Here is a 55,808-nt window from a genome sequence, read left to right as displayed (position 1 = left end):
TGCGTCGTCTTAAAGCGATGCAGGATGCAGGGGAGCTTTTGTTCGCCGGTCCACGGTTAGGGCGTGATGTTTTCGGTCCCGGTGCGGCCGAAGGAATCGTGGTGGTTGACCGCCCGGTTTTCGACCTCGGTTTTTACGATTTTCTTAAAGTGTATGCCGACTATCTTACCCGGCGTTCGGTGACGGTGCTGACGGTTGAAGCGGCCGATCTGTGGTCGGTCGAACATGCGCTGGCTCGGCTCGAAGCGATGCTGGGGATCGGGGCTTTGCCCGACTGGTCGGTTCTGATGGCCTATCTGCCACCGCTTGAGGGGGATGCGCTGAAGATGAAATCGGCGATGGCCTCGACTTTCGTCGCTGCGCTCGAACTGGCCCGGCAGGGGCGGTTGTGCCTCCGTCAGGATGGCCCTGCCTATTCGCCGATCTATGTCCGCGCCGGGCAACGCCAGGACAGCGACGAGACCGAAGAAAATTATGACTGATCCGGATCTTTTGCGGCTCGTCGAAGCGGTAATTTTTGCGTCGGGAGAACCGGTCAGCGAACGCACACTTGCCGCCTATCTTCCTGACGGAGCCAATCTCCTCCTTCTTCTTAACGAGTTGGAAGGGCTGTATGCTGGGCGCGGTATCTCACTGGTACGGCGCGGGCAGGGGTGGGCGTTTCGTACTGCCGCTGATCTGGCCGGGCGCTTGCAGATCGAGCGGTCGCAAGAGCGTAAGCTGTCGCGCGCCACAGTCGAGACCTTGGCGATCATCGCTTATCACCAGCCGGTGACCCGCGCAGAAATCGAGGAAGTGCGGGGTGTTACGCTGTCGAAGGGGACGCTGGACATCCTGTTCTCTGCCGGATGGATCCGGCCGCGAGGGCGGCGGGCAACACCGGGGCGGCCGCTGACCTGGGGAACTACCGATACGTTTCTCGACCATTTTGGCCTGGAAACGATTTCCGATTTGCCGGGGATCAAGGATCTTGAGGCGGCCGGTCTCCTCGATCCCAACGCTACAGCCGGAGCTTATGGTAATCGGGCTTTTGGTGGCGGGGCATTGATCGACACTCTGCCCGAAATTAATGACGAGAGCGACGACGGGGTGGAGGTGTACGAAAGCGCACTTGATCCCAACGATCAGCCATGATTCTGTCCGCAGTTGAATCCTTACGCGTGCGTCCAATATGACGGCTTTGTTTGGTGAAGAGAGGCTGCGGCATGAACGTTGTTAAAATGGCGATTCTGGCCAGTGTGAGCCTGTTCGCCACCTGTTTTCCGATCCTTGCCGCGGATGCTCCCATCGTTCCCGTTCACGTCGATTCGTTTGTTATGGTCGATCATGCCCCAGTTCGCGATGGTTTTGCGCCCTTCAGCATCGAGGCAATTGCCTTGCTGCCAGCCCCGCGTAAACGGGACTCTTTTACCCCCACCGATGACGAACTCTTCCATCCGCTGCGTCGCACGGTCGAGCGGTTTCTCCAGCGCAAAGAAATTGCGCGGGGGTGGTCTCATTCGAACCAAGCCAGTTTAAACTTTGGTGACGAAATCGCCCGCTTTCCCGGAGCGGACGGTTTGGCTTATGCTATCGAAGGTGAGTTGGTGGTCCATGGCGAAACTCTGGTGCCGCTGGGGCTGCGCCTTTCCGCTCCGCCGGGCGTTCTGCTTCGTTACGCCGTTGGGATATTCGCCGCCGATCAGGAGGTGATGGTGCATGAGGGCGTGCTAGACGAGACCACGCGCAAGGCGGAGTGGATGGTAAAGCTGCGTCCCAATGGCCCCGATGCCGCTCTGCCTATTCGTGCCGCTTTCGCTGTCCGCGCCGAAGGCGGTAGTGACGAGGACCGTCGCCGTGTTCTGGCTTCGGTGTCAGCGGCAATGATTTCGTCGTCCGATGGCCGTCTTGCCGTCGCGGAGCGTGCCAGTGATGCATCGGAATGGCTGAAGCCATTGCCTATGTTTCTGAAGCCGGAACAGGTGCGCGATCCAGCGCTGGAGAAGGGAGGGAAATCCCCTAAGGCAGCGAAGGAAAAGAAGGAGAAAAAGGCCGAGGGGGGAGGGCATAATTGATCGCACGCCGTCTGATTCGGGCCACACCACCGCAAGATTGCCCCGTGCGGGATCGGTGCCGCCGTGCCAAGATGCAACAATGTGTTGATTGCGTCGCGCAGCAATCTTTTTCCAAGGCGACGACGCAAGACTCTGCTCCGAATACCGTTCCCTCTTATTTCCGGTACGAGCCATGACCACAACGCCTTCCCGTTCCCGCTCCTTGTCCTCCCTGCTGACAGTGCCGCTGGCGGTGCTGTTGATGTTGTTCGAGGAATATCTGTGGGGGTGGTTGAGAAGCCTGATGGCTCGTCTGGGGCGTTTGGCCTCGATTGCCCGGATCGAGGCGATGATCGTCGCTCTGCCAGCGAAAGCCGCAGCCTTCGTCTTTCTGCTACCGTTTTTGCTGATTCTTCCGGTCAAACTGGTGGCGGTCTGGGCCATAGCTACCGGTCATTTTTTGTCCGGTCTCGTGGTTTTGATCTCGGCCAAGCTGGTGGCGACGGCGTTGTTCGCCCGGCTTTACACCCTGTGCCGTCCGGCCCTGATGAGCTTCGGTTGGTTTGTCTGGGTTCATGACACAGTGATCCGTGCCAAAAATTGGGCGCATGCCCGCCTAGAATCCTGGGCAGCGTGGCGTCAGGCGCGGGCCTTTATCGCCACACTTCGCGCCCGGTGGTTTCCCCGTCGCGACGAGCAGGCATAGAGAACGGTTTTTTTACTCGATCATCCCACGTCGGAGGGCGTAAGCGGCCAGCTCCGCAGAATTGTGCAGATCAAGCTTCTGCATGATCTTAGTGCGGTGCGTTTCGACCGTTTTGACCGCAATACCGAGATCGTTTGCGATCTCGCGGTTTTTTAGTCCCAGCGCGATCAGGCGCAGCACTTCGCGTTCGCGTCCCGTCAGGTTGACCCCACCCTGTTCGGTTCCAGCCAGATGCTCACGGACTAACTCTTCCGAAAGACCGGGGCCAAGATAGGGGCGGCCAGTTGAGACGGCACCGATCGCTTCGATCAATTCGCCGTGGCTCATTTTTTTTAGGGCGTATCCGTCGGCTCCGGCCGCTAACGCCTCGGCCACTCTCTTCTCACAATTGGCGGCGCTGAGAACCAAAATCTTGACCCGAGGGGCAAACCGCTTGATTTGTCGTGTTGCCTCAACTCCATCCATTTCAGGCATGGAAAGATCCATCAGCATGACGTCGGGAGCCAAGCTTCGCGCCATCTCAATGGCGATCCTACCGTTCTGCGCCTCACCGATAATGGCGACGTCATCGGAGGCAAGCAACGCGACCAGACCCTGACGAACCAGTTGCTGATCCTCGGCGATGACAATGCGAACTGTCACGGACAAACTCCTCAGTTCGGGTTCAAGATTGTTAACCGCATGAGCTCCACCCCCATAAGTGGCGCGTCTTGAGACGCTTATGAGAGTCGAAGCTTGAAGCTAAAAGTATAGCGCATTTGGTGAAAATTGTTTGTTCGTTGGCCGTTTTCCCGGAAAGCAATCCTGCCGTCTATGACGAGCTTCACACTGGCTTGGCAATCCCGTAAGGTAACACAATGAAGATCGCAGTCGCCGTCGATTCCCGTTTTTCCCGGATTTCTGGCCATGCCGGACGGGCGCGCTTCTGGCTGGTCTGGGAGTGCGCGGGGGGCGCTGTTTCCGCTCTGCCGCAGCGAATTGTTCTTGAGAGCACGATGGTGTTCCATCATCACGAGGATGGGCGTCCGCATCCGCTTGACGGTATCGATGTTTTGATCGCCAATTCGTCGGGTGAAGGATTCGTCACTAAGATGGTTCGTCGTGGCGTTGACGTCCGGCTGACCGCAGAGACAGATCCGGTTAAGGCGGTGGCAGATTATCTAGCCGACAGATTATCGCCGCCGCGCCCTCGTCCGATTGGCGAGTTGTTGTGCAAGGCTCTCGATCTCTTTTCTCCCCCCCACCATGGCGGTGGTTCCTCGAAAAGCTGATCCTATAATTCCGGCGCGGCCGGTAGGGTGAACAAGAACGTCGTCCCCACCCCCGGTATTGATTCCACCCAAATGTCGCCGCCGAAGCGGTGAATAATCCGCTGACACAGCGCCAGACCGATACCTGTTCCAGACGATTTATGATCAGGATAGAGGCGCTGGAAAATTTCGAAGATCTTGGCAAAGTATTGTTTTTCGATGCCGACGCCATTGTCTTGAACGGCAAAGCACCACATCGCCCCAAGATGGGGTACGGCTTCGATTTTGATTTCTGGTTTCCGGTCTGGATGGCGGTATTTTAGGGCATTACCGATCAGGTTTTGCATCAGGCTGACCATCTGCGCTTCGTCTGCCATCACCCGAGGCATCTCCTTGACCATGATTTTTGCCCCGCACGCTTCGATCTCAGGGCGCAGCAGTGCGACAGCTTGTTCGACGGGGCGGCGGGCATCAACCGGAACCAGCGGCAGAGACGGCCGCCCGACACGGGTATAATCAAGCAGGTCGTTGATCAGTTCAGACATGTGGCGGGTGTTGTCTACAATAAAGCCGATGAATTCATCGGCGTCGGCGTCAAGCTTGCCGCGATAGCGTCGGTCCAAAAGTTGGGCATAGCTGACGACATTCCGGAGCGGGGTTTGCAAGTCGTGGGAAGAGACATAGGCAAAGCGTTCGAGATCGCTATTGGAACTGACCAGATCCTCAATCGTCCGGCGCAGTTTCTCTTCCACCTCCTTGCGGGCTGAAATATCTCTTGCTACTACTAAAAGGAGATCTTCTCCGCCGATCCGAGCCTGACGTAGGCTGATCTCTACCCAGAAACCGTGACCATCTTTGGCCCGCACCCGCCACTCGAACAGGTGTGGGCGGTCGCTGCGGGCCTTGGCAAGCCAATGCCCGATATCGGTGCGGCCACCGCTCTTACCATCCAGGCCAAGATCGCCGATGGAAAGATCCAACAATTCTTCCTGCCGGTAGCCGAACAGCTCACACATCCGCTGATTGACGGCCAGGATCGCGCCATCTTCGGGAGCCTGAAGAAAGATCGCATCGTTAACGCTGTCGAAGATGGCGCGGAACTGCTCTTCGCTGGCGGCAAGCTCTCGGTTTCGGCGGTGTACCAGGATGCGTAACCGGGCGACGAAGCCTGCCAATAGGATGGCAATCAGGAAAAGGGCAAATCCGGCGATGCTCCCAACCATGATCCAAGTGTTGGAGCTGTTGTGTAGCTCCTCTTCGATATCAGAGAACAAAAACCGGTCCAGGGTCCAGTCAGGCCTAAGGAGGCCAAGCATCGCGTAGGTTTCGCCGATATGGGTCCATCGTCCTCGGTTCATATGCCCGATTTCAACTAATTCGGGCAGGATCAATTCACGCATCGCCGCCGCTTCGCCCAAGAGATGTTCGCGGCTTTCTTCCGGAGCGTAGCGGGCACGGATCAAGTCGGTAAGTTCTTCTGGGTGCGCCAGGGCGTATTGCCATCCCCGCAGGCTCGCACGTTTAAAGGCCCTGACCATGTTAGGCTGATTGGTAGCAAGGGAGAGGCTGGTAATAAGGATGTCGCCATAAAAATCGATGCCGTATTGGCGAGGACGAAGCAACTCTCCTGCTTTCTGAGTTTCTTGGATGTCGGTGCTGTAAGACGACATCGCATCGACACGACCTTCCATCAGGTCGGAGAAATTACCGCTATGCGGCAGAAGAACAACCGGTTGCTTGGTCATCCCTTCGGCTGCGAACATCGCCAGGATTTCGGAATCGTCGGTTCCGTCGCGTCCGCCCAGCATTACCCGCCGACCGCCCAGCGATTGGGGAGTGTCGAAGCCGCTGTTGCGTCGAACCAACAATACCAGGGGTGAGTGTTGAAACACTGCCGCCACCGCTACCACCGGCAGGCCGCGGTTGCGTTCGAGCAGCACACTGGGGGAGCTAATCGCAAAATCGGCCTTGCCCGTCGAGACGTCCAAGGCACCATTTGTTCCCGCCCCGCCTTCGATCAGATCGACCGTAAGACCTTCAGCGGCAAAATACCCCTTCTCAATCGCGGCGTAGTAGCCTGCGAACTGGAATTGGTGCCGCCATTTCAGTTGAAGATGGATCGGGTGTGATGGGGGGGTGGGTGTTTCGGCAATGGCTGGTGCCGCAATGGTGGCGAGGACACAGATCGCAACTGCGGCAGCACTGGGGAAGAAAACGCGATTCATGCCGACAAGCCGTTGAATTGAAATGCGGTACTGTCCATCTCTCCAGGCGGACCCCAAAGGGCTGTCGCTGGGATCATGCGGTTATAGTCGCTGTGCCTAAACCACACCCTCGGGTCCTTTTCGTCAGGCGTCTAGCGGCCGAAATGTGGCGAACTGATTCTAATTGTGGCGAATATCGCCTTGAATGATGGCGAACACAACGAGTTTATCAAAAAATTATTACAGAACAGGGGTGGCTGCGTGAGTATCAGAATCGCGACATGGAATGTAAACTCGATCCGAGTGCGTCTTCCGGCTTTGCTCGAATGGTTGAGTAGCTCTAATCCAGATATCCTTCTTCTCCAGGAGACGAAATGCCAAGACGTTGATTTTCCCCGAGCGGAAATCGAGGCTGCGGGCTTTCATGTCGTATTCCATGGACAGAAGACGTTCAATGGCGTCGCCATTCTGTCGCGCCAGCCAGCAGAATCTGTGGTCCGGGGATTGCCCGGCGATGAGAGTGATCCTCAGGCCCGCTATCTTGAGGCTATCATCGACGGAATTCGGGTGGTGTCGCTATACCTGCCCAACGGCAACCCCGTTCCGGGGGGGAAATACGTGTACAAGCTGGACTGGATGCGACGTCTGACCGCCCGCGCCCGCGATGTCCTGACAGGGGATCTGCCTGTCGTGCTGGGGGGGGGATTATAATGTCTGTCCCGCTGATGTAGATGTCTGCGATCCGGCCGCGTGGCGCGCCGACGCTCTGTGTCGTCTCGAAACGCGCAGGGCCTTTCGTGAGTTGATTTTTCTTGGTTATCTTGATTCTTTCCGAGCCTTGCACCCCGAGGCGGGCCATTACAGTTGGTGGGATTACAAAGGGGGGGCGTGGAACCGTGATCATGGGTTGCGGATCGATCATCTTTTGCTGTCTCCGAGCGCGGCCGACCGGCTTTGCGCCGCAGGCATCGATCGCGGCCCGCGAGGAGGTGATTGGGCCAGCGATCACACCCCGGTCTGGATCGATATCGAGCGACGTAAAACAAGTCGATGAAGTGAAACCGGCACCGCCCAGCGAATACCGAATTGCCCACCAGCCTTGCCGACCGTACACTGCAATGAAACCCTCCGTGCGGAGACCATCATGTCCGACCAGGATCGTATTATTGAACTCACTGCCGCTCTTGCCGATGTGGTGTCGCGTAAGGTCGAAGAGATCAAAAAGGTCACCGGCACCACTCGGATCCTGGCGCTGAACGCCCTGATCGAAGCCGCCCGTGCCGGTGAAGCCGGAAAGGGCTTCGCCGTCGTTGCCGGAGAGGTGAAACACGTTTCGGAGAGCATCGACGGCATCACTCAGACGCTTGAGGCGGAAATGGGGGCTGCGGTCGAGGAACTGAGCCGTCTTGCCCACAATATGCGAGCCGAGTCGCAGCGATAGATGGTTGCACCGAGATATGCCCGGACCATTCTTGCCATTTTGGCCGGATTGTTGCCCGCCGGGGCAGTGTTCGCCGGATGGGAAGAGGGGCAGGCGGCTTGGCAACGTCGCGACTTTGCCGCCGCCGCCGCCGAGTATCGTCCCCTGGCCGCAGAGGGAAATGCCTCTGCCATGGCCAGGCTGGGGCAGATTCTGTTTCTCGGTCTGGGCGGTGTTCCCCGTGACGATGCCGAGGCCTTGCGGTTGCTGACTGCCGCCGCCGCTTCGGGCAATCCGTTGGGGCAACATTGGTTGGGGACCGCGTACCTGTTGGGTCGGGGGGTTCCCAAGGACGTCGCCAAGGCTTTGGACTGGCTGGGGCGTGCCGCCGATCGCGGCGTTCCCGAAAGTCTTAACGCTTTGGGTGAGCTTTATTACGAGGGCGTCGAGGTTCCCCGCGACGAAGCTCGGGGTGTAGGTTATTTCCGCAGTGCCGCCGAAAAAGCTTATCCCCCCAGTTTGGAGAAAATGGCGGAACTGCGATGGAACGGTCGTTCCATGCCGATCGATCGGGCTCGGGCCGTGGTTGACGCTCGCGCTGCCGCCGAAGCAGGCCGCCCCGTGGCGCAGTTCATTTTGGGGGTCGCGTTGTTGACCGGGGAGGGGGTGGCTAAGAATCCGTCCGAGGCCGCTATCTGGTTCCGCCGTGCCGCCGAACGGGGGCATCCCCAGGCAGCCCATAACCTTGGTGCGATGCTGGCGGTCGGCAACGGATTGGCTGTGAATCTGCCCGAGGCTTATTTCTGGCTATCCGTTGGGGGGGATCGCGCTCCCGCGAACCTTAAGACCGCCTACCTCCGCGATCGCGATGGGGTTGGTGCTCGTCTGTCACCGCAAGATTTGGCCCAGACCCGCGCACGTCTGGCGAACTGGAAACCCGGTCAGAACGGACCGGGGGGAGTGTCGGCGGCGGCGCCCCCGCCTGCTGATCAGGCTTCGCCGGAGAAGGTTAGTCCTCCCGTTTCCGTCGATGGGCGTGGTCGCGGCCGTATGGCGACCGGGACCGGCTTTGTGATTGGACGCGATGGTACGGTGCTGACCAATGCGCATGTTGTCGAATCCTGTCGCTCGATCAGCGTTACGGCCGCAGATGGTCAGGCGATTCCAGCCACCCTTCAGGCCAAGAACACCACTGACGATCTTGCGGCGCTGAAGACATCGTTGCGCGGAGACGACGTTGGGCGCTTTCGTGCCGACCGCCCTCTGCGTTCGGGGGACGAAGTGGTGGTGATCGGATTTCCGCTTTCGTCTTTGTTGTCGCGTGAAGCCAACATCACGGCGGGGGTGATCAGCGCCATGGCGGGATTGCGCGGTGATGCCCGCCATTACCAGATCACGGCTCCGGTACAAAAAGGCAATTCCGGCGGTCCATTGGTCGACATGAGTGGTACTATCGTCGGGGTAGTTTCCTCGAAGCTGAACGCGATGAAAATCGCCGGGCAAACCGGCGATCTGCCGCAGAATATCAATTTCGCGATCAAGGCCGATATTGCCCGCCGCTTCCTGGATAGCAATTCCATTCGTTATGAAACGGCCGCTGCCGGTCCGGTTGGCTCTGCTGCTGATGTTGGCGAACGGATCAAGCGGGTTACCGTCTTCATCCAGTGCCGGATCGATTGATCCTTATTCCCGGCAGGAACTGCCGGGAGGGAATTTCCTGCCGGGTTCCCGGCTAATTTTTTTGTCTGAGCATCATTTTTTCCCGCCTGATTTTTTCACGGCGACCGTATAAGGCGGTTTTGCTGTCCAATGTGGTGTGGCCCGCCCCTTGCATTCATCCCTACGGAATTTAAAGTGTGTTCCGCTGGGAATGGAGGCGTCGATGGTATGGGGTGCTTTAACGAATGCCAGCGGTGCGATGCAGGCGATGGATGGAGCGATGGGGAGCATCTCCCAGAACATCGCCAATGTGAACACAACTGGTTACAAGCGGCTGGACACCCAGTTCAAGACCGTCTTGTCAGAATCTCATTCTTCTCCCACCAACACGAATAACAGCGCTGGCAAGTCCACGGCGACGACAGGCACTGACATATTTGGTGTTACTGCGGTCAATCGTTATGCCATCACCCAGCAGGGATTGCTGACACCGACCTCCAATTGGACAGATCTTGGCATCAATGGGCGTGGGTTCTTTATCGTTTCCCAGCCCGATGCCAATGGCAAACCGCAGACCGGCCTCAGCGTAACAGACGAGAGAAATATTCAATACACTCGCGCAGGCGGGTTTACGACTTATGGTGATTCGACTGCGACGAGTTCAAGCGCTACCGCAGATAAGACCTATTTCAAGACGGCCGGTGGGCAGTTTTTGATGGGGTGGATGGCCGATTCTGAGGGGCGTATCGCCGGCGTGTCCACGAGCGCCGTCTCTCAAATTCCAGCGGCTGGAACGACCGCATCTTCTGGAGCTCCGCAGACTCTGGTCCCGATCTACACAACCCCCGGACAGAAGATCAACGGAGCCGTCACCACCACAATCCAGCCGGTCGTTAACATTCCGGCGGACGCCTCGACGACTCCCCCCAATCAGACGTTCACACAAGACGCTTGGGTCAATGACCTCTCAGGTAATCCGCTTCCTCTGACCGTCAATTGGCAGAGGAGCAACGGGAATACGTGGTCTCTCAGTTATTCCCTGCCTGCTTCGGCCAATGCCACCATTACTCCCTCGACGATTTCGAACGTGACATTGACCACCGATTCGAGTGGCAATGTCACTGCGGTCCCAGCAAGTCAATCTGTGGGCATTTCGTTTGGCGGCGTTGCCGCGCCGTCGAAGACGATCTATCTGGGTAGCAACCCGCCGAGTGGGGGGCAGGCGATAATGTCCCCAACCGTCAATGAGACGCCCCTGGCGCTTACCGTGTTTGACAACAACTACGACTCAAGAACAGTGCCTGTTTTCTTCGAAAAACAGGCGAATGGGCAATGGAATGTTCGGGTTCATTCCGGGAAGGATTTCACGCTAACCGCGATCGGACCAAATAGTTCGGGCGATTCAGTGCCTGTCACTTTTAATGGGGCTGGTGGAATTCAGTCTCCGAGCTCAATTAACTTCTCAATTAAATGGAACACGACGGGAAGCTCGAACGCGACGACGTCGCCGGGAAGCAATACCATCACGATCGACACCTCGAAGATGACCCAATACGTTGGAGCCAAGGCCGGAAAGATCGACATCAAAAGCCTGGACCAGGACGGCTATACATCCGGAGTGATGGATTCTGCATCGTTCAATACGAAAGGTGAGTTGATCGCTCATTTCAGCAATGGACGGACCCGGACTCTGGCCATGGTGCCTGTGGCGACGTTTACTGCTGCCGATCAGCTTAATGCAGCCTCGGGAACGGTGTTCCAGCGAACTGCCAATGCCGGGACCTTGAGCATTGCCGAAATTGCGAAGCAAGGTGGTGGCAATCAGATCGCAGCATCGGCAGTCGAAGCCTCGAACGTCGATCTGGCCGACGAATTTACCCGGATGATCGTGACTCAGAAGGCCTATTCGATGAACGCTACCGTGTTCAAGACCGCTGACGAAATGACAACAGTTGCTCGCGATCTATACAAATAGAGGTTCGAAATATCGGTTTTGGGTTCCGCTTTCCTGATACTTGAAATATTCAGGGCTTGACGGAAGCAGAATGATAAAAGTCTAGGTCCGCTGACTTATCGCCTCATTATTGCGTGCCTCGGCATGCGAGAGGTTTCCGACGTGCTGCCGACCGGGGACTCAAGGTCCCTCGTCGGTCAGGCGGTCGGTGTATTTGATCCTGATCAGTCTGGTATTGCCGTTCGAGCTTGTCGCTGTCAACTCGGCGAAAAGCCTGTCCGCGTGGGCTTTCGTAGCGGGCGCAGGTCTGCTAGGGTGCCGTCAAGACAGTGTAAATGGAGGCTTGGAGCCATGCAGGTTCGCATCTATCGGCCCAGTAAGTCGGCGATGCAGTCGGGGCCGGGGGGGAGTGCTCGGAACTGGGTGCTGGAGGCCGAACCGACTGAGGCGAAGCTGCCTGACGCTTTGATGGGGTGGTCCGGTTCAGGCGACACCGCTACTCAAATTCGACTGACCTTTGCCAGCCGGGACGAGGCGGTTGCGTTTGCCAGACGCAAAGGACTCGACTATCGGGTTGACAACGAGCTGCCTCGCAGGCAGAAACCCAAGTCCTATGCGGATAATTTCCGCAGTGACAAGCGGGAGTTTGGCCGGTTCTAAATTCTGAATGGGTCTCCTTGGCTCAAGCGGGGTGGGCCAGGCTGTCGGATGAAAGAGAGGCGAGGGTAAAATCTAAGCCTCTATGCCGAAAAATTTGTGGAACAAACGGGCGGTTAGTCTTAAAAACACCCGCCAAATTGATGGAACGGCACAGGCGCCCATAGCTCAGTTGGATAGAGCACTCGCCTTCTAAGCGAGATGTCGCAGGTTCGAATCCTGCTGGGCGCGCCACCATCCTCCAAGATCTCAGGATTCCCGCCAAAGCCAGCGGTCTCAAATCCGCCCCCGCCTCTTGGAAGCCGGGCGGTTGACAAAACGTCAGTGATTTCTGATCTGGTTGCGAGTGGCATCACGACACCAGCCGCAGAGCGGCGGCCTGGGAATCGAGTTCGGTCAGCCGCGCCACCGTCATCGGCAGCGGGAGCCGTCCCGGCGGCTTGGGCGGCCAGCACCGGCCCGGAGCGGCCGGCCGCACCGGTGCCGCGTCGATCTCGGCCAGCGCAGCCCGGAGCGGGGTATTGATCCGCGTCTTGCGCTCCGAGTCGGTCTCGGATCGGGTGTCCCAGACCTGGACAATCCGACCGTCTCGATCACCGCTGGATGCTGTAGCGACGCAGTCGTTTTTGGATAGAACGGTGTGCGCTTTCGGCTCACCAATCGCTTTTTCTTGTCGGAAGGTCTGCTTGCTCGGTTGACCTGATTTCGGCGGTGGCGCATTCGCGCCTTCCGCAGCCGTACACATTAGTCGAATTGGCGGCGGTGAGATGTTGGTTGATGGTGCCGGGTGTCAGACTCGAACTGACGACCTACCGCTTACCGTCCCACTTCGGCTTTCGCCGCCTTACGTTCGTGGGCTGGACTATCCCTTCACCGTTGCCACTGGGGCTTTAGGTGCCACCCGTCTAGTCTCTACACCTTCCCCTATGATGGGGCTTGGCTCGGGATTGGCGTGGCCTTCAGTCGAAGGCGGTAGCTTTCCCCGAATTTGGGCGGTTCTACTCTCGGGGTTTCCCCCAAGGCACTCGTAACTTTTCAAGGCGGTTGCTCTACCAACTGAGCTAACCCGGCGTTGCCCGCAAAACTACCGTTCGAACAGGGCTTTCGCAAGGGGGTAAAAGATGTCTCAACCCCCTCTTTCCCCGCCCGAGGGTTTGGTGCTAGGGTGCCTGGGATTGGTTCTGTCCCCCCGAGGTGCCGTATGACCGAAGCCCTTTCGCTCTCCAATGCTCGAGTCGGCGTGACTGAAAGCGCCGCTGCACGCGTGCGCACTCTGATCGAGGCTGAAGCGAAGCCGGGACTAAAGTTGCGTCTCTCGGTTTCAGGAGGGGGGTGTTCTGGCTTTCAGTACGGAATTACCCTTGATGACGCCGTAAATGACGACGACAAAGTGTTTGATGAGCGGGGTATCTCCCTTGTCATTGACGAGGCATCGCTCGATCTTTTGAATGGTGCTGTTGTCGATTTCGTTGATGATTTGATCGGCTCGTCATTCCAAATTACCAATCCCAATGCTACAGCCACTTGTGGCTGTGGTAATTCCTTTACGGTCTGACCACGCCCGAAGTAGAAAATTCATGAGCCGTATTCTGATCGTTGAAGACACTAAGCTGATGCGCGATTCATTAATTGACGTGTTGAGCGCGGTCGGCCACGAGATCGTTACGGCCGATAACGGCCTGATCGCGGTTGAAATCGTCGCCGAAGGAAGTCAATTCGATATTATCGTGACGGACATCATCATGCCGGAAATGGATGGTATCCAGACTATTCTGGAACTCCAGACGATGCTACCCGATGCCCGGATCATTGCCATATCGGGTGGCAGCGCTCGACTGGACAAGGCTCAGGGACTCGAAACAGCTAGCCGTCTCGGTGCCGTCGCGGTACTGGAAAAGCCGTTTGAAGTCGATGCCCTGCTGGGGGCGATCGAAGCCGCAGCCTGATGTCAAATAGGTTTACGGTCTGGTCGCGCTTCCACCGATGGCGCGCAAGATAACGATCCACGCCTCCCGCATGCCTTCGGGAGGAGCCGGAATCGGTGGAAATACGAGGCCCAGACGTACTGTGGTGCAACCGTTATCGGGCGCTGGGGCAATTTCGGCTGGGCGACAGAGTTCTGCAAACCCCAGTGCGGCGGCATCTCCGCCATTAGCAAAAATCCAGTCGCACAGATAATGCGACCAGACGATGAAGGCATCGCGCTCTTTCGTATTGGCGAACTCCAGAACGTGGCGGGCAAAGGAGAGTGTCAATACGGCATAGGCTCGACCATCAGACCGACGGCTGCGGGCGCCGAAACGTTCTAAGATGTCTCTTTTACCAAGATGGCGGTCAGTTTCCGCTGTCGCCGCTCGTGTTCCTTCTGAGTCGAACACCCGAGCCACCATTCGTTCATCTGAATCCGGCAGCACGCCGACAAGGGAATGCCCGATATGGGCGGACAGTTCGGTCAGGAACGATTCAATCGCCCGAATTCCAATCGGCTGACGCAATGGTACGTAGACATATAGAGGTGGTAGGGCGCTAAGGCGGTGCTCTCCCGCCGAGATAAGATCTGTGACCGCCCGATCGGGAATGTCCTCTTCGACCGCGTACAACATTCCATTCGGAAAGCCGACATACGCTCCGTCGATCGGGCCAACAGATTCGTCAATATAGGCGTATTCGACCAGCCTGAATGGAGCCAGTTCCCGCCAGATCGCCGTTGCAGCCGGATTGGCCGGTTCACGGGTCTCTCCCTCCGCCGCCTGTTCCGCCAGAAGGCAGAGGAAGGCATCGACCGCCCTGGTCGTATCGATACGAATGCGGATAACGTCGTCGGTCGGTTGCGACTGCGCCATGACGCCCTCCCTTCTACACTCTGCGCGTTGCTGCGAGTGTATCAGACAGCTTGCGCGCCCTGATTAAAAAGCATGCAGGGCAACGGTGGATGACGCCGTTGACTGTGTTCGCGGTTGACAGGCGCAGCCCTGTGAGTAGTTTTGATTAGGCTGGCCCGATCCGGGTCGCAAGCACTGGGGTGCGGATGGAATATTTCTTCCAGCAAGTGATTAATGGCCTGACTCTTGGTGCAATCTACGGTTTGATCGCCCTTGGCTATACGATGGTCTATGGAATCATCGGCATGATTAATTTCGCTCATGGCGAAATATACATGTTAGGTGCTTTTATTTCGCTAATCGCCTACCTTGTTTTTTCAAGTATTGGCGGCGGCTCTGTCGCGTTGGCTTTGTTGGCCGCCCTACTGGTGACCATGGTGTTCACCGCCTTGTGGGGGTGGGTGGTCGAACGGATGGCCTATCGTCCCTTGCGCGGGGCACCTCGACTGGCACCGTTGATTTCTGCGATTGGGGTATCGATCCTGTTGCAGAATTTCGTGCAAATTGCCCAAGGTGCGCGCGTCAAGCCGCTTCCCCCGGTGATACAGGGTGGCATCACCCTCGATTTGGGCGCGGAAATTGCTCTCAGCATCAGTTGGTTGCAGATTGTCATCTTTCTGCTGACCCTGACTCTGATGGTCGGGTTCACCTGGATAATCGCCCGGACCTCGCTTGGGCGAGCACAGCGCGCGACCGAGCAGGATATGAAAATGGCGGCGCTGTTGGGTGTCAATGTCGATCGAGTTGTCTCGACTACATTCGTCATTGGTGCCGCTTTGGCTGGTGTTGCTGGGATGATGGTAACGCTTTATTATGGTGTGATCGATTTTTATATCGGATTTATTGCCGGTATAAAAGCATTCACCGCCGCTGTTCTTGGCGGGATCGGTTCTCTTCCTGGGGCAATGTTGGGCGGGTTGCTGATCGGCCTGACCGAATCCTTATGGTCCGCCTACTTCTCGATCCAATACAAGGATGTCGCTACCTTCGCGATCCTGGTCGGAGTTCTGTTGTTCCGTCCCTCCGGCCTGTTCGGTCGTCCTGACGTCGAGAAAGTTTAAGGAAATGGAGGATTCATCCCCCCCTCTGATCCGTTCCGCCGCTCTGGCGGCGTTGCTCGCCGCGCTCCTCGCCTTGCCGCTTTTGGGGGTGCGTCTCGTCGATTCGGCCAATGGCCTGTCCTTGTCCGGACGTCCTGAACTGGTTGCCTGGGCTGCCGGAGGGGTATTCTGCGGGCGGTTGATCATCGATTTGTTCCGGCGCTGGATAAGAGATTTCTCGATCCGCCTGCCGGTTCCGCCGCCACCGCCCGAGTGGACCCGATTCGGGGTTGGCTGGGCGCTGGCACTGTTCGCATTGGTCTTGCCGTTCCTCCCCTTTGCCGACCGCAATCTGGTCGATAAAGCGACGATGGTGCTGATTTACATCATGCTGGGCTGGGGGCTGAACATTGTGGTCGGGCTGGCCGGGCTTCTCGACCTCGGTTTTGTCGCCTTTTATGCTGTCGGAGCCTATTCCTACGCCTTGCTGTCCATGACGTTCGGCCTGTCTTTCTGGGTCTGTTTACCGCTGGCCGGGCTATTTGCCGCCGCTTTTGGCTTGGCTCTCGGCTTTCCTGTTCTGAGATTGCGCGGCGATTATCTGGCCATTGTCACGTTGGGTTTTGGTGAGATCATCCGTATCGTCCTGCAAAACTGGCAAGATCTGACAGGTGGTCCGATCGGCATTTCCGGTATCGAGCGACCGAGCTTGTTCGGCCTGTCGTTCAAAGCGGTTCCGCCCGAGGGGCAGACAGGCTTTGCTGAGTTCTTCGGTCTTAATTATTCCGCCGACCACCGGGTGATCTTCCTATATTTCCTGATCCTGGCCCTGGCTTTGGCGACCAACCTCTTCACGTTGCGCATCCGCCGTCTTCCGGTTGGCCGAGCGTGGGAAGCGTTGCGTGAGGACGAGATCGCCTGTCGCTCGTTGGGAATCAATCCAACCACGATCAAATTGTCAGCCTTTGCCCTGGGCGCCATGTTCGCCGGATTTGCTGGGTCGTTTTTTGCCACCCGCCAGGGCTTTATCAGCCCCGAGAGCTTCACTTTTATTGAATCTGCAATGATTCTGGCAATCGTGGTTCTGGGCGGAATGGGAAGCCAGATCGGTATTGTTCTTGCTGCGCTGTTGCTGGTCGGTCTGCCGGAATGGTTCCGTGACTTGCAAATGTATCGGATGCTGGCCTTTGGTGCGGCGATGGTGTTGATCATGCTATGGAAGCCAAGCGGCTTACTCTCCTCACGGTCGCCGACGATCAGATTGGGAGGACGGGCATGAGGCCGCCGCCGCTCCTTGATGTCCATGGGCTGACGATGCGATTCGGCGGTTTGTCGGCGATCAGCGATCTGTCTTTCTCGGCAGGGCAGGGGGAAATCACTGCGGTGATCGGTCCCAATGGCGCTGGAAAGACCACGTTGTTCAATTGCATCACCGGGTTCTATCGCCCCCAGGTTGGGCGATTGGTTCTGCACCATCCTGATGGTAGTGCGTTGGGACTCGAGACGTTGGCTGACCATGTTATCGCCCGCAAGGCACGGGTAGCACGGACGTTCCAGAATATCCGTCTGTTCCCGCGGATGAGCGTGCTTGAGAACCTGATCGTCGCCCAGCATCGGGTTCTTATGGCGGCGTCGGCGTTTTCTCTCGCGGGGCTGCTGGGGCTGGGTCGCTATCGTCGGGCCGAACACGCGGCCATCGATTTGGCCCGCCATTGGCTGGATCGGACCAGTCTTACATCTTTTGCCGATACTGAGGCTGGTTCGCTGCCCTATGGCCATCAGCGCCGACTTGAAATCGCGCGGGCTATGTGTACCCGCCCATTGCTGTTGTGTCTGGACGAACCGGCTGCGGGGCTTAATCCCCGTGAATCAGGCGAACTTAACCAATTGCTGCGCGGTATCCGCGACGAGGAAGGGATCGGCCTGTTGCTAATCGAACACGATATGAGTGTGGTTATGGGCATCTCTGATCGGGTGGTGGTTCTGGATCATGGCAATCTCATCGCCGAGGGCAGCCCAGCCGAGGTGCGGGGCAATCCGGCGGTGATCAGAGCCTATCTCGGTGAGCCGGACGAACCTGCCGTCGTCACAGGCGCGGAGGGGTAGCCTATGCTTCGCGTCGAGGGATTGCATTCAGGCTACGGTCGGATCGAGGCTCTGCACGGGATCGATATTGACGTCAGGGAAGGCGAGATCGTCACCCTCGTCGGAGCTAATGGCGCCGGCAAGACAACTCTGCTGATGACGATTTGCGGCAATCCTCGTGCGAGCGCCGGGCGCGTGATTTTAGCAGGCGAGGATATTACCGCCCTTCCTACCCATCAAATCGCACGAAGAGGGTTAGCTCATTCTCCTGAAGGGCGGCGGATCTTTCCGCGAATGAGCGTACTGGAAAACCTGCGGATGGGCGCGTCAATTGTCGATGATCGTCATTTCAAGGATGATCTCGATCGGGTTTTGGAGCTGTTTCCCCGTCTTGGTGAGCGATTGGAGCAGCGTGGCGGCACCCTATCGGGAGGGGAGCAGCAAATGCTGGCAATCGGGCGGGCGCTGATGAGTCGGCCGCGTCTGCTGTTGCTCGACGAGCCATCTCTAGGTCTGGCGCCTTTGGTTGTTCGTCAGATTTTCGATATCATCTCTACAATTAACAGGGAGCAGGGTGTTACTGTTCTGCTGGTGGAGCAGAATGCTTTTCACGCTTTGTCGTTGGCACACCGCGCCCACGTGATGGTGACCGGGCGGATCGCTCTCTCAGGATCAGGTGCAGAGCTGTTGAACAATCCTGAGATCAGAGCACACTATCTTGACGGCGGCGCTGGGGGAGCCGAGGACCCCAATCTATGATGACAATCCCCAGGATCGTTACCGCTCTGGTTGTTGGAGCCGTTCTGATCGGACTGGGGCTGATACCGTCGCTGGGATTATTCGGAGCGTCTCCGGCAGATGCCGCCAATGTAACGCCTGCGAATACTTCGGTTCATACCGCAGCGATACGCCGTCTGCGCGTTCTTGTTGATGATGCATATCCTCCATTCACATTTCGCGACGAGCAGGGCGAGATTCAGGGCATTGTTCCCGATCTTTGGGCTCTATGGTCGGCTCGCACCGGGATTCCGGTTACGGTGCTGGGCATGGAGTGGGGCGAGGCGCAACGACGTTTCAATGCCGGCGAAGCCGATGTTCTCGATATGGCGTTCTGGACCTCGGCGCGTGACGAGATTTATGATTTCTCGACGCCTTACTCTACCATCGACGTTTCTATCGTCTTTGATGCCAGCCTGTCAGGTATCAAAGATGCCGCGACGCTGCGTGGCTTCTCTGTCGGGGTCAAGGATGGTGACGCCTGTATCGATTTCCTGGCGATGCGCGGAATCGATAGCGTTCGCCGGTATCCCAGTTATGAGGCGATAATCGATGCCGGAACGCAAGGAGAGATCAAGGTTGCCTGTATCGATCGGCCGCCAGCAATATACTATCTGATCAAAAAAGGGCTCGAAGGCCGGTTCAGAGCATCGAAACCGCTCTATTCTGGCCAGTTCCATTGGGTCGTTCTCAAAGGTAATGAGGATGTCCGCGATGTTGTTAATGCAGGATTTAACCTAATATCGCCAGAAGAACGGAATAAGATAGAGGAACATTGGCTGGGGAAATCGCTGGTATCTAATATTGACGATACTATTATTCAGGACATTCTTCTCGGTGGGGGGCTAGTCTGCCTCGTTATATTGCTGCAATTGGTTTGGGTGGGGTTGCTTCGTCGTCAAGTTTCCGCTAAAACGCGAGAATTGACTTCGGCCCTAAATGGACTGACGATTAGCGAGGCCCGGTTTCGGACTATCTTCGATGCGATCAACGATTCCATCATCATCTTCGATATCGAGACCGGCGCGATCCGGATGGCCAATCGCAGTATGCGCGAGATGTTCGGCTATCCCTCTGAAGAGATCCCGTCCCTGATTGTTCCCGACCTAAGCGAAGGCAATGCGCCCTATGATCGGGATGCAACACTTACGTGTCTGCGCCGCACCGCCGAAGAATCGCATGTTCTGGAGTGGCTGGCTCGCCATCGCGATGGCCATGTGTTTTGGGTGGAGGTCGATCTGCGCCGGGTAACCATCGACGACACCGGCCCTCAGATGCTTGCGATGATGCGTGACATCACAGAGCGGAAAGAGAGCGCCGATGCTCTGACCCGCACGATCGATGCCCTGACCCGTTCGAATACCGATCTGGAGCGATTCGCCTATGCCGCTTCGCATGATCTGCGTGAGCCGTTGAACACTCTGGTTCGTTATGCTCAGTTGTTGGAATTGCGTTACGGTTCTCGCGACAACGAAATATCTGAATTCGTCGAATTTATTGTCAATGCCGCCAAACAGATGATGCGGTTGGTCGAGGGATTGCTGGAATTCTCGCGGGTCGATTCTGTTGGTCGCGGTTTCGATGAGGTCGATTCTGGTCGAGCGCTGTCTGTGGCACTCGGCTATTTGTCGAATGCGGTTGCCGAAAGTGGGGCGATCATCCATACAGGATCTATGCCGGTAGTCGCCGCCGACGAGGTTCAACTGATCCAGCTCTTTCAGAATTTGATCGGTAACGCCTTGAAATACCGAGACCGCACTCGGGTTTCGGTGATCACTGTATCAAGCTGCCGTGCGGGTGATATGTGGGAGTTTCTGGTTGAGGATAACGGCATCGGTATTGATGCGGCCTATCTCGATCAGATTTTTGTGATCTTCAAACGACTGCATACCCACAGCGCCATTCCCGGCGTCGGAATCGGTCTTGCCCTTTGCAAACGCATTGTCGAGCGTCATGGTGGCACCCTATGGGTCGAATCGGAACCCGGTGTCGGGACGACGTTTCACTTCACCTTGAGTCCACCACCAGCCACCCCCATATAGGGCATGCTTGCTTTTGTCGGCCAAAGGTCTATATAAACCCTCTTCCCTTTTGGGCAGTTAATGGCGGAATTTGACGATGGCTCGTGTCACGGTTGAAGATTGTGTTCTCAAGGTTCCCAACCGCTTTGAGCTGGTTCTGATGGCCGGGCAGCGCGCCCGTGACATCTCCGGCGGCGCGCGGCTGACTCTTGACCGCGACAATGACAAGAACCCGGTAGTCGCTCTGCGCGAAATCGCTGAGGATACGGTTGTTCTTGATGTTCTGCAAAATTCCCTGATCCAGGGGCTGCAAAAGCACGTCGAGAATGACGAGCCGGAAGAGGACGAGATGGAAGGCTTTGTCGCCGACAGCGATCTCGCCTTCGAGACCGTTGCCAACGAAGACGAATTGCTGGAAGACGGCATGTCGATCAACGAAGACGGTACCGATCCCGATCCCGAATTGGTTGGTATTGAAAGCCCGGACGAAGAATAGCGTTTCCGGGGTGGGGTAAGAGGGGCTGGTCCGCTCTGGCAGGCCGGTCTTAGCCAGGGAGGTTAATGACATGTCCCTCGATTCCCGCTCGTTTCGCAAAGCGCTTGGTAGCTTTGCCTCTGGCGTGACAGTCATTACGGCAATTGATCCTGAGACCGATTCGCCGGTCGGGGTGACTGTCAGCGCTTTTTCTTCTCTGTCTCTCGATCCGCCTTTGGTGTTGTTCTGTCTTGGTCGGACTGGATCGTGCGTTTCCGCGATCGAGGCGGCAGGACGCTTTGCCGTCAACATTCTGGCTGACGATCAGCGCGATATCTCGGCCCGGTTTGCTGGTCCGGTCGATGCGCGCTGGCGCGATCTGGCGTGGGAATCCCTGTCCGATGGATCACCGGCTTTGCCGGGCGCTTTGACGGTGCTGGAGTGTGTGTTGACTCGCACCATCGAAGGCGGTGACCACCTGATTTTCATCGGTGAAGTGCAGACTATTCTATCACGTGACGGCGCCCGTCCACTAATCTACCAGGGTGGCGGCTATCTAGACTTCCCCTTACCCTAGGGGGCGGTCGGGCGCGGCACAAGGGTTAATACCCAATCCTCTCCGTGCTCTAGCCGGAAAGAGCGGTTGTCGCTCCAATCCTTCAGCTGATCTCCATAATGAGGCGACATTGGATGTCCCGACTGGCCGGGGACGATCAGATAACGGCTGTCGTCAAGGGCAGAAAGGTCGAATACCGTCCGTAGGCTCGGTCCATGAACGTGTGGGAAATTCTTGCCCTCGATACGGTAGCTACCGCGCGACAGAGTGGCGTTATCGCCGTTGGTCGGTGTTTCTAGGTTTGCCCACCGTCGCAGTAGAGGCACTTGTCCCAGTACAGGATTCGTGAAGCGGGCCCGATGAGCATCGCCCCACCGCCACCGGCTCATGTCATGTCCCCAATCGGCAGAGAGATCTGTCAGCGATTGGTTCAGACTACGTTCGATCAGTTCCTCGCAGCTTTCCGCTGCGGGGGTTGAAAAGTCGTCGCACCAATAGCGTCGCTTGGTGAACGCGCCGATCAACGCCTGTGGTGATGGAGGTGATTGTGGATCATACAATTCACCCAATTCGTCGGCGAAGACGGCGCGGGTCAGATTAGCGACCCAGGTGGCGAGAAGCAGAGGCTCGGGGCGGTCGCCTGAAACCTCTCCAGTCCAGTCGGCAATCAGCCGTACCGCTTCGCGTCCTCGCTCCGAGGCAGGTTCTACCCCAGTCAACAGATCCTTCACCTCGACGGCTTGAAGGGACACGATATCCCCCTGAATCGCCACCATGTCGGCGATGGTCATTCCCTTCCGTGTCTCCAGAATCTCTCGCAATCGTTCGGCCCGATACGTTTCGGGCCAAAGCGCAGCGATCAAATACGGGTATTTGTCTGGTGTCGGGCGGTTGTTGGCATTGATAAGGATGCCAGAGCGCGGATTAACCGTTTGCGGTAGTTTGCCGGGCGGAATCCATCCCGTCCAATCGCCCGATCCGGTCCAGCCCCGCGCGGGTGTCAGCCCGTTACCCGACCGCCGGATTGGGATTCGTCCGACCGTCGTGAGTGCAATCGTGCCGCTGACATCGGCATAGCCAACATTCAAAGCCGGAGCCTGGACATCGCGCAATACCGCAGCGAATCCGGGCCAGTCTCGCGCGAAGTTCATCCGCATTAGAGTCTGAACCCCGGTGTCGGAGTCGCTAAGTGCGGTCGAAGCAAAGGCCACGACATCGCTTGGCCCGGCCAGATCACCCGCGATCAGATCGGAGATGACCGGACCGTGACGCGTTTCGCGAACTCGCAAGGTTATATCAGGGCTGTCTTTAACCTTGATGACCTCCTCGCGCACGGTGAAGGGACGACTTCCCTCGGGGGTGCGGTAGGCGTTGTCGCCGTCCGTCTTTTCGATAAAAAGGTCAACGGTGTCGGCTTCGGCCGAAGTGAATCCCCAGGCGATCCGATCGTTATGGCCGATAACATGGAAAGGCAGGCCGGGTGACGTCGCTCCCGCCAGGGACATGCCTGGTGCCTCGATTTCGGCCAGATACCAGTAGGATGGGGCGGTGAAGGGGAGGTGGGGGTCGTTGGATAAGATTGGCTTGCCGCTGGCGCTGCGGGTGCCTGAGACGATCCAAATGTTCGAGGCGGGGGCAGGGCGCACCGCCGCCGGAATCACGGCGCTTAGGGCGCGCCAGTTGGCATCAGACAATCCTTGGGTGGATTCGGGCGATCCGGTTGGAAACAGATCGGGAATTCGTTTGGAATCGATCCGCCGAGCCAGTCTTGCCCGCAGAATGTCATCGGGCCAATTTCCTGCTAGTTGCAGCGCCATCAGCTTCTGCCATAGCAACGAATCGACCGGACTCCATGGTTCGGGACGAACCCCTAACAGGGTATATTCAAGCGGTAGACGAGTTTCGGGCGATGTCAGCCAGGCGTTGACACCGTTGGCATAGGCGGTCAGGGCGGCGCGGGTTGGTTCGTCCAGGCGGGAAAGAGAGCGTTCGGCCTGTTGCCGCAACCCCAACGTCCGCATGAAACGATCACTGACCAGACCCGTTGCTCCCACCGCCTCGGAGATCCGCCCTGAACCGAGGCGGCGCATTGTCTCCATTTGCCACATCCGATCCTGGGCATGGACCCAACCGAGGGCAAACCAAGAATCCTCACGGTTGGCGGCTTGGATGCGTGGCACCCCGCGATCATTTCGGGCGATAGTAACGGGCTCGCTCAATCCAGACAGCTCGATCCGACCTGTTTGGCGAGGCAGAGGACTCATCAAAGCCAGCCAGACCGTCGCCCCTCCCAGCAAGCCGGTCAGAGCCACCGCATTGACGGCGATAATGGTCCAGCGACGTCGTGTGGAACGATGGCTTTTGGTTGCAGCTTTCTCCTCCGTCACGATCGATTCCCCACTTTCTTTGCGGCGGATGTCGCTGCCGACCTTAAAGTGGTAACGCCAACAGCCTGAGCCTGTAAAGCGAAAGCACGGCTTGCGCTTTGGCGGTAACGGTTTGGCGTGCTATAGGGAACTGGGCAGAAACGCCCGGACCGAACAGGATCGAGACCACGATGATCGGAAAACTGAACCACGTTGCCATTGCCGTTCCGGACCTTGCCGCCGCAACCGCTCTTTACCGCGACACGCTGGGTGCGGTTGTTTCCGAACCGGTTCCCCAGCCGGCGCATGGCGTCGTCGTGGTGTTCGTTACTCTGCCCAACACAAAGATCGAGCTGGTTCATCCCTTGGGTGAGGCGTCGCCGATTGCCGGGTTCCTGGCCAAAAACCCGAATGGCGGTATCCATCATATCTGTTATGAGGTGGCCGATATCCTGGCTGCCCGCGACCAGTTAAAGGCGACCGGCGCTCGGGTTCTGGGTGATGGAGAGCCGAAGATCGGTGCGCACGATAAGCCGGTCCTGTTCCTTCATCCAAAGGATTTCTGCGGCACCTTGGTCGAACTCGAACAGGCTTGATCGAACCAGACCGGGGAGGGGGCGATGAATTGGTATTGTGATATCGCCCCCGGCCACCCGTTCCACGGTCCCTACCACGACCACGAATATGGCGTTCCAATCCAGGATGACCGGGCTTTGTTCGAGCGTCTGTGCCTGGAGATTTTCCAGGCAGGGCTGTCCTGGCTGATCGTTCTGAAAAAACGCCCGGCGCTGGTGACAGCATTCGATGGTTTCGATCCAGCCATCGTCGCTGTTTACGACGAGGCGGATATCGAGCGTCTTATGGTCAATGCCGAGATCATCCGCAATCGACGTAAGATTGAAGCTGTGATCGGCAATGCCCGCCGCATCTTGTCGATCCGCGACGCCGAAGGATCGTTTGCCGCCTGGATCAATCGCCATCACCCCCGCGACAAAGACGCCTGGGTCAAGCTGTTCCGCCAGACTTTCGCTTTCACTGGGGGCGAAGTGGTGGGAGAGTTTCTGATGAGCATCGGCATTCTTCCCGGTGCTCATCGCACGGACTGCCCCGCATTCGTGCGGATTCTGGATCTTGATCCGCCATGGCGAAAGGCGGGATCAAGTGTTTGAATTTATAATATTTTATGAAGATTCGTTGGTTCTCCTGTGCACCGCCATTCCGGCGGTGGCTTGACAGGACGGCATCATTTCTATCCGGCTGATATTAACGTGAGCCGGAGCCGAAACAGCCCAGAACACCGCTTCGGCAACATCTTCCGAGGTCAGTGGTGTGGTGCCATCATAGACTTTGGCGGCCTTCTCGGAATCGCCATGGAAGCGAACGTTGGAGAATTCCGACCCACCGCATAGGCCCGGTTCGATATTGGTGACGCGCAACCGGGTCTTGACCAGATCGGCCAGCAAATTAGCGGAAAATTGCTTTACCGCCGCCTTGGTTGCCCCATAGACATTACCGCCTGGATAGGGGTAATTCCCAGCAATTGAGCCAATATTGACGATGTGGCCGCGATCGCGTTCGACCATTCCGGGCAGAATGGCACGGGTGACCTGAACCAGCCCTTTCAGGTTGGTGTCGATCATCGTATCCCAATCGTCGGGATCGGTGTCGTAGGCTGGCTCAAGTCCTAGGGCAAGCCCTGCATTGTTGACGAGGACGTCGATGGCGGCGAAGTCGGGCGGCAGATTCGCGACAAAGGTGGCGATTGCGGCGCGGTCACGAACGTCGAGCGGCGCGGCATGGATGGGCGTTCCTAGTTCCTCCGTCAGGGTCACAAGTCGTTCGACCCGTCTTCCACAGATCACCAGCCGTGCGCCCGCAGCCGCAAAGCGGCGGGCGATGGCGACGCCAAATCCAGCGGTGGCCCCGGTAATCATCACAGTACGGTCGGTCCAGGTTGTGTTCATCGCGACCTCTCGCTTTTCCCTGTGTTATTTCTGTTCCGACGGCCGGGGGGGTAGCGGACGGAGCGGATCGGGATCGCGCAACATCACCAGATGCGGCATCGGCGACAACGGATTATCGATCTTCCAGACATAGACCCGATTGGTGCCGAACTGACGGACCTCTGTCGCATTGTTCTCGACAACATTGGCGTCAGTGGTGATGCGGAACTCGCCCTCCATCGTCAGGCCGAGTTCGGCGAGAATCTGAGCATCGGAGGGCTTTATTCCGTTGGCGGCAACGATGACCGCGCCGTTCTCAAGCGAACGTAGCGCCAGCATACGGGCATCGCGCCGGATCAAGGCGGTCAACTGGACATTCCCAAGCCGTCCGGCCCGTTCGTATTCAACAGCGAACCGGCCGCGCCCCCGCGACTCGATTTTACGAAAAGCGATGTCGCGGACCAAATCCTTGCGGATGTTCTCGATTCTCTCGGCTTCGTCCTTGGGGTCGACTTTGCCCTTGCGGTAATCGTCAAGGATCGGCGCCCACAGCAAATCGCCCTTGTAGCTGATGGCAAAATCGCCATAGCGGGACAGCCGCAGCTCGGCCCGGAACTTGTCAGGGATGTAGCACGACGACAGCAGGAACAAGGCAGCCAAGACCGCCAGCCGTTTGGTCCACTCAGCCGTCACGGCCACCTCCGCTTGGCTCTAACCGTTTTGCAGCCTGCCACAACGCTTCCATTTCGTCGAGCGATGCGAGGGCAGGCGAACGCCCTTCGCCGCGCAAAGCGTTTTCAATGTAGCGAAATCGACGTTCAAATTTGTCGTTGGCCCGCCCCAGCGCCCGTTCCGGATCGACGGACAGTTTGCGGGCAAGATTAACGCAAACGAACAGCAGGTCGCCAATTTCATCCTCGACCCGGTCGTGTAACGAACCGGCCCGGATCTCAACCGCAACTTCTTCGGCTTCCTCCGCCAGTTTGTCGAGAATCGCCTGGGGTTCGTCCCAGTCGAAGCCAACCCGAGCGGCTCTTTTCTGTAGCTTTAAGGCGCGGGTCATCGGGGGGAGGGCACGGGCGATACCGTCGAGAACACCATCCCCGCCCGCATCGGCCCGTTCTCGCGCTTTGATCTCTTCCCAAGCTTCAAGATGGGCAACGGGATCAGGTGCGTCGTGTCCGGCGAACAGGTGAGGGTGACGACGTATCATCTTTTCTGCGGCGGCTTCCGCCACTGTTTCGAAGTCGAAATGTCCTTTTTCTTCGCCGATACGGGTCTGGAACACCACCTGAAACAGCAGGTCACCCAACTCTTCCTTCACCGCCTCGCTGTCATTGCGGGCAATGGCGTCGGCAACTTCGTAGGCTTCCTCAATGGTGAATGGAGCGATGGTCGCCCAATTTTGGGCACGGTCCCAGGAACATCCGCGTTCAGGATCGCGCAGCCGCGCCATGACACCCAGCAGCCGGTCGATTGGCCGCGTCAGGGCAGGAGGCACGTAATTTTCGTCCATGATAGGGGGGGCTCCGCCAGGGGTAGGACGGGATCGTAGCACCCTGACGCTTGCAGGCAAGGACGAGAGTGATCCAGCGACCGGCCGCGACCGTATAAGCTGTTGTAACCGCTGTTCGAAGGAATGCTCCGATGACCGAATCCTCTCCCGTGAGCGTCTATTATGATGGTGCCTGCCCAGTTTGTTCTCGTGAGATCGAGGCCTATCGCCGCTTAACCCCGGAGGAGGCGGTGCGCTGGGTCGATGTCTCGTCTTGTTCCGCTGATGAACTGGGGGAGGGACTCGACCGCACTCAGGCGTTGGGTGTGTTCCATCTTCGTGATGCGTCTGGTCAGGTTCTGTCGGGAGTCGATGCCTTCATCGCCCTGTGGGCGCGGGTGCCCGGTCTCGGGCTAGCCGCTCGTCTGGCCGCGTTACCACCTTCACGGTTTATTCTTGAAGTGGGGTACCGCGTCTTTCTGCGGGTACGTCCGTTGTGGCGGAAGGGACGGTAAGCCCGAAAACCAAGCCGGTTGGGTTGTTGCCTGGGAATTGAGCAGAGGCTAAAGTCTCAACAGTTCGATACAGGCGACACGGGAGGACCGGGGGAAGATGGCGTTCGACGAGATGAAGTCGGCCGACGGTGGGGTACGCCCTGCCTTCCGGACCTACGAGGATTGGCTGTTGTCGATGCCACCCGATCTGTTGCCTCGCAAGAACGAACAGGCCGACGCCCTGTTCCGACGTCTTGGGATCACTTTCGCCGTTTATGGAGATCAGGAAGGAACTGAGCGGCTAATTCCGTTTGACCCGATCCCCCGCATCCTTGCCGCACGGGAATGGAAGCGGTTGTCTGATGGTTGTTGCCAGAGGGTGAGGGCTCTCAATGCCTTTCTCAAGGATCTCTACCACGACCAGGATATCATCAAGGCGGGGGTGATTCCGGCAGAACGAGTGTTTGGTAACGGACTGTACCGGCCCGAGATGAAGGGGCTGAAGGTCGCCCGCGACGTCTACATCCATATCGCGGGAATCGACGTGGTTCGCACCGGCGAAGACGAGTTCTTTGTGCTTGAAGACAACCTTCGTTCGCCGTCCGGGGTCTCCTATATGCTGGAGAACCGGGCCATGATGATGCGACTGTTCCCCGATCTGTTCACCCGCTACAGCGTCGCGGCGGTCGATTCCTATCCCGATCAGCTTCTGCGTAACCTGCGTGCGGTGGCTCCGGTCGCCTGTACTGGCGAGCCCACCGTGGTGGTGATGACGCCGGGCTATTACAACAGCGCCTATTTCGAGCATGCCTTTCTGTCCGAGCAAATGGGAGTCGAGCTGGTCGAAGGGCGCGACCTGTTTGTCGAGGATAAACGGGTCTATATGCGCACCACCCAGGGGCCGAAGCGGGTGGATGTGATTTATCGTCGTATCGACGACGATTACCTGGATCCTGATGCGTTCAACCCGAGTTCGACGCTGGGAGTGCGGGGGCTTCTGGAAGCCTATCGTGCTGGCGGAGTTACGTTGGCCAACGCCATCGGCACCGGCGTTGCCGATGATAAAGCAACCTATATCCATGTTCCTGATATGGTTCGGTTCTATTTGGGCGAGGAGCCGATCCTGTCCAATGTTCCGACCTGGCGTCTGGAGCTGGAGGACGAACGTCAATATGTGCTGGAACGGCTGCCTGAATTGGTGGTCAAGGAAGTGCAGGGGGCGGGCGGTTACGGCATGCTGGTCGGTCCGACATCAACCAAGGCGGAGATCGAGGCATTCCGTGCCCGCATTCTTGCTAATCCCGCCAATTATATTGCCCAGCCTACTTTGTCTCTATCGACGGTGCCGACCCTGGTCGACAAGGGGATTGCGCCCCGCCATGTCGATCTGCGTCCCTATGTCCTGATGGGAGACACCGCGACCCTGGTTCCCGGCGGGTTGACACGGGTGGCTTTGCGTGAAGGATCGCTGGTGGTCAATTCATCGCAGGGTGGTGGAACCAAGGATACTTGGGTGCTGGAGAATGACCCATGCTGAGCCGCACCGCCGATCATCTCTACTGGATGAGCCGATATATGGAGCGGGCGGAGAATATCACTCGCTTCGTCGAAGTCGCCAACCGATTGTCTTTGTCGGTGCCATCGACCCGTGACCGCGCCGCCTGTTGGCAGCCGGTTCTGACGATCGCCGGTGGTGAAGACGACTTCGCCGCCCGCCACGGCGAACGGTCGGCGGTGTCGGTGATCGAGTATGCCGTCCTCGATCCGACCAACCCGTCCTCGATTTATTCCTCGCTGCGCGCCGCGCGTGAGAATGCCCACGCCGTCCGCAGCGTCATTCCGGTAGAAACCTGGGAATCGCTGAACGGCACTTGGTTGGAGGCGCGAGGATTGGACGGCCCCCGTCTGCGTGAACAGGGGCTGATTGCCTTTTGCGAATGGGTGCGCGAGCGTTCGCACCAATTCCGCGGCATCACCTATGGCACCATGTTGCGAGACGAGGCCGATTACTTCATCCGTCTCGGTACGTTCCTCGAACGGGCTGACAATACCGCCCGCTTGCTCGGTGTCCGCGCTACCGGCGTCGTCCCCGGTCAGACCGTGATTGACGCCGACGATCAACTACATTGGGCGGCAGTGTTACGTTCGGTCAGTGCCTTCCGCGCCTTCCGCACGGTTCATGGTGGTGATATCACTCCGTTGCGAGCGGTCGATCTCTTAGTGATGCGGGCGGCGTTACCGCGTTCCCTTCACAGCTGTCTCAATCAGGTCCGCGATATTCTTGAGCGTCTCAGTCCCTCGGCCGAATGTACCCGTCTGGCCGGCGCAGCTCATGCTCAAATTCATTACGGAAGAATCGATCACCTGTTGGCGCACGGTCTGGGGCCATTCATTGATGATTTTATCGATACCAATAATGCCTTGGCCGATCAGATTCATAAGGATTTTCTGTTGAGCTAAGGGTTTGTGTCGATGCGCAGGCGTCACGTTATCGCGGCTGTTGTCGCCGGAATCGTCTTGGTCGGAATTGTGGGGGGATGGGGATACCATCGTGGGGCTGTTCAGCTTATCGACCCTGACGATGCTGTTCAGGTGGCGCGGGGCGCGTCTCTCTATGCCGATCACTGCGCCCGATGTCACGGTGCCCAATTGCAGGGAGAACCCAATTGGCAACGCCGCAAGCCCAACGGCGAGTTGCCTGCTCCGCCTCATGACGTCACCGGTCATAGTTGGCATCATCCAAACGATTATTTATTTGCCGTGACCAAGCACGGGATGGCGCGTTTCGTCCCACCTGATTACAAAAGCTCAATGCCGTCTTTTGTCGGCGTTCTCACCGATGCCGAGATCCGTGACGTGATTGCGTTCATCGAATCGAGTTGGCCGTCCGAAATTCGTGCCCGTCAGGCCGCAATTTCGGCACGATAACCGTTTAACGGGGGAGTGATAAAGCGTGGCCGCTACGGTCAGAATCGGACAATATAGCTATGAATGTCGCCCCCGCTGGGGCTTTGGGACACCGACGCATCCCCGGTTGACAGCGATCCTTGAGCGTGGACGCTCTGGCTATGCCCGCAGGCTTGAGGCGTTGACTGATCTGCGCTCCCTATTCACCACGATCCAGCGCGAGGCGCCGGACGAATCGCCTGAACCACGCTGGTTCAACCCCTGGTTCACGTCGCTTGATGCCGTAGCGTTGAGCGGAATGCTGGTTCGTCACAACCCGCGTCTCCTAATTGAAATAGGTTCTGGTAACTCAACTAAATTTGCGCGCCACGTTATCACGGAGCGTAACCTCAGAACCAAGATAGTTTCGATCGACCCTCAGCCTCGTGCCGAAATTGATACTTTATGCGACAAGATTATCCGCGCTCCGGCCGAAACGGTCGATCCGGCTCTGTTTTCCCAGCTCAAACCTGGCGATATTCTGTTCATCGACAGCTCACACCGCAGCCTCGAAAATTCCGACGTCACAACCCTGTTTCTTGATGTTTTACCAGAATTGACACCCGGCGTGATCGTCCATGTTCACGATATTTATCTGCCCTATGACTATCCGCCCCAGGCGGAAGGGCTGATGTATAACGAGCAATATCTGCTGGCGGCATTGTTGCTGGGCGAGGCTTCCTGGTTAGAGCCGATTTTGCCGTGTTTCTTCGCGGCTCAAGATCCACGTCTGTCGGCGCATTTGGCTCCCGTGTGGGATGCGATTGGCACCAATGCCTTTCCCGCCCCCAGCAATTCCTTCTGGCTGAGTGTGAAGAGGCGACGTTAGAGAATTGTTTTTATAGTTATTTTTCGCCAGAACACTCAACCACCGATATCCCTGACCGGTTTACCAGCGGACGCGCGCATCCACACCTGTTCGTATGCCGTTTCAAGATCTCTAGCGAACCCTCTGGGATCGAACGCTGCTGCCTGCGGCAATAGCGTTGCCAATCTGGCACGGAGAGCAGCACGACGGGCAGGGGCCAGAGCAAGCTCCCGCGCCATATTGAACATCCCCTCGGGAGAGGGGGTGATCAATTCGGGCAATCCGATCGATTCGAGTAGCGAGGCGGCGACTCGCGAAGCCAGTCGGGGACCGGCACAGGTGAGCAGTGGCACCCCCATCCGTAAGGCATCGGCAGCGGTGGTATGCGCGCCGCAGACCAAGGCATCGAGGAACAGATCAGCGGCAGGAAGTCGCTTCAGATGCTCGTCCCAGGGCAGGCGAGGAGCCCAAATCAGCCGCTCAGGTGCGATCCCTGCGGCGATGGCGGCCTGCTCCAACCGGGTTCGGGCAATAGGGGGCGGAGCCAACTGCCACAGAACCGATCCTGGCACAGCCGCCAGGACTCTCATCCAGAGTGAGAAGGTAGCGCGGTCGAGCTTGCGGTGACCATTGAAGGAACAGAACACGACGCCGTCATCGGGGAGACCCAATTCTGATCTTGGTGGCGGCGCGATCAAAGGCTTCCACGCTAAATTCGCCTGATATCCGTGGGGAAGAAAGATCAACGCTTCGGAGAAATGGTTGCGGTGAGGGGGAGGGACCAGAACCGGATCAACGATGGCGTAGTCGATCCAAGGCGCGGATGAACTTGCGGCAAGCCCCAACCAGGCGATCTGTACTGGTGCCGGACGCAAGGCGGCGATGCCGGGGCGGGCGTGTCGGGTATAGACCGACATGTCAACCAGGATGTTAACTCCCTCGGCTGCTAAGCGATTGGCAGCGGCACGATCACCCAGGGTAGAGAGGTCGAGGAATAGATCGCAGTCGGCGGCAATTCGGCGGCGCCAGTCCGAGCCGTCATCCGGCCCAACCGAGGCTGCGACGACCCTGACGCGGGCACGGTCATGATGACCGAACAGATCTCCCGCTAGATGCATGGTGGCGTGTTCGCGGAAATCCGGTGACAGATAGGCGACAGTCAGCGGTGGCGAGGTGGTGGTGGTGCGTGGTCTTGCCACGGGACGGGGGCGGCCGGGAACGCGGAAGGCGGCCTCAGCAGCGGCGATCTTACGCAGTTCGTTTCCGTCGAAAGGATAGAACAGCGCGTCCTGGGTTGAGATCGTCAACCGTGCCGACGATGGAGCTGACAGCCCTGCGCGAATCTCGGCGAACAGTGCTTCTTCCTGATCCCAATCGGCGGTTTCGCGGCAGGCCCGCAACAGGTGTCCTTTGGCCGGTTGCAGATTAGGGTCGATCTTCAGTGCCAAGTTCAGACGTTCGGCTGCCTCATCATATCGGCCTTGCCGTAGTAGGGCTTGCCCCAGCAATGCGTGCAGTTCGGCGATGCCCGGATGGATGCGAACCGAGTGCTCCAATGCCGGAATGGCAGCTTCCGGCGCGGTCGCAACCAGAAGCAAACCAAGGTTGACATGACCGCCAAGGTGTCCGGGCGCACGTTGGGTTAAGGTTCGATAGGCTTCGGCTGCCTCGGCAATCCGATTGAGGCTGCGGAACGCATTGCCGGTCGCGAGCAGGCTATCAGGATCGCCGGCCTCAGCCAGTGGTCGCAGCAGCGGCAACGCTTCTTCGGCGCGGTCGAGTGCCATCAGTCCCCGCGCTTTGCTATAAAGTGCCGCCGGATTTTTTGGCTCGACCTCCAGAATACGGTCGAGATGCGGCAATGCCTCGGCATAGCGACCGGTTGTCAGCAGAGTTAGCGCGAGAGAGTAGCGAGCAGCCAAAGCCGTTGGAGCCGCCGTCACAACACGTTCCAGCAAGGCGATGGCCGGTTTGGTCTTGCCGGCTTGGGCTAAGGCCGCTGCCTTGGCCATATCGCGCTGAAGATCGATCATGGATGTCTCCGCCAGTCGGCCCCTTGCTTAATGAATCTATGGTGGCGCATGGGGTGGAAATGATCTCCGTTCCAGCCCTGAACCGTTACCTCGATCAGATGGCGGTCGAGCCGGATGAGGCAATAGCCATTGGACTCGCCGCGCAGGCGGGTCGAACAAGCCGTGCTGGCTTGGACCAGAACCAACGCGCCGCCGGTCGGGGCGATAATCGGTTCAACTCGGGTGTGATGGGCGTGCCCGCTTAGAACGACATCGATTCCATGCGCGATCAGGGCTTCATAAGGATGCCCCCCGCTTGCAGCGGCAGGCGGGTGATGAAGGAACACCATACGAGCCACATCGGGGGCGATATTCGCCAGCAAGCGATCGAGTTCGTCAAGGTGGGTATCAGTCAGCGCTCCCGATTTCCAGCGTAACGGACGGGTAGAATCAAGTCCGATCGCGATTAGGGACTGGTCTCGCCATACCGAGGGAAACGTGTGGCGGGGAAGGTGACGGTTGAACTTGTCCCGAGGGCGTAGAAGTCGGTTAAGAGGGCGATAGAGCGGCGATAAATCATGATTGCCCGGCACTAAGACCACTGGCGGAGTCAGGCGGTCGAGAAAAGCGCGCGCCTCGGCAAACTGGTTTGATCTGGCCCGCTGTGTCAAATCCCCGGAAATAGCCACCAGATCAGGCTGAGTCCGATCTAGATCGGCCAGAAGTGCACCAACCAACCGTGGATCGGTGCGGCCGAAATGCAAGTCGGACAAATGGGCGACGGTTCTCACTCTTTGACCTCTCGTCCAGGTATCAGCACCTTCAAGACCCGATGCCTGACCCGGAACAGTAATGGCGTTGACATCACCGCGACCTCACCGTCGAGTGACACCATTAACCGTCGTTGGGGGCTGGCAATCAGCACTTCGCTGGCGGAAAATGTCTGGAGGTGTCGACTGGTTCGCCAATGTCCCATCATCGTCTCAAGCGCCAGCCACAGCAACGACAGCCGCCCGGAACAGGTAGCGATGTGAATTTCCAGTCGACCTGTGTCGAGCGTTTGCCGAGACAACGGCGGCGGTTCGTCTCGCCACGTGTTGTTACTGATAAACAGCATCGGCGTTCGTACCGTGCGCGTTTCGGTTTGATCCAGCGTCAGGGTGACATCGACCTGAGGGAAACGGAAAAATCCACGCAAGGCGGCCAGAGCCATCGCTGTCATCTTACGCAAATGGCGGCGCTGGAGGTGGTCGCGGCGACGGACGATCCAAGGATGCATTCCGAATGACGCCCAGATCGCAAAGGGCCGTCCATCGACTTCCGCAAGATCGATCCTGGCCGTTCCTGCGTGGGCGATAGCGTGGGCGGCTAAGATCGGGTCGAGTGGGAGCCCGACATCGCGAGCGAACAGGTTAAGGGTGCCAAGTGGTAGAATCCCGAGGGGAAGGTGGTACCCAACCCCGTTGCTGACAGCAGAAAGGATGGTGCCGTCGCCACCGCCGACCACCACGGCGTCAAGATCGTTCCGACAGGACAGCGCGGCGAAGCATGCGGGCAGGTCGTGACGGCCGATCATTCTGAGTTCGACCTGATGCCCATTCTCGATGAACGCATCGCGGATCGCCGCAACGGTAGCGGCGGGAGGAAAACGGCGGAAGCCACCAGCGGAGCGGTTGATGACGAGAGCAAGACGCATATCCGCGACATGCAGCCCGAGCGGCCCTTGCTGTCAAGAGGGTTTCTCTCGCCAGGAAGGGGGTAGGTCAAGATGATGGTTGAAAAAGTTCGAGGCGAGCCTCAATCTTCGTCTTAATCGGAGGGGAATACACCTCCAATCAATGAATAGGGGAAGCGAAAATGACGGACCAAAATCCTTACAACGTCGGTCTCGACAAAAATCCCGCCAATTTCGTTCCTCTCTCCCCACTAGGCTTTCTCGAGCGGGCCGCTTCGGTTTTCCCCGACCGTATATCGGTAATCCACGATCAGCGCCGCTTCACTTGGCGTCAAACCTATGACCGTTGCCGCAGGCTGGCCTCGGCTCTGGCCCAGCGGGGCGTCGGTGTCGGCGATACCGTTGCTGTGATGGCCCCCAACATCCCGGCGGCATTCGAGGCAACTTTCGGTGTTCCGATGCTGGGGGCAGTCCTATGCGCTTTGAACATCCGCCTTGACGCAGAGGCGATCGCTTTCATGTTGGAACACGGCGGAGCCAAGGTTCTGCTGACCGACCGCGAGTTTTCTCCGGTGATCACCAAGGCGTTGTCTCTGCTGAAAGCACCGCCTCTGGTGATCGACATCAACGATCCAGATACAGCGAGCGGCACCCTGATCGGTGTATGCGATTACGAGACGTTCCTGTCCTCGGGCGATCCGGCTTATGTCTGGCGCTGGCCGACAGACGAGTGGGAAGCAATTGCGCTTAATTACACTTCAGGAACCACCGGCAACCCGAAGGGCGTCGTCTATCACCATCGCGGCGCCTATATCAACGCGTTGGGGAATGCCGTTACCTGGGGAATGAGTGGACATCCAGTTTATCTGTGGACCTTGCCGATGTTCCATTGCAATGGCTGGTGTTTCCCGTGGACCATCACGGCCCTGGCTGGCACCCATGTCTGCCTGCGTCGGATCGAGGGGCGGGCGATCTTTGCCGCGATAGAGACGCACAAGGTTACCCATATGTGCGGCGCTCCGATTGTGATGGGGATGTTGACCAATACCCCGGAAAAAGAACGCAGACCGCTGCCGCACGAAGTTGCGTTCATGACTGCCGCCGCGCCGCCGCCTGCCGCCGTGATCGAGCGGTTGGAAGGGCAGGGGTTTCGTATCACTCACGTCTATGGCCTGACCGAGGTTTATGGCCCGGTGACTGTCTGCGCTTGGCACGACGAATGGAACGATTTGCCGCAAGAGGAACGGGCCAGGAAAAAGGCGCGGCAGGGCGTGCGCTACGTCAACCAGGAAGCGGTGATGATTGCCGATCCGTTAAGTCTGGAGCCTGTGCCTCAGGATGGGAACACAATGGGCGAAGTGTTCTTTCGCGGCAATGTGGTGATGAAAGGCTACTTCAAGAATCCGGTCGCGACTGCCGAAGCATTTTCCGGAGGGTGGTTTCATACCGGAGATCTGGGAGTTTGGCATCCCGATGGATACATAGAATTGAAGGACAGATCTAAAGATATTATTATATCTGGCGGAGAAAATATTTCGACGATTGAGGTCGAAAGCGTACTGTACCAGCATCCCGCTGTGGCAGAAGCTGCCGTCGTTGCTCGTCCTGACGAGAGATGGGGCGAAACTCCGTGCGCTTTCATCGGCTTGAAGGAGGGGGCGGCGCCGGTGACGGAGGACGAAATCATCGCCTTCACCCGCACGAAGCTTGCTCACTACAAATGCCCCCGGACGATAATCTTTACGGCGTTACCTAAAACATCGACTGGCAAGGTACAGAAGTACGTTCTGCGTGAAATGGCTAAGAAGATGATCGCCTAAGGGTTTTCACTCTATACGTGCCCCCTCCATAGATTAATGGAGGGGGCGTGCCGGATGACATATGTTCCTGGGAAAATGGATAGGCTATCTTAAGCGTAATTTTATCGTCCATTTTGTTTTTCTGGGTGGAGATTGTGACGTCTTTAGCGAAAGCCGAAGGATCTGTGCCGTTCCATCAGGGGCTGGCCGCTCAGATTGGCGCTCTTCACGAAGAAATCAGGAGCGAGGCCGAGCTAGCTCACCTCGGCCGTATTGCTGTCGCTCTCTACGATCCTCGGACTGATCTGCTAAAAACCTTTATCCATTCCAGTGATGGAGAGAGTCCTCTTGACCATGCCACGGCACCTCTCTCGGCTCTGCCCAGCTTGGTCGAACTTGCCCGGACGGGCGGCACCCGAATTCTGAATGATCTGGAGGCGGTCGCCCGCACTGGGCATGAATATGCGGCGCGGTTGGTTTCGTTCGGATACTACTCCAGCTATACCGTGCCGATCAGCGGACGGGAAGGGCTGCGCGGTTTCCTTTTTTTGAATGGTGTGGTTCCCGGCTTTTTTGCCCCGAAAGTGGTGCGTCGCCTTAAGCCCTATGGCGACCTGATTGCGCAGATGGTGTTGCGTGAGCTTGATGCTCTGCACAGCATGCAATCGACGGTGAAGGTGTTACTGCAAATTTCAGCGGTACGTGACGGCGAGACGGGTTGCCACCTTGCCCGAATGGCGCGCTATTCCCGTGCAATCGGATTAAAGCTGGCTGGCCCGCTAGGGTTTAGCGACGAGTTCGTTGAATATCTTTTCCAGTTTGCTCCCGTTCACGACGTCGGCAAGATTTCAGTGCCTGACCACATCTTGCTGAAGCCGGGACCGTTGACCCCGGAAGAATTCGCCGTGATGCAGGGCCATGTCATCCGTGGCGTCGAAATTGTCGATTTAGCCGTGGGCGATTTTGGATTCATCTCTACGGCTCATCTCCAGATGCTGCGCCAGATCGTCGCCTGCCATCACGAGAAGATAGATGGCAGTGGTTATCCGCGCGGGCTGAAAGGAGCGGATATCCCGCTTGAGGCCCGGATTGTTGCCGTCGCTGATGTGTTCGATGCGCTCACGTCGCGTCGCCCCTACAAATCGGCATGGAACAATGCCGATGCGATAGCCGCGTTGCACGCCGATGTCGCGAACAACAAGCTTGATGGTGCCTGTGTCGCCGCTCTGGTCAAGAGTATGCCGGAAATCCTCGATATCCAGGTTCTCTTTGCCGAAACGGGGGTAGGGTGAGTCCCTTCACGACAATATTGCTGTTAACCGTTTTGGTTCTGGGGGGAGGCGCGGGTGCTGCCGCTGATGGGACGCCCTGGTCCATGCTTCGTCAGCCCGCAGTCGGCCCCAGCGAGGCGATCGGATCGGCTGCTGCGGGATGTCTGCGTGGAGCCGCTACCTTGCCGTTAGCAGGGGAGGGCTATCAGGTGCTGCGGCCTGAACGCAATCGCGCCTGGGGGCATCCTCGGACTGTTGCTTTTGTCAGCACCCTCGCAGCCACCGTCCAGTCCGAAGGTCTGCCCCTTTTGCTGATCGGCGACATGGCCCAACCCCGAGGCGGCCCGTTGCCATTTGGTCACGCCAGCCACCAGAACGGACTCGATGTCGATATCTGGTTCCGGCAGCCCTCGCAGCCACTCAGCCCTGCCGAGCTGGCCCGGCCACATCCCGTGTCGATGGTGCGCAATGGTCGGATCGATTCCACCCGTTGGAGTTCGACACAGGCCCGCCTGCTTGAGTTGGCAGCGACCTCACCCGACATTGACCGAATCTTCGTCAATCCGGCGATCAAACTCGCTTTATGCCGCTCGGTTGCGCCGGAGCGGCGAGGGTGGCTGGTAAAGCTGCGGCCATGGTGGGGGCATGACGAGCATTTTCACGCTCGTTTGGCCTGTCCGCCCGAGTCGGCTTTATGCGAGCCGCAGGCTTCGATCCCCGAGGGCGACGGGTGCGGAGCCGAACTTGAGTCTTGGCTGGCCCAGCCGCTGGATATTCCGCGAGAAAAACCACACCGTCAGGTTAAGCCGTTACCGGCCGCGTGTACCGACCTGCTCCGCGATTAGCCCCTTATTTTTCGATGTAGCCTGAATTTCCCGCGAGGCCGCTTGCAAAAGACGGCCCAAGGCGGTATCAACCGGCGCATCAATCCGCACGCGGGTTCGCGGCGGCGGCATTCTTATGCCGTCCGTTCGCTCCGGTGCCGGGGGTTCCCCGGCGACGCCCGCGGAGGTTCAACCGGAGAAGCAAAGGACTTTCCGATGGCTCTTCCCACGTTCACCATGCGCCAGCTCGTCGAGGCTGGTGTCCACTTCGGTCACAACACCCGTCGCTGGAATCCGAAGATGGCCCCGTATCTGTTCGGGGTTCGCAACGGGATTCATATCATTGATCTCCAGCAGTCGGTTCCGATGCTGCATCGCGGCATGCAGGCCGTTCGCGACGTGACCGCAGCCGGTGGCCGCGTTCTGTTCGTCGGCACCAAGCGTCAGGCGTCCGAGATCGTCGCCGAGAGCGCCCGTCGTTGCGGTCAGTACTTCGTCAACCATCGCTGGCTCGGCGGCATGCTGACCAACTGGAAGACGATCTCCCAGTCGATCCGTCGCCTGCGTGAACTCGACGAGCAGCTCAGCACCGGTGCCTTGTCCGGCCTGACCAAGAAAGAGCAGCTGAACCTGACCCGCGAGCGCGATAAGCTTGAACGCGCTTTGGGTGGTATCAAGGAAATGGGCGGTCTGCCCGACATCCTGTTCATCATCGACACCAACAAAGAAGCCCTGGCCGTCCAGGAAGCTAACAAGTTGGGCATCCCGGTGGTGGCTGTGATCGATTCGAACAGCGATCCGCAAGGCATCAGCTTCCCGATCCCCGGTAACGATGACGCCATCCGCGCCATCCAGACCTATTGCGACCTGATGTCGGGTGCGGTTCTGGACGGTATCCAGGCTGAAATCACCCGTGGCGGTGGCGACTTGGGCGCCAGCGCCGAGGCTCCGGTTGAGCAGATCCCCGAGATCGAGGCGGCTTCCGCCGCCGAGGGCGCCGCTCAGCCGGTCTGATCGGTTCTGTCGTGTCCGAATGGCGGCGGCTTGCGGTCGCCGCCATTCGTTTGATCTCACCAAGCCCCCACGAAAGAAAACGCCGAGAGAGGATTACCCCATGGCCGAGATTACCGCTTCGCTCGTCAAGGAGCTCCGCGAGAAGACTGGCGCCGGCATGATGGATTGCAAGAAGGCGCTGAATGAAGCCGCCGGCGACCTTGAGGCTGCCATCGACTGGCTGCGCAAGAAGGGTCTGGCCGCTGCCGCCAAGAAGGCTGGCCGCGTTGCCGCCGAAGGTCTGGTTGGCGTCGCCGCCGAAGGGACCAAGGGTGTTGTCGTCGAAGTCAATGCCGAGACCGATTTCGTCGCCCGCAACGATCAGTTCCAGGGCTTCGTGTCCGCTGTCGCCCAGGTGGCCTTGACCCAGGATGGCGACATTGATGCGGTTCGCGTTGCAGCGTTCCCCGGCTCGGATAAGAACGTTGGCGACCAGCTGACGGCTCTGATTGCCACCATTGGTGAAAACATGTCGTTGCGCCGTTCGGTGCGCCTCGAAGTGACCGATGGCGTTGTCGCATCCTACGTCCATACTGCCGTTGCGCCGGGCCTTGGCAAAATCGGCTGTCTGGTCGCGCTGGAATCGACTGGCGACAAGACCCGCCTGCTCGAACTGGGCCGTCAGTTGGCGATGCACGTTGCCGCTGCCAACCCGCAGTTCCTTGACCCGACCTCGGTTGATACTTCGGCGCTGGATCGCGAGCGGAGCGTTCTGACCGAACAGGCTCAGGCGTCTGGCAAGCCCGCCAATGTCATCGAAAAGATGGTCGAAGGCCGGATCCGTAAGTACTACGAAGAAGTCTGCCTGACCGAGCAGATCTTCGTGATCGACCAGGAGAACAAGATCTCCAAGCTGCTCGAAGTCAAGGGCAAGGAGTTCGGCGCACCGATCCGTCTGGCCGGTTTTGCCCGCTTCGCTCTCGGCGAGGGTATCGAGAAAGAGCAAACCGACTTCGCCGCCGAAGTCGCCGCCCAGCTCGGGCGCTGACGCTCAGATTCGGACATAAGGACCGCTCTCTATAGGGGGCGGTCCCGTCCGCGACAACAGGCGCGACAGGTTGGCGGAATAGTGTATGATCGCCGCCGCTCGGTCTAAATGCATAATCGCCGACCGCGCTTCCCGGCCTTTGAGCCACCAAGCCCCAAAGGGAGCCTATGGCCAGCAACGCTCAGTACCGACGCGTTCTTCTCAAAATTTCCGGCGAAGGCCTGATGGGGGCCAAGGAGTACGGGCTTGATCCCGTCACCCTCGATCGCGTCGCAGGTGAAATCCGATCGGTCCGCGATCTCGGCGTCGAGGTCTGCGTGGTTATCGGTGGAGGTAACATCTTTCGCGGCGTCTCTGGCGCTTCGACGGGAATGGAACGAGCTGCGGCCGATAATGTCGGCATGCTGGCGACGGTGATCAACGCTCTGTCGCTGCAAAACTCCCTGGAGAAAAACGGGGTTGAAACACGGGTTCAGTCGGCGATCGTGATGCCGACCGTCTGTGAATCGTTCATTCGCCGAAGAGCTATCCGCCACCTGGAAAAGGGGCGGGTGGTGATATTTGCCGCCGGTACCGGCAATCCATTTTTTACCACCGATACCGCTGCCGCCCTGCGCGGGGTCGAGATGGGCTGTGATGCCCTGCTCAAGGCCACTCAGGTTGATGGCGTTTATTCCGCCGACCCAAAGAAGGTTAAGGATGCGGTTCGTTATGATCGCCTGACCTTCAATGAGGTTCTGGCCCGTGATCTGGCGGTGATGGACACTTCAGCAATCGCACTCTGTCGCGAGAACCGGATGCCCATCGTCGTGTTCGACCTGCACCGTCCGGGCGCTTTCGCCCAGGTGGTTTCGGGTTGCGGGCTTTTCACAACTATCGCGAACGATTAGAAAAGGGGTTCGATCGTGTCTGTTTCGACCACCTGGAGCGATCTCAGGAAGGATATCGTTCGGCGCATGGACAGTGCCGTCGAGGTTCTTAAGAAGGACTTTTCCGGCCTGCGTTCCGGTCGTGCCTCGACCAATCTGCTTGATCCTGTCGTGGTCGAGGCCTACGGCCAGACCATGCCGTTGTCGCAATGTGGGACCGTCGGCGTGCCCGAGCCCCGGATGCTGACCGTGCAGGTGTGGGACAAGGGGCAGGTCAAGGCCGTTGAGAAGGCGATCGCTAATGCTGGCCTCGGTCTTAATCCCCAGGCCGACGGGCAGTTGATCCGCGTGCCGATTCCGCCGTTGAACGAAGAGCGTCGCAAGGAATTGCAAAAGGTCGCCGGCAAATATGCCGAGGCAGCTCGCATTTCCGTTCGCAACGTCCGTCGTGATGGGATGGACTCACTGAAGAAGATGGAAAAAGATGGCCATCTCTCTGAAGATGAAATTAAGAAGCACGAGAAGGAAATCCAGGTTGTCACTGACGAGACAATCAAGAAAATAGACGACCTACTGACGAGCAAGGAAAAAGAGATTATTCAGGTCTAATCAGATATGGAATCCTCGCCCCAAGCTGCCGAGTTGCCTCCGCCTCCTGTCCATGTCGCCATTATCATGGACGGCAATGGCCGCTGGGCGCGCTCGCGGGGCTTGCCTCGCACCGCTGGGCACAAGCGCGGCGCCGAATCGGTTCGCCGAACGGTTGAGGCTGCGCGGGAGATGGGGGTTTCCTATCTGACGTTGTACGGATTTTCTTCCGAGAACTGGAAACGTCCGGCGAGCGAAATCGCCGATCTGATGGGGTTGTTGCGTCTTTATCTGCGCAACGAGATTGCCAATCTGCATAAAAACGGTATCCGCCTCAAAGTGATCGGCGAACGCTCGCGGCTCGGTCCCGATATCGTCCGTTTGATCGAGGAAGCCGAGTCGCGGACAGAATCGAATGTCGCTTTGACGTTGGTTCTGGCTCTTTCCTACGGTGGCCGTCAGGAGATTGTCGAGGCGATGCGCTCGGTCGCACGGTCTGTCGCCTCGGGCGAGCTTTCTCCAGACATCGTTGATGAAACGGTTGTCGGCTCTCATCTCTTCACCTCGGGCATCCCCGATCCCGACCTGATCATCCGCACCAGCGGCGAGAAACGGATCAGTAACTTCCTGCTCTGGCAGGGCGCTTACGCCGAATTGGTGTTCATTGAGACCCTGTGGCCGGATTTCGGTCGTGCCGAGTTGGAAACCGCCTTGCGCGACTTCCATCGTCGCGACCGCCGCTTCGGCGGGGCGAGGTAAGTCGTTCAAGTGCTAAAAACACGTGCCCTGTCTGCCCTGGCCTTGGCTCCGCCAGCTCTGCTTGCCGCTTGGTACGGCGGTTATCCCTTTGCCTTAATGGTCGCCATTGCGGCAGCATTGATGTGTTGGGAGTGGCACCGCATTGCCTGCGGTGGTTTTGGCTATGCCGCACGGGCTGCCGCACTCCTGTGCTTCGCGGCCTCCTTGCTGGCAGTCAGTGCCCCGGAGATGGCTCTTTACGCCGTCGGAGGGGCAGTGCTGGTATCGGTCCTGCTGGTTTGTCCGGTTCCGGGCCGTCGCGCATGGTCGGGGCTGGGTGCCCTTTATATCGGCCTGCCGTCGTTGGCGTTGGTCTGGCTTCGCGGCGCTCCCGACCACGGTGCGGCAACGGTCTGGTGGCTTTTGCTAGTGGTTTGGGCAACCGATATCGGTGCCTATGCGTTCGGCCGTCTGATTGGTGGTCCGCTATTGATGCCTCGGGTCAGCCCGAAAAAGACCTGGGCCGGTCTACTGGGCGGCATGCTGTGCGCTGCGTTGGTTGGTATCGGTGTCGCCGTTGCGGAGCAGCTTTCCGGTGTTATCTGGGTTGCCTTCGCGAGCGCAATACTGGCTGTCGTGGCCCAAGCGGGCGATCTTTTGGAATCTTGGGTCAAGCGGCGGTGGGGCGTTAAAGATTCAAGCAATATCATTCCGGGCCATGGCGGGGTTCTCGATCGCGTCGATGGTCTTTTGTCTGCGGCGATCACAGTGGCTGCTTTGACTCTTGTTACCGGCAAAGCGGTCTTGATCTGGCAGTAAGTTGAAAAGTGAGTGGGGGGGTTATGAGCGCAAGGCGTGGGATTACGATTCTCGGCTCGACCGGTTCGATCGGCTGTAATACCGTAGAATTGGTAGAGGCCAGCCCCGACCTCTATCGGGTTGAGGCGCTGGTGGCTAATTCCCGCGTCGATACCCTTGCGGACCAGGCAAGACGTCTGAATGCCCGTTTGGCTGTCGTCGCCGACGAATCCGCTTATCCGGCGCTAAAGGAAGCTTTGGCCGGTACCGGCATTGAGGTTGCGGCCGGTGCCGCTGCCGTTGCAGATGCTGCCGATCTTCCGGCGGATTGGGTCATGGCTTCGATCGTGGGCGCGGCCGGTTTGGCACCAACCCTGCGGGCGATTCGTCGGGGTGCCACTGTCGGCTTGGCCAACAAGGAAGTCCTGGTCTGTGCCGGTCAGTTGATGATGGCCGAAGTCAAGACCCATGGCGCCACCCTGTTGCCGGTCGATTCAGAGCATTCAGCGATTTTCCAGGTACTGGACGTTAACCAGCACGATCAGGTCGAGAAGATTATTCTGACCGCTTCGGGTGGGCCATTCCGCGGCAAAAGTCGCGAGTTCATGTCTTCTGTTACGCCGGAACAGGCCGTTGCCCATCCCAACTGGTCGATGGGTGCAAAGATATCGGTCGATTCCGCCAGCATGTTCAATAAAGGGCTGGAACTGATCGAAGCGTATCACCTCTTCAATATGCCTGAAGAGAAGATCGATATTGTCGTTCATCCGCAATCGGTGATTCATTCTCTGGTCGCTTACACCGACGGTTCCGTTCTGGCGCAGTTGGGTTCGCCCGATATGCGGACGCCGATTGCCTATGCGTTGGGCTGGCCCAACCGGATTCCGGCTCCGGTGCCGCGTCTTGATCTGGCGGCGATCGGCACTTTGATCTTCGAAGCCCCGAACGAGACTCTGTTCCCGTCACTGCGTCTTGCCCGCGAGGCATTGCGCGCCGGAGGCTCGGTTGCGGCGGTATTGAATGCGGCCAACGAAGTTTCCGTGGCTGCCTTCCTGGCACGCAAGATCGGTTTCCTTGACATCGCCCGTGTGGTTGAACGCACGATTGAGGGCGTCAATCACCGCGAACTCCTTTCGATCGACGACGTTCTGGCCCAGGATCAGGTGGCGCGGCGCTTTGCCGAGTCGGTGATCGGGCGCCTTTAGCTGGTTTCGGAGTCCCATGGACCTGTCTCTTCTGCTCTCCAACGTCCTTCACGGCGTGTGGTACTACGTGGTGATCTTCTTGGTCATCATCACTGTGGTTGTGTTCGTCCACGAACTCGGGCACTTCCTCATCGCCCGCGCCAATGGCGTCAAGGTCGAGGTGTTCTCAATCGGTTTTGGTCCGGAAGTGTGGGGACGGACCAGCAAGACCGGGACGCGCTGGCGGATTGCCCTGATCCCACTCGGCGGATACGTTAAGTTTTACGGCGATGCTGACGCAGCGTCAGCGACTCAAAGCGACCAGCCGATGAGCGACGAGGAAAAATCCTGGTCGTTCCAGCACAAACGGGTCGGACAACGTGCTGCGATCGTCGTTGCCGGTCCGGCTGCGAATTTCATTTTCGCCATTTTGGGCTTGGCCGGGTTGTTCATGGTCTTGGGGCAGCCGGTGACCGAGCCGGTGATCGGCGGTATCTATCCCGGTACTGCAGCCGAAGAGGTGGGGCTGAAAGCTGGCGATCGTATCCTTGCGATCAACGGTCGTTCGGTCGAGCGCTTCCAGGACATCCAGAGAGTCGTTCGTCTTGAGATTGACCGCCCGCTGGCGATGACGATTAAGCGTGGCGAAGAAACCTTCACAATTCAGGCGCAGCCGAGGATCGACACCCGCAAGAGCCTGTTCGGCGATATGGAGAAGGTGCCTGTTCTCGGTGTTGCAGCCGATCCGACCAGCACCCGGATCATCCATCACGGCCCAGTCTCGGCTTTGGGCGAGTCTCTGGCCGAAACAGGGAGCATGATTCGTTCGACCTTTGTCGGCATCGGTCAGATGATTAGCGGAACCCGCAATTCAGATGAATTGGGTGGGCCGATCCGTATCGCCAAGGGCGCGGGTGAAGCGGCACAGCTTGGGATCAGCAGTGTTATCTATTACACGATCCTTCTGTCGCTGAATCTGGGGTTAATCAATCTTTTCCCAATCCCAGTCCTCGATGGCGGACACCTTCTCTTTTATGCCTTCGAAGCGATCCTTGGCCGCCCTCTGGGAGAAAAGGCACAAGAATTTGGTTTTCGAATCGGGTTGTTTCTGGTATTGGCGTTAATGGTCTTCGCGACTCGGAACGACATCGTGGCCCTGCCGGTCTGGGATGCTGTTTTGCGTTTGTTCTCGTGACCCGGGGCCGGGTCGGTACACTGGGCTGACGAGGGGGAACCCGATGCGATTCTTGCAGTGGACCGGTCTGGCAGCGGGACTTCTGGCTGCCACGAACCCCGCATGGGCCGACGATGGGACGCGTGTGCGTTCCGTCGTGGTTCAGGGAACCCAGAGAATCGAGGCCGAAACCGTCAAATCCTATATGACGATCTCGGACGGGGATATGTTCGATACGGAACGGGTCAACCGTTCCTTGAAGGCTTTGTTCAATACGGGGTTGTTCGCAGACGTAGCGATCCGGCGCGAAGGCGATCAGTTGGTGGTGCGGGTCGTGGAAAACCCGATCATCAACAGAATTGCCTTTGAGGGAAACCGTAAGATCAAGGAAGAACAGCTTTCCTCCGAAGCGCAGTTAAAGCCGCGGACTGTCTACACCCGCTCCAAGGTTCAAGCGGACGTAAAGCGCATCCTTGATTTGTATCGCCGTAACGGTCGGTTTGCCGCGACAGTCGAACCTAAGATCATTCAGCTTGAGCAAAACCGCGTCGATCTCGTTTACGAGATCGCCGAGGGTGATCCCACCTATGTTCGCCGTATTTCCTTTGTTGGCAATCGCCGCTATGACGAGACTAAGCTGCGCGAGACCCTTCAAACAAAGGAAGAACGCTGGTACCGCTTCCTTACTACCGACGACACTTATGATCCTGATCGTGTCACTTACGATCGTGAGTTGCTACGGCGATTTTATCTGAAGCACGGTTTTGCCGATTTCCGGGTAGCATCGGCAATTGCTGAACTGACGCCTAATCGTGAGGGTTTCTTTATCACCTACACGATCGAAGAGGGCGAGCGATATACGTTCGGTAAGTCAACGATCAACGCCGGGTTGCGCGATCTTAAGCCCGAAGAGCTTCAGCCGATTGTCGTCAGCCGTGAAGGTGACTGGTACAACGCCGATCAGGTCGAGGATATCGTCCAGAAGCTAACCGACGCGGTTGGAACCAAGGGCTACGCTTTCGTTGACATTCGCCCCCAGGTCAACCGCAACCGCGAGACCAAAGTCATTGATGTCACTTATGACATCCAGGAAGGGCCTCGGGTCTTCGTCGAACGGATTGACATCACCGGGAACGTCCGGACCCTCGACAAAGTGATTCGGCGCGAGTTCAGGCTAGTTGAAGGCGATGCCTTCAACACGGCGAAGCTGCGGCGTTCGCGTCAACGTCTTAAAGATCTTAACTTCTTCGAGAAGGCCGAAGTCACGAACGTGCCGTCCGAAACGGCTCCAGATCGCACAGTGATCAAGGTTGAGGTTCAGGAAAAATCGACCGGCGAATTGAGCTTCGGGGTAGGGTGGTCGAGTCAGATCGGCCCGATGATCGAAGCGTCGATCCGTGAGCGTAACCTTCTCGGCCGAGGACAGGACGTCACCCTGTCGTCAATGCTGGCGAGCAAGCGCACTCAGATCAATTTTTCCTTCACCGAGCCTTATTTCCTAGAGCGCGAAATTGCGGCTGGCTTCGATGCCTTCGCCATTAATCGCGACCTTAGTAATTACAGCTCCTACGATTCAGAGACTATCGGCGGCAGCCTGCGCCTCGGCTATCAGATTTCCGATTCTTTGCGGCAGGATTGGAAATACACCCTGAAACAGGACAAGGTTTCCAACGTCACCACTACATCAAGATATATTCTCGATCAGGTGGGGTCGCGAGTCACCTCTTCGGTGACAACCGGACTGACCTATGACAAGCGCGATAGCCGTATTGAACCTGGTGAGGGCTATTTCGTGCGGGTCGCGGCGGAAGGCGCGGGTTTAGGCGGCGATATTCATTTTGTCCGCGGAACATTGTCCGGCGGTCAGTACTACACCCTGGATGATCAGGTGGTCCTGGGCCTAACGACGAACAACGGATATATCGTCGGCTTGGGCGAACGGGTGCGCATTACCGATCGGTTCTTCGTCGGCGGCGACAGTCTGCGCGGTTTCGAAAGTGCCGGTGTTGGCCCCCGCGATATCGCTACAGAAGATTCCCTGGGTGGCATCTGGATGCTTACGGGGTCGGCACAGGTTCGCTTCCCCATCGGCTTACCCGATGAATTCGGTGTTTCCGGTCAGGTCTTCACCGATGCAGGGACCGTCGGTCCGTCAGATATTAAAGATTCGACCGGGGTGCGCCAAGGCAGCTCGTTGCGTCTGTCCTCCGGTGTCGGTGTTTCGTGGAAGTCTCCAATGGGACCGGTCTCTCTTGATATAGGTGTCCCGCTAATGAAAGAGAGCTACGATAAGACCGAATTGCTGAAATTCAATTTCGGCACCAAATTCTAACCCTGGGGGAAGCCCGCCCCGGAATGATGGAATGGGGCGGGGATCTCGATAAGGGGTTTGATACGGATGGGTATGAGCAGGGGTATAATGTGTTTTATGTCCGCAGTTGGCGGCGCAGGACGCTGGGCTGGCTGTGGGTTGGCAGCAGCATTAATGATGGCCTCGGTTGCAACCGCCGCAGACACCCCGGCAGCGAAGCGAGCCGCTGTTCCTGCCACCATCATTATCGTCGATGTCCAACAGGCCCAGCGTGAATCTCTAGCCGGCAAGGCTCTGATAAGCCAACGCGACCATTACCAGCAGAGTTTTCAGAACGATTTTAATTCGGCACGACAGCGTCTTCAGGTCAGCGATCAGGATCTGGCCCGACAGAAGGGGACGATGTCACAGGAAGCCTATGACCAGAAGGTCAAGGATCTGGAGCAGCAGGTTGTCGCCTTTCAGCGACGGACCCAGATGGCGGTTCGAGCGTTGGAGAAATCGACTGACAATGCCGTCACCGAACTGATGAATGTTATCCTTGGTATCACCGGGGAAATAGCGGGCGAGATGGGAGCGACTTTGGTTCTCCCGAAACAGCAGGTCGTGTTGCACGAGCCCAGCATGGATGTCACAAGCCTCGTGATCGAGCGGGTTAACCGTCGGTTGCCGAATATTACCTTTCCTGTGCCGGTGGTCGAGGATTCGCCGCCAGCCAAACCGGGTAGAAAGTAGAAAGCCATGGCCGATTCGCGTTTCTTCACTGCAGCAGGGCCGTTTACCCTTGAGGCTCTGGCCGGAATCGCCGACGCGGCTCGGCACGGCGAAGCTAACTCAACAGCCGTTTTCGTTGATGTCGCACCGCTGGATGTTGCTGGTCCAGAACACGTTTCCTTTCTCGATAATCGAAAATATATCGAGGCGTTCCAGGCGAGCCGGGCTGGCCTTTGCGTCGTCGCCCCGGCAATGGCGGACAAGGCCCCGAAGGGAATGGCGCTGCTGGTTGCCGACGATCCCTATCGGGCCTATGCGCGTATCGCGCAGGCATTCTATCCGGTGCGGCCGCCTGAACCATGGCAAGCTCCCACCGCCTGGGTCGATCCTTCTGCGTCGGTTGGCGAAGGATGCCGGATTGAACCAGGAGCCGTGATCGGCGCTCGGGCCGAGATCGGTTGTCGCTGCCGCATCGGTGCCAATGCTGTGATCGGTGACGGTGTTGTTGTCGGTGATGATTGCTCGATCGGTGCCGGAGCCACGGTTACTCATGCCCTCCTGGGACGCCGGGTCGCGATTTATCCCGGTGCGCGGATCGGGCAAGATGGATTCGGCTTTGCGATGAGTCCTCAGGGGCACCTTAAAGTGCCGCAATTAGGGCGCGTCGTGATTGGCGACGGGGTTGAAATCGGTGCCAATGCCACGATCGATCGCGGTGCCGGTCCCGATACGGTGATCGGTGATGGCTGCATGATAGACAACCTCGTTCAGATTGGGCACAACGTCCATCTAGGCCGTGGATGCGTCCTGGTCGCGCAGGTTGGCGTTTCTGGATCGACCCGTCTCGGTGATTTCGTTGCCGCTGGGGGGCAGGCCGGACTGACGGGGCATCTGCACATCGGAACGGGAGCCCGCATTGCGGCTCAATCCGGGGTGATGCGCGATATCGGTCCCGGTGAGACAGTTGGAGGATCGCCGGCGGTATCGATGGCGGACTGGCTGCGCACGTCGGCTTTGTTGAGCCGGATGGTTCGGCGCAAGGGATAATATATGGTTCAGTTGCCGGCTCTGTTGCCGGCCAGGGAAGGTTAGAAAGAGGGCAGGGATCGATATGGACACCACCGTTACCGACCGGGGCAAGGTCATCGACATCAACCGGATCATTCAGATGATCCCACATCGCTACCCGTTTCTTATGGTGGATCGGGTAATTGATGTCGTCGCCAACGAAAGCGCCGTCGGCATCAAGAACGTCACCATTAATGAACCGTTTTTCCAGGGTCATTTTCCTTCGCGTCCTGTGTTTCCGGGCGTTCTGATCGTCGAGGCGATGGCGCAAACTGCCGCCGTCCTAGTGGTCGAGACGCTGGGGCCGTCGGCCGAGGGGAAACTGGTCTATTTTATGAGCGTCGATACCTGCCGGTTCCGTAAGCCGGTTGGTCCCGGTGATCAGTTGATGATCCATGTCTTCAAGGAACGCAGCCGCGCCAATGTGTGGAAGTTCCGCGCGGAAGCTAAGGTTGCCGGTGTTCTGGTTGCTGAAGCGACTTATGCCGCCATGATTTTGGACGAATAATGACGCAAATTCATCCCAGCGCAGTTGTCGATTCCAAGGCCGAGATTGCTGCCTCGGCTTTGGTCGGTCCGTTCTGTATGGTTGGTCCTGATGTTGTCCTGGAAGAGGGCGTCGAACTGGTGTCGCATGTCGCTGTCGCGGGGCGGACGCGGATCGGCTCTGGAACGCGTATTTTTCCGTTCGCCTCGATCGGTCATCGCCCGCAGGATTTGAAGTACAAGGGCGAACCTTCAGTTTTGGAGATCGGCGCCAATAACCAGATCCGTGAACATGTGACGATGAATCCTGGCACAGAAGGCGGTGGAATGGTGACGCGGGTGGGTGATAATTGCCTGTTTATGGCAAGCGCTCATGTCGCTCACGACTGTATTCTGGGTAACAATGTCATCATGGCCAATAATGCGACTCTGGCCGGGCATGTTTCCGTTGGCGATTACGCGTTTTTAGGTGGCTTGTCGGCGGTTCACCAGTTCGTCCGCATTGGCAAACACGCAATGATCGGCGGCATGTCGGGAGTCGAAGCGGACGTCATTCCCTTTGGCGTGGTGATCGGCAATCGGGCCCATCTCAATGGACTCAATATCGTCGGTCTGAAGCGGCGCGGCTTTTCGCGTGACGACATCCACACCTTGCGCAATGCCTACCGCTTGCTGTTTGCTCCCGAGGGGACGTTGCAGGAGCGGTTGTCCGATGTCGAGGACCAGTTCCAGGGCAATGCGGTGGTGATGGAAATCGTCGCATTCATCCGCTCGGATACCTCCCGTTCGCTCAGTACGCCGAAATTCACCGGCGATGGCGTCTAAGAACAAGCTCGGCATTATCGCTGGCGGCGGTTGTCTTCCTGGACTGATCGCCGCCGCGTGCCGTGCCGAGGGACGGCCGGCTCATTTTCTCGCTCTGTCCGGTCATGCCGATCCAACGGTAATCTCTGCCGCAGGCCTGCCTACGGACTGGATTCGTCTGGGCGAGGCAGGAAGCGGCTTCGAGAGCCTCCGCCGTGCCGGGGTGGAGGAGGTTGTAATGGTCGGCCCGGTGCGCCGTCCGTCTTTGTCTGAATTGGCCCCGGATTTTCGCACTGCCCGCTTCTTTGCCCGGATTGGATTGAAGGCTCTGGGTGACGACGGCCTGCTTCGTGCCGTCGTCGCGGAACTGGAAAGCGAAGGCTTTCGTGTCGTGGGGATCGATCAGGTTCTATCCTCCTGTCTGGCTAGTCCCGGCTTGTATGGTGGACCGGCCCCTGACGTGCAGGCCGAAGCGGATATCGCCCGTGGGATTGAGGTTGCTCGTGCATTGGGAGCCGTCGATGTCGGGCAGGCCGTTGTGGTGCAGCAGGGAATCGTGCTTGGTGTCGAAGCGATCGAGGGAACCGATCGGCTGCTTGACCGTTGCGGACGCCTCGCTCGTGACGGTACCGGCGGCGTTCTGGTTAAGCTGAAGAAACCCGGCCAGGATCGCCGCATCGATCTTCCTGCCATCGGCACCAATACGGTTGCCGCTGCCGCCGCTGCCGGAGTGCGCGGCATTGCGGTCGAAGCGGATGGCGCCCTGGTTTTGGGGCGGGAAGCAGTCGCTGAAGAAGCGCGTCGTTTGGGTGTGTTCGTCGTCGGAGTCACCCTGTCATGACGTCTGACGCCCCCCTGATTTATCTTATTGCCGGAGAGCCTTCAGGGGATCTGTTAGGTGCTCGCTTAATGGCGGCGCTGAAACGGCAGACCAAAGGAGACGTTCGCTTCGCCGGTATCGGCGGCGAGGAAATGCAGGCCGAAGGTCTGATTTCACTGTTTCCGATGGGCGAGCTGTCGGTGATGGGCTTGGTTGAAGTACTGCCACGCTTACCCCGTATCCTCCGTCGTATCCGTCAGACACTTTCCGATATCGAAACGAAATCGCCCGATGCCCTGGTTACGATCGATTCTTGGGGTTTTTGCGGGAGAATCCATGGCGGATTAAAGGAGCGGGGCATACGCGTCCCACGCATCCATTACGTCGCACCGATGGTATGGGCGTGGAAGAAAGGCCGGACGCGATCGTTGGCTCAGGTGCTTGATCTGTTGTTGACCCTGTTTCCGAATGAACCGGCATGGTTCGAGAAGGAAGGGTTGCGTTCTGTCCATGTCGGTCATTCCGTGATCGAAGGCGGAGCAGGGCAGGGGAATGGGATGGCATTCCGCGCCCGTCATGGACTGTCTCCTGACCAACGGATACTATGTCTGCTGCCCGGCAGTAGGCGGTCAGAGACGTCGAGACTGTTGCCTGTGTTCGGTGCCACTCTGGACCGTCTTGCTATCCGTTATCCCGATCTTGTGGTTGCTGTGCCGACAGTCGAGACTGTCGCCGAAGAGGTGATCCAAGCCGCAGCAGGCTGGAAACTCCCGACGATGGTGTTGCGTGGTGCGACTGAACGCTTTGATGCATTTGCCGCATCCTCGGCGGCCCTGGCGGCCTCTGGGACGGTCGCGCTGGAACTGGCGATGGCTGACGTTCCTGCGGTTATCGCCTATCGCGTCTCGCCGGTTTCAGCCTTCGTCGCCACCCGTTTTATGGGCCTGGACTTGAAATTCGTCTCTCTGGTCAACATCCTGGCCGAGCGCTCTGTGATGCCTGAATTGTTACAGGACAATTGCCGCCCCGAACGACTGGCGGCAGCGGTCGCCGAACTGTTGGATGACCAGAACGCGGTTGACGCGCAACATATCGGAGCGCGTGAGGCCCTGACTCGCCTGGGATTAGGTGAGACCAGTCCCAGCGCCCGCGCAGCCGAAACAATTTTGTCTTTCATCGGAGGCAGGCAATGAATGCATCTCCCGATACCGCCGGATGGAGGTTCCTGCACACCATGATCCGGGTGGGCAATCTGGACCGCTCGATTGCGTTTTATACTAACCTGTTGGGAATGCGGCTATTGCGCCGTCAGGATTACCCGGAGGGACGCTTTACTCTCGCTTTTGTCGGCTACGGCGTCGAAAGCGAACAGACCGTGGTTGAGTTAACCTATAATTGGGACACCCCTTCATATGAGTTGGGGGGAGGTTTCGGGCACCTTGCCCTGGGCGTCCCGGATATTTACGCAGCCTGTGAAGCGCTGTCGCAAGCCGGTGCAAAAATCGTTCGGCCCCCCGGACCGATGAAGCATGGCAACACCGTTATCGCTTTCGTCGAGGATCCAGATGGATATCGCGTCGAGTTAATTCAGGCGTAGCTTTGCGTGGCAATGTGGAGAGGGGGGATGGTTTCCCCGTTCCGAAACCAAGGACGCCCCCGGACGGGTTTAAGTCCGGGGGTAATCCCCCCTGGAAATAAGGGGATGCGGACGTAGAATTTTCTCGGTTTTGCGAACGAGGAGATTCGGATGAAGAAGAGTCGGTTCACGGACGCCCAGATCATGGGGATCCTGCGTCAGGCGGAGGAGGGTATCCCGGTCCTGACGCTGTGCCGCGAGCACCAGATGAGCAGCGCGACGTTCTACAAATGGCGGGCGAAATACGGCGGCATGGACGCCTCGATGATCTCGGAGATGAAGGGGCTGGAGGACGAGAACCGGCGGCTGAAGAAGATGTTCGCCGAGCTCAGCATGCAAAACGAATTGCTGAAGGAGGCTCTCGGAAAAAAATAACCCGGCCATCCCAGCGCCGGGAGATGGCCGAGACAGCTGTGGCGCGACGAGGGATCAGTATTGCGTTGGCGTGCCGGACGTTTGGGCTCAGCGAGACGTGCTATCGCTATAGCCCGAGGCTCTCCGACGAGAACGAGCAGATCGCCGACCTTTTGATCGGGCTGACCCAGGCCAGAAAGACCTGGGGGTTCGGCCTCTGCTTCCTGTATCTGCGCAATATCCAGGGGCATGACTGGAACCACAAANGGGTCTATCGGATTTATCGCGCGTTGGAACTGAACCTGCGCATCAAGCCCCGGAAGCGGCTCAAACGCGACAAGCCCGACGAACTGGTGGTACCAGACGCCCCCAACCAGGTCTGGTCGATGGATTTCATGGCGNATCGTCTGGAGGATGGCAGGGCTTTCCGGCTTCTCAACGTGCTGGATGATTTCAATCGGGAGGGGCTCGGCATTGAAGTCGATTTTTCGCTGCCCGCAGAACGGGTTGTCCGGATGCTGAACCAAATTATCGAATGGCGCGGCAAGCCAGCGACAATTCGGGTCGACAACGGTCCCGAATATATCAGCGGCACGCTGATGAAATGGGCCGAGACGCGCGGCATCGGCCTCCAACACATCCAGCCCGGCAAGCCGCAGCAGAACGCCTATGTCGAGCGTTACAACCGGACGGTCCGGCATGAATGGCTGGGCCAGTTCCTCTTCGAAACCATCGCGGAGGTGCAGGATCAAGCGACAGAATGGCTCTGGACCTACAACAACGACCGCCCCAATATGGGCATCGGCGGCATCACACCCGCCCAGAAACTGAAATTGGCCGCCTGAGTTCTATGTCCAACCCCCGCTAAAAA

58 protein-coding genes and 1 tRNA gene (1 of these 59 running past the window's edge) are annotated in these 55,808 nt (G+C 58.2%); 48 read left to right on the top strand and 11 right to left on the bottom strand.

Annotation, left to right across the window (positions count from 1 at the left end; genetic code table 11):
- The 4 genes from PHAMO_RS06515 to PHAMO_RS06500 all read left to right on the top strand — a co-directional run.
- Positions 1-482: the 3' portion of a segregation and condensation protein A gene (locus PHAMO_RS06515; RefSeq protein ID WP_002727613.1), read on the top strand. The gene continues 343 nt to the left of window position 1, outside the view; the window shows 482 of its 825 coding nt (coding positions 344-825); its start codon lies off the left edge, out of view; the stop codon is at positions 480-482.
- Positions 475-1,134, top strand: a complete 660-nt coding sequence (gene scpB / locus PHAMO_RS06510; RefSeq protein WP_002727612.1) for an SMC-Scp complex subunit ScpB — start codon at positions 475-477, stop codon at positions 1,132-1,134. The genes PHAMO_RS06515 and scpB overlap by 8 nt, the downstream gene beginning before the upstream one ends.
- 71 nt (positions 1,135-1,205) lie before the next feature.
- The gene (locus PHAMO_RS06505) at positions 1,206-2,054 is read left to right on the top strand and encodes a hypothetical protein (protein ID WP_002727611.1); all 849 of its coding nucleotides are present in this window, start codon (positions 1,206-1,208) and stop codon (positions 2,052-2,054) included.
- 172 nt (positions 2,055-2,226) lie between these two features.
- Positions 2,227-2,739 (top strand): hypothetical protein, encoded by a 513-nt coding sequence (locus PHAMO_RS06500; RefSeq protein WP_002727605.1) that lies wholly within the window; start codon positions 2,227-2,229, stop codon positions 2,737-2,739.
- A 12-nt stretch (positions 2,740-2,751) separates the two neighbouring features.
- Here the strand turns inward: PHAMO_RS06500 and PHAMO_RS06495 are convergent, their stop codons facing one another.
- Complete coding sequence (locus PHAMO_RS06495; protein WP_002727603.1) at positions 2,752-3,381, bottom strand: response regulator; 630 nt, start codon at positions 3,379-3,381, stop codon at positions 2,752-2,754.
- Between the two features lie 215 nt (positions 3,382-3,596).
- On the opposite strand from PHAMO_RS06495, the gene PHAMO_RS06490 reads away from it, so the two are divergent.
- A complete protein-coding gene (locus PHAMO_RS06490) occupies positions 3,597-4,010 on the top strand; it encodes a NifB/NifX family molybdenum-iron cluster-binding protein (protein ID WP_002727601.1) in 414 nt (137 codons plus the stop codon).
- Between the two features lie 2 nt (positions 4,011-4,012).
- Here PHAMO_RS06490 and PHAMO_RS18385 read toward each other — a convergent pair whose 3' ends face one another.
- Positions 4,013-6,214: an ABC transporter substrate-binding protein gene (locus PHAMO_RS18385; RefSeq protein WP_002727599.1), complete on the bottom strand. Its 2,202-nt coding sequence runs from the start codon at positions 6,212-6,214 to the stop codon at positions 4,013-4,015.
- 240 nt (positions 6,215-6,454) lie between these two features.
- Here PHAMO_RS18385 and PHAMO_RS20295 point away from each other — a divergent pair, with 240 nt between their 5' ends.
- The 7 genes from PHAMO_RS20295 (at position 6,455) to PHAMO_RS06455 (ending at position 12,117) form a co-directional block, all read left to right on the top strand.
- Entirely contained in the window at positions 6,455-6,904 is a 450-nt protein-coding gene (locus PHAMO_RS20295) for an exodeoxyribonuclease III (protein ID WP_002727597.1), read from the top strand.
- Entirely contained in the window at positions 6,873-7,247 is a 375-nt protein-coding gene (locus PHAMO_RS20290) for an exodeoxyribonuclease III (RefSeq protein ID WP_328285743.1), read from the top strand. The genes PHAMO_RS20295 and PHAMO_RS20290 overlap by 32 nt, the downstream gene beginning before the upstream one ends.
- A gap of 90 nt (positions 7,248-7,337) precedes the next feature.
- Positions 7,338-7,634: a methyl-accepting chemotaxis protein gene (locus PHAMO_RS20180; RefSeq protein ID WP_002727593.1), complete on the top strand. Its 297-nt coding sequence runs from the start codon at positions 7,338-7,340 to the stop codon at positions 7,632-7,634.
- Positions 7,635-9,293, top strand: a complete 1,659-nt coding sequence (locus PHAMO_RS06470; RefSeq protein WP_002727591.1) for a trypsin-like peptidase domain-containing protein — start codon at positions 7,635-7,637, stop codon at positions 9,291-9,293.
- A 202-nt stretch (positions 9,294-9,495) separates the two neighbouring features.
- A complete protein-coding gene (locus tag PHAMO_RS06465; RefSeq protein WP_002727589.1) occupies positions 9,496-11,247 on the top strand; it encodes a flagellar hook-basal body complex protein in 1,752 nt (583 codons plus the stop codon).
- A 330-nt stretch (positions 11,248-11,577) separates the two neighbouring features.
- Positions 11,578-11,886, top strand: coding sequence for an ETC complex I subunit (locus PHAMO_RS06460; RefSeq protein ID WP_002727587.1), 309 nt, complete (start codon positions 11,578-11,580; stop codon positions 11,884-11,886).
- Between the two features lie 154 nt (positions 11,887-12,040).
- Positions 12,041-12,117, top strand: a tRNA-Arg gene (locus tag PHAMO_RS06455).
- Positions 12,118-12,235: 118 nt separating this feature from the next.
- Here the strand turns inward: PHAMO_RS06455 and PHAMO_RS06450 are convergent.
- Entirely contained in the window at positions 12,236-12,628 is a 393-nt protein-coding gene (locus tag PHAMO_RS06450) for a hypothetical protein (protein ID WP_002727585.1), read from the bottom strand.
- Between the two features lie 456 nt (positions 12,629-13,084).
- Here PHAMO_RS06450 and erpA point away from each other — a divergent pair, with 456 nt between their 5' ends.
- Positions 13,085-13,438 (top strand): iron-sulfur cluster insertion protein ErpA, encoded by a 354-nt coding sequence (erpA, locus tag PHAMO_RS06445; protein WP_002727584.1) that lies wholly within the window; start codon positions 13,085-13,087, stop codon positions 13,436-13,438.
- A 22-nt stretch (positions 13,439-13,460) separates the two neighbouring features.
- Positions 13,461-13,829 (top strand): response regulator transcription factor, encoded by a 369-nt coding sequence (locus PHAMO_RS06440; RefSeq protein WP_002727582.1) that lies wholly within the window; start codon positions 13,461-13,463, stop codon positions 13,827-13,829.
- A 12-nt stretch (positions 13,830-13,841) separates the two neighbouring features.
- Here PHAMO_RS06440 and PHAMO_RS06435 read toward each other — a convergent pair whose 3' ends face one another.
- Positions 13,842-14,726 carry a hypothetical protein gene (locus tag PHAMO_RS06435; protein WP_002727579.1) on the bottom strand — a complete coding sequence of 295 codons (885 nt, stop codon included), beginning with the start codon at positions 14,724-14,726 and terminating at the stop codon, positions 13,842-13,844.
- Between the two features lie 185 nt (positions 14,727-14,911).
- On the opposite strand from PHAMO_RS06435, the gene PHAMO_RS06430 reads away from it, so the two are divergent.
- The 7 genes from PHAMO_RS06430 to PHAMO_RS06400 all read left to right on the top strand — a co-directional run bounded on the left by PHAMO_RS06430 (position 14,912) and on the right by PHAMO_RS06400 (position 21,740).
- A complete protein-coding gene (locus PHAMO_RS06430; RefSeq protein ID WP_002727577.1) occupies positions 14,912-15,826 on the top strand; it encodes an ABC transporter permease subunit in 915 nt (304 codons plus the stop codon).
- 4 nt (positions 15,827-15,830) lie between these two features.
- Entirely contained in the window at positions 15,831-17,084 is a 1,254-nt protein-coding gene (gene livM, locus PHAMO_RS06425; protein ID WP_002727576.1) for a high-affinity branched-chain amino acid ABC transporter permease LivM, read from the top strand.
- The gene (locus tag PHAMO_RS06420) at positions 17,081-17,911 is read left to right on the top strand and encodes an ABC transporter ATP-binding protein (RefSeq protein ID WP_040566332.1); all 831 of its coding nucleotides are present in this window, start codon (positions 17,081-17,083) and stop codon (positions 17,909-17,911) included. Before livM ends, PHAMO_RS06420 begins: the two co-directional genes overlap by 4 nt.
- Before the next feature lie 3 nt (positions 17,912-17,914).
- Positions 17,915-18,649, top strand: a complete 735-nt coding sequence (locus tag PHAMO_RS06415; RefSeq protein WP_002727574.1) for an ABC transporter ATP-binding protein — start codon at positions 17,915-17,917, stop codon at positions 18,647-18,649.
- Positions 18,646-20,709 (top strand): ATP-binding protein, encoded by a 2,064-nt coding sequence (locus PHAMO_RS18380; protein ID WP_002727573.1) that lies wholly within the window; start codon positions 18,646-18,648, stop codon positions 20,707-20,709. Before PHAMO_RS06415 ends, PHAMO_RS18380 begins: the two co-directional genes overlap by 4 nt.
- 76 nt (positions 20,710-20,785) lie before the next feature.
- The gene (rpoZ, locus tag PHAMO_RS06405) at positions 20,786-21,184 is read left to right on the top strand and encodes a DNA-directed RNA polymerase subunit omega (protein ID WP_002727571.1); all 399 of its coding nucleotides are present in this window, start codon (positions 20,786-20,788) and stop codon (positions 21,182-21,184) included.
- A gap of 70 nt (positions 21,185-21,254) precedes the next feature.
- Positions 21,255-21,740, top strand: coding sequence for a flavin reductase family protein (locus PHAMO_RS06400; RefSeq protein ID WP_002727569.1), 486 nt, complete (start codon positions 21,255-21,257; stop codon positions 21,738-21,740).
- On the opposite strand, the gene PHAMO_RS06395 is transcribed toward PHAMO_RS06400, so the two are convergent.
- Positions 21,737-24,106 (bottom strand): penicillin acylase family protein, encoded by a 2,370-nt coding sequence (locus PHAMO_RS06395; protein ID WP_002727567.1) that lies wholly within the window; start codon positions 24,104-24,106, stop codon positions 21,737-21,739. The genes PHAMO_RS06400 and PHAMO_RS06395 overlap by 4 nt on opposite strands.
- 170 nt (positions 24,107-24,276) lie before the next feature.
- Between PHAMO_RS06395 and mce the strand changes: the two genes are divergently transcribed.
- Positions 24,277-24,681 carry a methylmalonyl-CoA epimerase gene (gene mce / locus PHAMO_RS06390; protein ID WP_002727565.1) on the top strand — a complete coding sequence of 135 codons (405 nt, stop codon included), beginning with the start codon at positions 24,277-24,279 and terminating at the stop codon, positions 24,679-24,681.
- Between the two features lie 24 nt (positions 24,682-24,705).
- A complete protein-coding gene (locus tag PHAMO_RS06385; RefSeq protein ID WP_002727564.1) occupies positions 24,706-25,254 on the top strand; it encodes a DNA-3-methyladenine glycosylase I in 549 nt (182 codons plus the stop codon).
- Positions 25,255-25,266: 12 nt separating this feature from the next.
- Here PHAMO_RS06385 and PHAMO_RS06380 read toward each other — a convergent pair whose 3' ends face one another.
- The 3 genes from PHAMO_RS06380 to mazG are packed head-to-tail and all read right to left on the bottom strand — an operon-like array spanning position 25,267 to position 27,544.
- A complete protein-coding gene (locus PHAMO_RS06380) occupies positions 25,267-26,049 on the bottom strand; it encodes an SDR family NAD(P)-dependent oxidoreductase (RefSeq protein ID WP_002727562.1) in 783 nt (260 codons plus the stop codon).
- 24 nt (positions 26,050-26,073) lie between these two features.
- Positions 26,074-26,721, bottom strand: a complete 648-nt coding sequence (locus tag PHAMO_RS06375) for a hypothetical protein (protein WP_155801587.1) — start codon at positions 26,719-26,721, stop codon at positions 26,074-26,076.
- Positions 26,711-27,544, bottom strand: a complete 834-nt coding sequence (gene mazG / locus PHAMO_RS06370) for a nucleoside triphosphate pyrophosphohydrolase (protein ID WP_002727558.1) — start codon at positions 27,542-27,544, stop codon at positions 26,711-26,713. The genes PHAMO_RS06375 and mazG overlap by 11 nt, the downstream gene beginning before the upstream one ends.
- Positions 27,545-27,675: 131 nt before the next feature.
- On the opposite strand from mazG, the gene PHAMO_RS06365 reads away from it, so the two are divergent.
- The 5 genes from PHAMO_RS06365 (at position 27,676) to PHAMO_RS06345 (ending at position 31,792) form a co-directional block, all read left to right on the top strand.
- Positions 27,676-28,038, top strand: coding sequence for a thiol-disulfide oxidoreductase DCC family protein (locus PHAMO_RS06365; RefSeq protein ID WP_002727557.1), 363 nt, complete (start codon positions 27,676-27,678; stop codon positions 28,036-28,038).
- A 97-nt stretch (positions 28,039-28,135) separates the two neighbouring features.
- Positions 28,136-29,554 carry a circularly permuted type 2 ATP-grasp protein gene (locus PHAMO_RS06360; RefSeq protein WP_002727556.1) on the top strand — a complete coding sequence of 473 codons (1,419 nt, stop codon included), beginning with the start codon at positions 28,136-28,138 and terminating at the stop codon, positions 29,552-29,554.
- A complete protein-coding gene (locus PHAMO_RS06355) occupies positions 29,548-30,477 on the top strand; it encodes an alpha-E domain-containing protein (protein WP_002727555.1) in 930 nt (309 codons plus the stop codon). The genes PHAMO_RS06360 and PHAMO_RS06355 overlap by 7 nt, the downstream gene beginning before the upstream one ends.
- A gap of 12 nt (positions 30,478-30,489) precedes the next feature.
- Positions 30,490-30,945 carry a c-type cytochrome gene (locus PHAMO_RS06350; RefSeq protein WP_002727554.1) on the top strand — a complete coding sequence of 152 codons (456 nt, stop codon included), beginning with the start codon at positions 30,490-30,492 and terminating at the stop codon, positions 30,943-30,945.
- Between the two features lie 25 nt (positions 30,946-30,970).
- Complete coding sequence (locus tag PHAMO_RS06345) at positions 30,971-31,792, top strand: class I SAM-dependent methyltransferase (protein WP_002727553.1); 822 nt, start codon at positions 30,971-30,973, stop codon at positions 31,790-31,792.
- A gap of 35 nt (positions 31,793-31,827) precedes the next feature.
- Here PHAMO_RS06345 and PHAMO_RS06340 read toward each other — a convergent pair whose 3' ends face one another.
- The 3 genes from PHAMO_RS06340 to mamU are packed head-to-tail and all read right to left on the bottom strand — an operon-like array spanning position 31,828 to position 35,479.
- Entirely contained in the window at positions 31,828-33,804 is a 1,977-nt protein-coding gene (locus PHAMO_RS06340; protein ID WP_002727552.1) for an O-linked N-acetylglucosamine transferase, SPINDLY family protein, read from the bottom strand.
- Positions 33,801-34,574, bottom strand: a complete 774-nt coding sequence (locus PHAMO_RS06335) for a metallophosphoesterase family protein (protein ID WP_002727551.1) — start codon at positions 34,572-34,574, stop codon at positions 33,801-33,803. Before PHAMO_RS06335 ends, PHAMO_RS06340 begins: the two co-directional genes overlap by 4 nt.
- Entirely contained in the window at positions 34,571-35,479 is a 909-nt protein-coding gene (mamU, locus tag PHAMO_RS06330) for a lipid kinase MamU (RefSeq protein ID WP_002727550.1), read from the bottom strand. Before mamU ends, PHAMO_RS06335 begins: the two co-directional genes overlap by 4 nt.
- A 161-nt stretch (positions 35,480-35,640) precedes the next feature.
- Between mamU and PHAMO_RS06325 the strand changes: the two genes are divergently transcribed.
- The 20 genes from PHAMO_RS06325 (at position 35,641) to PHAMO_RS06225 (ending at position 55,782) form a co-directional block, all read left to right on the top strand.
- Positions 35,641-37,278, top strand: coding sequence for an acyl-CoA synthetase (locus PHAMO_RS06325; RefSeq protein WP_002727549.1), 1,638 nt, complete (start codon positions 35,641-35,643; stop codon positions 37,276-37,278).
- A gap of 134 nt (positions 37,279-37,412) precedes the next feature.
- Positions 37,413-38,549, top strand: coding sequence for an HD-GYP domain-containing protein (locus PHAMO_RS06320; RefSeq protein WP_002727548.1), 1,137 nt, complete (start codon positions 37,413-37,415; stop codon positions 38,547-38,549).
- A gap of 83 nt (positions 38,550-38,632) precedes the next feature.
- Positions 38,633-39,373 carry a penicillin-insensitive murein endopeptidase gene (gene mepA, locus PHAMO_RS06315; protein WP_155801586.1) on the top strand — a complete coding sequence of 247 codons (741 nt, stop codon included), beginning with the start codon at positions 38,633-38,635 and terminating at the stop codon, positions 39,371-39,373.
- 195 nt (positions 39,374-39,568) lie between these two features.
- Positions 39,569-40,366 (top strand): 30S ribosomal protein S2, encoded by a 798-nt coding sequence (rpsB, locus tag PHAMO_RS06310; RefSeq protein ID WP_002727546.1) that lies wholly within the window; start codon positions 39,569-39,571, stop codon positions 40,364-40,366.
- 100 nt (positions 40,367-40,466) lie between these two features.
- Positions 40,467-41,393, top strand: coding sequence for a translation elongation factor Ts (gene tsf, locus PHAMO_RS06305; protein ID WP_002727545.1), 927 nt, complete (start codon positions 40,467-40,469; stop codon positions 41,391-41,393).
- A 167-nt stretch (positions 41,394-41,560) separates the two neighbouring features.
- Positions 41,561-42,283, top strand: coding sequence for a UMP kinase (pyrH, locus tag PHAMO_RS06300; RefSeq protein WP_002727544.1), 723 nt, complete (start codon positions 41,561-41,563; stop codon positions 42,281-42,283).
- Between the two features lie 15 nt (positions 42,284-42,298).
- A complete protein-coding gene (frr, locus tag PHAMO_RS06295) occupies positions 42,299-42,871 on the top strand; it encodes a ribosome recycling factor (RefSeq protein WP_002727543.1) in 573 nt (190 codons plus the stop codon).
- 6 nt (positions 42,872-42,877) lie between these two features.
- On the top strand, positions 42,878-43,609 hold the full coding sequence (locus PHAMO_RS06290) for an isoprenyl transferase (protein WP_002727542.1): 732 nt from the start codon (positions 42,878-42,880) through the stop codon (positions 43,607-43,609).
- Positions 43,610-43,618: 9 nt separating this feature from the next.
- Positions 43,619-44,407: a phosphatidate cytidylyltransferase gene (locus PHAMO_RS06285; RefSeq protein ID WP_002727541.1), complete on the top strand. Its 789-nt coding sequence runs from the start codon at positions 43,619-43,621 to the stop codon at positions 44,405-44,407.
- A gap of 23 nt (positions 44,408-44,430) precedes the next feature.
- Positions 44,431-45,591, top strand: coding sequence for a 1-deoxy-D-xylulose-5-phosphate reductoisomerase (locus tag PHAMO_RS06280; protein WP_002727540.1), 1,161 nt, complete (start codon positions 44,431-44,433; stop codon positions 45,589-45,591).
- Positions 45,592-45,607: 16 nt separating this feature from the next.
- Positions 45,608-46,765: an RIP metalloprotease RseP gene (gene rseP / locus PHAMO_RS06275; RefSeq protein WP_002727539.1), complete on the top strand. Its 1,158-nt coding sequence runs from the start codon at positions 45,608-45,610 to the stop codon at positions 46,763-46,765.
- Between the two features lie 43 nt (positions 46,766-46,808).
- The gene (bamA, locus tag PHAMO_RS06270) at positions 46,809-49,076 is read left to right on the top strand and encodes an outer membrane protein assembly factor BamA (RefSeq protein ID WP_002727538.1); all 2,268 of its coding nucleotides are present in this window, start codon (positions 46,809-46,811) and stop codon (positions 49,074-49,076) included.
- A gap of 96 nt (positions 49,077-49,172) precedes the next feature.
- Positions 49,173-49,790, top strand: coding sequence for an OmpH family outer membrane protein (locus PHAMO_RS06265; RefSeq protein WP_051002385.1), 618 nt, complete (start codon positions 49,173-49,175; stop codon positions 49,788-49,790).
- Positions 49,791-49,796: 6 nt separating this feature from the next.
- Positions 49,797-50,816 carry a UDP-3-O-(3-hydroxymyristoyl)glucosamine N-acyltransferase gene (gene lpxD, locus PHAMO_RS06260; RefSeq protein ID WP_002727535.1) on the top strand — a complete coding sequence of 340 codons (1,020 nt, stop codon included), beginning with the start codon at positions 49,797-49,799 and terminating at the stop codon, positions 50,814-50,816.
- 64 nt (positions 50,817-50,880) lie between these two features.
- Complete coding sequence (gene fabZ / locus PHAMO_RS06255) at positions 50,881-51,345, top strand: 3-hydroxyacyl-ACP dehydratase FabZ (protein WP_002727534.1); 465 nt, start codon at positions 50,881-50,883, stop codon at positions 51,343-51,345.
- On the top strand, positions 51,345-52,148 hold the full coding sequence (lpxA, locus tag PHAMO_RS06250) for an acyl-ACP--UDP-N-acetylglucosamine O-acyltransferase (protein WP_002727533.1): 804 nt from the start codon (positions 51,345-51,347) through the stop codon (positions 52,146-52,148). The genes fabZ and lpxA overlap by 1 nt, the downstream gene beginning before the upstream one ends.
- The gene (locus PHAMO_RS06245; RefSeq protein WP_002727532.1) at positions 52,138-52,968 is read left to right on the top strand and encodes an LpxI family protein; all 831 of its coding nucleotides are present in this window, start codon (positions 52,138-52,140) and stop codon (positions 52,966-52,968) included. The genes lpxA and PHAMO_RS06245 overlap by 11 nt, the downstream gene beginning before the upstream one ends.
- Positions 52,965-54,140, top strand: a complete 1,176-nt coding sequence (gene lpxB, locus PHAMO_RS06240; RefSeq protein ID WP_002727531.1) for a lipid-A-disaccharide synthase — start codon at positions 52,965-52,967, stop codon at positions 54,138-54,140. Before PHAMO_RS06245 ends, lpxB begins: the two co-directional genes overlap by 4 nt.
- Positions 54,137-54,544, top strand: a complete 408-nt coding sequence (gene gloA / locus PHAMO_RS06235; protein ID WP_002727530.1) for a lactoylglutathione lyase — start codon at positions 54,137-54,139, stop codon at positions 54,542-54,544. Before lpxB ends, gloA begins: the two co-directional genes overlap by 4 nt.
- A 150-nt stretch (positions 54,545-54,694) precedes the next feature.
- Positions 54,695-55,782, top strand: a protein-coding gene (locus tag PHAMO_RS06225; RefSeq protein ID WP_155801585.1) for an IS3 family transposase whose coding sequence is annotated in 2 segments (ribosomal slippage) — positions 54,695-54,956 and positions 54,956-55,782 — 1,089 coding nt in all. Because the reading frame shifts where the segments join, the coding sequence is not laid out codon by codon here.
- The last annotated feature ends 26 nt before the right edge of the window (positions 55,783-55,808 follow it).

This window comes from Magnetospirillum molischianum DSM 120, from assembly GCF_000294655.1.
Taxonomy (GTDB): domain Bacteria; phylum Pseudomonadota; class Alphaproteobacteria; order Rhodospirillales; family Magnetospirillaceae; genus Phaeospirillum; species Phaeospirillum molischianum.
Note: the sequence above shows the minus strand (reverse complement) of the source record. Positions and strands in the feature narration are given on the sequence as shown.

What these genes read in the sequence shown, in the direction of transcription:
- scpB (WP_002727612.1), top strand. Translation starts at nt 475, where the DNA reads ATGACTGATCCGGATCTTTTGCGGCTCGTCGAAGCGGTAATTTTTGCG.
- PHAMO_RS06505 (WP_002727611.1), top strand. Translation starts at nt 1,206, where the DNA reads ATGAACGTTGTTAAAATGGCGATTCTGGCCAGTGTGAGCCTGTTCGCC.
- PHAMO_RS06500 (WP_002727605.1), top strand. Translation starts at nt 2,227, where the DNA reads ATGACCACAACGCCTTCCCGTTCCCGCTCCTTGTCCTCCCTGCTGACA.
- PHAMO_RS06490 (WP_002727601.1), top strand. Translation starts at nt 3,597, where the DNA reads ATGAAGATCGCAGTCGCCGTCGATTCCCGTTTTTCCCGGATTTCTGGC.
- PHAMO_RS18385 (WP_002727599.1), bottom strand. Translation starts at nt 6,214, where the DNA reads ATGAATCGCGTTTTCTTCCCCAGTGCTGCCGCAGTTGCGATCTGTGTC.
- PHAMO_RS20180 (WP_002727593.1), top strand. Translation starts at nt 7,338, where the DNA reads ATGTCCGACCAGGATCGTATTATTGAACTCACTGCCGCTCTTGCCGAT.
- PHAMO_RS06470 (WP_002727591.1), top strand. Translation starts at nt 7,635, where the DNA reads ATGGTTGCACCGAGATATGCCCGGACCATTCTTGCCATTTTGGCCGGA.
- PHAMO_RS06465 (WP_002727589.1), top strand. Translation starts at nt 9,496, where the DNA reads ATGGTATGGGGTGCTTTAACGAATGCCAGCGGTGCGATGCAGGCGATG.
- PHAMO_RS06460 (WP_002727587.1), top strand. Translation starts at nt 11,578, where the DNA reads ATGCAGGTTCGCATCTATCGGCCCAGTAAGTCGGCGATGCAGTCGGGG.
- PHAMO_RS06450 (WP_002727585.1), bottom strand. Translation starts at nt 12,628, where the DNA reads ATGTGTACGGCTGCGGAAGGCGCGAATGCGCCACCGCCGAAATCAGGT.
- erpA (WP_002727584.1), top strand. Translation starts at nt 13,085, where the DNA reads ATGACCGAAGCCCTTTCGCTCTCCAATGCTCGAGTCGGCGTGACTGAA.
- PHAMO_RS06440 (WP_002727582.1), top strand. Translation starts at nt 13,461, where the DNA reads ATGAGCCGTATTCTGATCGTTGAAGACACTAAGCTGATGCGCGATTCA.
- PHAMO_RS06435 (WP_002727579.1), bottom strand. Translation starts at nt 14,726, where the DNA reads ATGGCGCAGTCGCAACCGACCGACGACGTTATCCGCATTCGTATCGAT.
- PHAMO_RS06430 (WP_002727577.1), top strand. Translation starts at nt 14,912, where the DNA reads ATGGAATATTTCTTCCAGCAAGTGATTAATGGCCTGACTCTTGGTGCA.
- livM (WP_002727576.1), top strand. Translation starts at nt 15,831, where the DNA reads ATGGAGGATTCATCCCCCCCTCTGATCCGTTCCGCCGCTCTGGCGGCG.
- PHAMO_RS06420 (WP_040566332.1), top strand. Translation starts at nt 17,081, where the DNA reads ATGAGGCCGCCGCCGCTCCTTGATGTCCATGGGCTGACGATGCGATTC.
- PHAMO_RS06415 (WP_002727574.1), top strand. Translation starts at nt 17,915, where the DNA reads ATGCTTCGCGTCGAGGGATTGCATTCAGGCTACGGTCGGATCGAGGCT.
- PHAMO_RS18380 (WP_002727573.1), top strand. Translation starts at nt 18,646, where the DNA reads ATGATGACAATCCCCAGGATCGTTACCGCTCTGGTTGTTGGAGCCGTT.
- rpoZ (WP_002727571.1), top strand. Translation starts at nt 20,786, where the DNA reads ATGGCTCGTGTCACGGTTGAAGATTGTGTTCTCAAGGTTCCCAACCGC.
- PHAMO_RS06400 (WP_002727569.1), top strand. Translation starts at nt 21,255, where the DNA reads ATGTCCCTCGATTCCCGCTCGTTTCGCAAAGCGCTTGGTAGCTTTGCC.
- mce (WP_002727565.1), top strand. Translation starts at nt 24,277, where the DNA reads ATGATCGGAAAACTGAACCACGTTGCCATTGCCGTTCCGGACCTTGCC.
- PHAMO_RS06385 (WP_002727564.1), top strand. Translation starts at nt 24,706, where the DNA reads ATGAATTGGTATTGTGATATCGCCCCCGGCCACCCGTTCCACGGTCCC.
- PHAMO_RS06380 (WP_002727562.1), bottom strand. Translation starts at nt 26,049, where the DNA reads ATGAACACAACCTGGACCGACCGTACTGTGATGATTACCGGGGCCACC.
- mazG (WP_002727558.1), bottom strand. Translation starts at nt 27,544, where the DNA reads ATGGACGAAAATTACGTGCCTCCTGCCCTGACGCGGCCAATCGACCGG.
- PHAMO_RS06365 (WP_002727557.1), top strand. Translation starts at nt 27,676, where the DNA reads ATGACCGAATCCTCTCCCGTGAGCGTCTATTATGATGGTGCCTGCCCA.
- PHAMO_RS06360 (WP_002727556.1), top strand. Translation starts at nt 28,136, where the DNA reads ATGGCGTTCGACGAGATGAAGTCGGCCGACGGTGGGGTACGCCCTGCC.
- PHAMO_RS06355 (WP_002727555.1), top strand. Translation starts at nt 29,548, where the DNA reads ATGCTGAGCCGCACCGCCGATCATCTCTACTGGATGAGCCGATATATG.
- PHAMO_RS06350 (WP_002727554.1), top strand. Translation starts at nt 30,490, where the DNA reads ATGCGCAGGCGTCACGTTATCGCGGCTGTTGTCGCCGGAATCGTCTTG.
- PHAMO_RS06340 (WP_002727552.1), bottom strand. Translation starts at nt 33,804, where the DNA reads ATGATCGATCTTCAGCGCGATATGGCCAAGGCAGCGGCCTTAGCCCAA.
- mamU (WP_002727550.1), bottom strand. Translation starts at nt 35,479, where the DNA reads ATGCGTCTTGCTCTCGTCATCAACCGCTCCGCTGGTGGCTTCCGCCGT.
- PHAMO_RS06325 (WP_002727549.1), top strand. Translation starts at nt 35,641, where the DNA reads ATGACGGACCAAAATCCTTACAACGTCGGTCTCGACAAAAATCCCGCC.
- mepA (WP_155801586.1), top strand. Translation starts at nt 38,633, where the DNA reads ATGCTTCGTCAGCCCGCAGTCGGCCCCAGCGAGGCGATCGGATCGGCT.
- rpsB (WP_002727546.1), top strand. Translation starts at nt 39,569, where the DNA reads ATGGCTCTTCCCACGTTCACCATGCGCCAGCTCGTCGAGGCTGGTGTC.
- tsf (WP_002727545.1), top strand. Translation starts at nt 40,467, where the DNA reads ATGGCCGAGATTACCGCTTCGCTCGTCAAGGAGCTCCGCGAGAAGACT.
- pyrH (WP_002727544.1), top strand. Translation starts at nt 41,561, where the DNA reads ATGGCCAGCAACGCTCAGTACCGACGCGTTCTTCTCAAAATTTCCGGC.
- PHAMO_RS06290 (WP_002727542.1), top strand. Translation starts at nt 42,878, where the DNA reads ATGGAATCCTCGCCCCAAGCTGCCGAGTTGCCTCCGCCTCCTGTCCAT.
- PHAMO_RS06280 (WP_002727540.1), top strand. Translation starts at nt 44,431, where the DNA reads ATGAGCGCAAGGCGTGGGATTACGATTCTCGGCTCGACCGGTTCGATC.
- rseP (WP_002727539.1), top strand. Translation starts at nt 45,608, where the DNA reads ATGGACCTGTCTCTTCTGCTCTCCAACGTCCTTCACGGCGTGTGGTAC.
- bamA (WP_002727538.1), top strand. Translation starts at nt 46,809, where the DNA reads ATGCGATTCTTGCAGTGGACCGGTCTGGCAGCGGGACTTCTGGCTGCC.
- PHAMO_RS06265 (WP_051002385.1), top strand. Translation starts at nt 49,173, where the DNA reads ATGTCCGCAGTTGGCGGCGCAGGACGCTGGGCTGGCTGTGGGTTGGCA.
- lpxD (WP_002727535.1), top strand. Translation starts at nt 49,797, where the DNA reads ATGGCCGATTCGCGTTTCTTCACTGCAGCAGGGCCGTTTACCCTTGAG.
- fabZ (WP_002727534.1), top strand. Translation starts at nt 50,881, where the DNA reads ATGGACACCACCGTTACCGACCGGGGCAAGGTCATCGACATCAACCGG.
- lpxA (WP_002727533.1), top strand. Translation starts at nt 51,345, where the DNA reads ATGACGCAAATTCATCCCAGCGCAGTTGTCGATTCCAAGGCCGAGATT.
- PHAMO_RS06245 (WP_002727532.1), top strand. Translation starts at nt 52,138, where the DNA reads ATGGCGTCTAAGAACAAGCTCGGCATTATCGCTGGCGGCGGTTGTCTT.
- lpxB (WP_002727531.1), top strand. Translation starts at nt 52,965, where the DNA reads ATGACGTCTGACGCCCCCCTGATTTATCTTATTGCCGGAGAGCCTTCA.
- gloA (WP_002727530.1), top strand. Translation starts at nt 54,137, where the DNA reads ATGAATGCATCTCCCGATACCGCCGGATGGAGGTTCCTGCACACCATG.